Genomic DNA, 52,478 nt, shown 5'->3' with positions numbered 1-52,478 from the left:
CTGAACGCGGACAGCTGGACCAACAGCAGCGTGATTCAGGCGGGGCGGTTGACGGTGAATGTCGGCAATTTTGTGCAGACGGCGAGCGGGCAGTTGCTCGCTTCCAATCAATTGGTGGGACGCGGTGGCAACTGGACGAATGAAGGCTTGGTTGCCAGTGATGGCAGCCTTGATATCCAACTGACTGGCAATTACGGCGGCAATGGTCGAACGAGCAGTCTGGGTGATCTGCAACTGGACGCCTCCACCCTCAACCTGACCAGCGCTACGAGTATCGCGGCCGGGGGCAATACGATCGTAGGTGCGCGCGGTGGCTTGGCGAGCGTCAACAACTATGGCCGCCTCAGCGCCGCCAACAATCTGAGCCTGAATGCCGGCACCATTAACAACTACGGCACGTTGGCAGGCGCGTCGGGTATGAAGCTGACGGCGTCATCACTGCTCAACGATCAGGGCGGGTTCCTGTTCAGCGGTGGCGACATGAAGCTTCGCGTGGGCAGCTTCAGCAACAAGAAATCCGATGTTTACAGCCTCGGCGGAATCGACATCGCGCGGGACGATGCCGGTAATCGCGCAGCGATGGTGGAGAACCTTTCCGGGACGATGGAAAGTACCGGCGACTTCTCGATCAAGGCGGATTCGATAGTTAACCGCAGAGACCAGTTCAAGACGGTTTCCGAGATGTACTCGTCGGATATTGGGGTGCGTTGCTATTCATGTGATCAACTTCCGCTCAATTGGACAGATCTCCAGGGAGGCAAACTACCGTCTCACCTGGTCTGGGAGCAGAAGTTTAAGGTCAGTATTTCGGAAGGAGAGAGTTCCAAAGCCGCGTCGATTACTTCCGGAAAAAACTTTGATGTTGCTGGTGGATCGTTCCTGAACTCGAATTCGTCCATCGCCGCGTCTGGAAACATCAATATCAATGTGGCCAACTTCGAGAACTCGGGTACCGCCACTGGCGATTACGTCTCCCGCAAATACGTCAATGGAGGGCTTTCTGTTGCTCAATGGAACGAAGTCGTTGCGTACAACATGTACAACGATGCGGACTACAACAAAGATCTGCATTTCTGGAACGCCAACGAAGACGATTCACGGGTAGTTTCCAAGGTCGTCAGATATGGGGCCAAAGGCGAGGCGGACAACTGGTTCCAGACGTTTGGCTCGACCATCATTTCTTTGAATAAACAGAGTCAGGCCGTCAGGTTCGGAGATTCGCTCTATTCCTCGGGAGCCAGAACGGAAGCTCCAGACTTCATAAAGAATGCCGTTTTCAGTGAAAAGATCGTCACCTCCGACCCTTCAGGGTTCGCCTCGGCGATCATCCAGGCCGCCGGCAATGTCACCATCAACGCCAGCAACAAAATCAGCAATGGAGTTGAAAAAGCCTACAGCGCGGGCGCTGCCGGGACCTCTCGTAACGCCAACACTGGCGCGACCGGTACTGGCAAACCCACCGTCATCAGCCTCAACAGTCAGCTACCACCGGACCTGGCTCAGCAACAGGTCAACCCGCTGACATTGCCCGGCTTCAGTCTGCCAGTTGGCGACAACGGCATGTTCCGCCTGAGCGGCAAAGGGGGTAGCGAACAAACCTTGGTACCTGCGCGGTCCTGGACCATCGATACGCTGTCCGGCGAGTCGACACGTCATACGGTCGGCATGCCTGCTCGGCCGTCGACCCAGTTCCAGTTCGACAATAACGACCCGGTCTCGGTGAAAAAACGCGACCTCGCGCTGAGCGATGCAGCCTCGCTGAATCTCAACGACAGAACCGCTCAGTTCAACGTGGGTGCAACCGCTGCTGACGGACCCGTCGGCGTGCTGCTGCCCAACCGTGGTAACGCGCTGATCTACGCACCACCTGTCAAAGGCCTGCCCGACACCAGTGTGCGGTCCAACCCGCACAAATACCTGATCGAAACCAACCCGGTTCTCACCGACCTGAAGAAATTCGAAAGCTCGGATTACCTGTTGCAAAAACTCGGCTACGACCCGGACATCAGCGCCAAGCGTTTGGGTGACGGTTTCTTCGAACAGCGGATGATCCAGCAAGCGGTCGTCGAGCGCACCGGTCAGCGTTTCATCGACGGGCAGAACTCCGACGAAGCGATGTTCAAGTACCTGATGAACAACGCCATTGCCAGCAAGGATCAGCTCAACCTGTCGATGGGCGTCACCCTGACCGCGCAACAAGTGGCGGCACTGACCCACGACATCGTCTGGCTCGAAGAGCACGAAGTGAATGGTGAGAAAGTGTTGGTGCCAGTGCTGTATCTGGCTCAGGCGAATAACCGATTGGCGCCGAACGGGGCGTTGATTCAGGGTAACGACGTGACGTTGATTGCCGGTGGCGATCTGGACAACGCCGGTACGCTTCGGGCTTCGAACAACTTGTCTGCTACAGCTGCTCTCGATATGACCAACAGCGGTCTGATTGAGGCAGGCAACCGTCTCGAATTAATGGCCGGTAATAATATCGTCAACAAATCGGGCGGCATAATCGCCGGGCGCGACGTCAGTATGGTGGCGCTCACCGGGGACGTCATCAACGAGCGTTCAGTAACGGGTGCAGAGTTCAGTCAGAATGGTTATGCCCAGTATCGTGGTTATCTGGACAGTGCCGCCCGCATTGAAGCTGCCAATGATCTGACCATCAGTGCGGCGCGCGATGTAACCAACAGCGGCAGTGTCATGGCCAGTGGTCGGGACACCAGAATCGAGGCAGGTCGTGACGTCAATATCGTATCGGCACAACAGATAAGCATCGAAACCGGCGGGCGAGAGCGAAGTTCGATTACTCAAGTCGGCTCAAGCGTAAGTGGCGGACGCGATGTAGCAGTGAGCGCTGGCCGTGACTTCACTGCGATAGCCAGTGCGATTGATGCCAAGCGCAACGCTGTCATTCTGGCTGAAGGCGATGTGACAGTGGCCTCAGGTGCCGACGAAAGTCATTCTTACTCGAAGACCAAAAAGCTCACCACGCAAGAAGATCACGTTAAACAAGTTGCCAGCACCATAACTGCCGGCGGCAACGTAGCGATCCGTGCAGCTAACGACCTCGCATTGATTTCGAGCCGTATCACTGCTGGCGATGAGGCCTATTTAGTTGCTGGAAATAATCTCGACGTGCTCGCGGCACAAGACAGCGACTATTCGTTATACGACAAAAAGAATAAGGGGAGCTTCGGCAAGAAAGAGACCCGACGTGACGAAGTCACCAAAGTTACTCATGTCGGCAGTGAGATCAACACCGGCGGCGATCTGGTATTGGCAAGTGGTGGTGATCAGCGCTATCAGGTTGCAAAGCTGAACAGCGGTAAAGATCTGGTTCTTCAAAGCGGCGGTTCAATCACCTTTGAGGGGGTTAAGGACCTCGATCAGGAAAGCCATCAAAAAAGCAGCACCAGCATGGCCTGGAACTCCATGAACGGTAAGGGGCACACCGACGAAACCCTGCGCCAGAGCGAACTGGTCGCACAAGGGAATCTGGTGATCAAAGCTGTTGATGGTTTGCATATCGACGTCAAAGACATCAACAAAAAAACAGTCAGCGAAAGTATCGATGCGATGGTCAAGGCCGATCCTCAGCTGGCTTGGCTTAAAGAGGCCGAGAAGCGTGGCGACGTCGACTGGAACTTGATTAAGGAGACTCACGAGTCTTTCAAGTACAGCAGCTCGAGCCTGGGCCAAGGTGCGATGCTAGCAATCATCATTGTGGTAACGGTGCTCACGGCAGGCGCGGCGAGCGCTGCTGTTGGTAGCGTTGCGGGAGCTGGCGTCGGAAGTGGATCGGCAATGGCAGCGGCTGGTAGCACCGCTATGGTCCAGGCAGGCACCGCGGTGGGGACCGCAGCAGCTGGTTGGGGCAACGTGATGGTTTCCAGCGTTCTCACTTCGATGGCCGGTTCTGCCGCTGTGAGTACGATCAACAACCGTGGGAATGTTGGTGCCGTACTTAAAGACATCACATCCAAAGACAACTTGAAAAACTATGCCGTCGGGGCTGCTACTGCCGGGTTTACCAGCGGTTATCTGGATGATGCGTTTGGCGTGACCGGCGAAAACGTCAACAAGGCTACTCACGGTTTTGATCTGAGCAGCCTTGAAGGTATCGGTAAATTCAGTGCTTATTCCGGTGCACAAGGATTATTCCAGGCGGGTGTCAGTACGGCGGTAAATGGCGGGAGTTTCGGAGACAATCTTGGTTCGTCAATGACTGCTCAGGCGCAAGCCGTTTTGCAGGCCGTGGCCTTCAACGCAGTTGGCGATTATGCGAAGAAACAAAAATGGCCTGATGGCAGTCTCCAGAAAACAATTCTGCATGCCCTCGTCGGCGGACTTCTGAGTGAGGCGGCAGGCAAGGGGTTCGCCACGGGTGCGGCGGCGGCAGGCGCCAACGAGGCGTTGAGCAACAGTTTGGCCGCAATTGTCAAAAACAATCCGAAGTTTCAGCTCACAGCATCGCAGTTGGTGGGTTTGACGGCGGCGGGTTTGGTAGGTGGGGACCTGCAAACAGGTATCGACATCGCCAAGAACGCTACTTCCTTCAACCGCCAGTTGCACCCGGATGAGATCAAATTTGCTTCCGATGATGAACGCGTAAATCGGTATGCCTCTGAAAGAGGGATTAGTGAAGATCAAGCTCGGACTGAGTTGCTACGCACGGCCGCAGCAATGGTGGACAAGGGCTGGAGCGCAGCCTTCAGTGAAAGCGACGGTAAGACCAATGCAGCGGCGAATTTCCTGCGAACAGAAGTTTCGCAGTCGCAGAATACGGGGTTATTCCGGGTCACTCTAGCTGACTACAACGACGAAAGGCTGGGCTTGAAGGAGCTGCTTAAAGACAGAGATTCAGTCAAAGCTCTGCTCGACCACATTGCTTTGGTCGATCCATACAAGTATCGGCATGATCCAAGGTATCAAGCCGAAATCCTCAATGCCAAGGGAGTAGGTAGCGCTGAAGGCTTCGCGGCCGTCATGGAGGGACTTGTCAGTTCCAGTTCGAAATCAGCGTTGTGGGTGATGGGGGCCGTCAATTGCCCTAGTTGCGCTGCTACCGATCTGGAGGCAGCTTTTGACTCGGTCATGAATTGGCCGGAGGAAGTTCGGCTCAAGGGGTATCTGGATGTCTTGCACACCATGCAAGGCAACGGAATTGACGTTGTCAGGGCGAACGCAGCTGTGGCAACGGCTACGGGTGTCGGACTAGGGCTGGTGTTGGACGGTGGATTGAATGGTGGTGCAAAAGGCACAACGGGAACCCCTGTAACGAAGGGGCCTTGCTGCTTTGCTGCGGGTACGAAAGTTTCTACACCGCAAGGCGACCGCGTTATTGAGTCGCTCAAGGTGGGAGATGTTGTCTGGAGCAAGCCTGAGAAAGGGGGCAAGCCGTTCGCTGCTGCCATTCTGGCAACGCATCAGCGTTCGGATCAGCCGATCTACCGCCTCAAGCTCAAAAGTGTTCGTGGCGCTGGCGCAGCGGAAGGCGAAACCCTGCTGGTTACGCCGAGCCACCCCTTCTATGTACCCGCCAAACGTGATTTCATTCCTGTCAAAGATCTGGAACCGGGTGATCTGCTGCAGTCACTGGCTGATGGCGACACCGAAAACACCTCGTCCGAAGTCGAATCGCTTGAGCTATACCTGCCCGAGGGCAAAACATACAATCTGACGGTCGATGTGGGGCATACGTTCTACGTTGGCGAGCTCAAGACCTGGGTACACAACACTGGGCCTTGTGATTTGCCTCCGGATTATTTTGCGGGTGGTGAAAAAGCTACTGGTGGCGCTGCCGGAAAGGTAGACGAGGTTATTCCTCCAGGAATGGATCGCCCATTCCGTCCGGTTAACCCAGAGTTTCCGCCGAGCAAGTCTGTTGTTGATGCAATGGAGAGCCCGCAAATTAAAAACATGGTGAGTTGTTCCAGGACAGACTGTTCAGATATTGCAAGCAAGTTGTTTGATGCTTCTGGTGGTAAAGGGGCGGTTATTGAAGTTCGCCCTGCGAGAGCTGGCGATTTAAATGTTTATGAGAATGGAGTTAAAGAGCCGGGTCAGTTTTATCACCAGGTCTATACTGATGGTCGATATGTTTATGATCCACGGCTATCGTCCAACCCTATTCCTAAAGGGGATTGGGAGCAGCATATTAAAAATATTAACCCGGGCGGAGTGTCGATCTCTGATAAGTTGAAGGGGTTGAAGTAATGGGCGTGACTAGAGTTTTAGACTCGGAAGGTGAGCTGCTTAATATTCTTCATGACTTGAATGCACTTGAGTGGAGAAAATATGGGCAGCGTAATCCAGAGGTCTGGATACGTGATCATTTTGAAAGAGAGGATCGTTCGAGATTTCCTCCATATATAGCTTTTCGATTTGAAAAAGAAAATGAATATATTATCTCTATTTTGAATGAGCTGATTGGTTCATATAATGGCTTGATTTCTTGGGTGCTGATAGGTTGTGAGCGTTATGCGTCCTCTGGCATGAATTGGGTAATTGAGCCCGCATATATTAAGGAAGTAGAGACTAAAGCCCAATCTTTAGGGCACTCTTCTGAAAGCTATCTTGCCAAGTATGAGCCTGAGTTTGGCTCTACTGCCTTTGAAGACTTGGTTGGGTTAACTGAGTATATTCGTAAAAAATTCTCAGAATTGAACACGTAAATGGGGACAGGCCCTGAGGGATCCCCGATTTTTCTTACAGAAAATCAAGAAGTTGGAATATTGAAGAGACCTGCATGAGTCGGCAACTTGGTTTGCACCACACAAATACAAGAAACCGACCCCATGCAGGCCATCCGATTTTTACACAGAGCGCTCGCTCAAGCACTGCCCTCTATCCATTCTCGCCGCCTGACATCACTGATGAGTTGTGTCAGTTCGTTACTGCATGGACATCGCCTGACGCTGACCGCTCTTGGTCGTTTCATGACGGGCGCGCTTACCCCAAGCATTCGATCAAGCGCGTAGATCGGTTGCTGGGTAATCAACACTTGAGATCAGAGCGTCCATTGTTCTATTGGGTAATGCTTCGGGCATTGCTGGGTTCGTTGAAGCATCCTTTGATCCTGGTCGACTGGTCTCGAATTGACGCTTCAGGCACAGCCTTTTTGCTAAGAGCATCGATCCCTCTGGCGGGCCGCTCATTTCCTGTTTATGAAAGCGTTCACGAGTGCGAGAGCTGTCCCAAGTATCAAAACCGCCTACTCAAAACGCTGGCCGAATTTCTACCTGATGACTGCGTCCCGATTCTGGTCACCGACGCGGGTTTTCGGCGACCGTGGATGAAGGCTGTCGCCGCGCAGGGCTGGTTTTATGTCGCGCGGATAAGGAATCGCGAACTTTATCGTCGCGATCAAACTGACTGGCAACCGGTGAAGAATTTGTATGCTTTGGCTGCCGCCTCACCCAAGGCACTTGGTCGTGTGGAGATGACGCGAAGCGCCCCACACTTCATCGACTTGTACTGCGTACGGCACTGCGCCAAGGGCCGCAAACACCAACGCGTCACGGGTTCAATTGCAAAAAACAAACTGAGTCGACAGTCCGCCAGACGCGAACGTGAACCTTGGTTGCTTGCCAGCAACCTGGCTCAGCGCGAGTGGAATCCGGCAAAGATTGTGGCGGTTTACAAACGCCGTATGCAAATTGAAGAGGGCTTCAGGGATGTAAAAAGTGAGCACTTGGGATTGGGTCTGAATCTACACCGAAGCTACTGCTGTTGATTGCCGCTCTGGCCAATTACCTGCTCTTTTTAACAGGACTTCAGGCCCGAAAAAGTAACCTTGAGCGGCGCTATCAAAGCAACAGTCTCAGAGAAAGACGCGTGCTTTCATTGTGGCGACTGGGCCTGGAGTGTTGGCGTAGATGCATAGAGTTCGGAGGCAGCGAAGACTGGGAAACATTGGAGAAAGCTCTGCGTGATGAGGTGCATCATCAGGCACAGAGCTTGGAGTAGATTTGTGGGGATCCCTCAGGGACAGACCACGTTTAGAAGGTACTGCGAAAACGTAGTCTTTCCCCGTTTTACACTGATTTGATAATGCACGTGGTCTGTCCCGGTCTTATTGCGGGTAGAAGCCACTGGAGAACAAAAGTGCGGGTTGAAGGTTTGTTCAATCAGGCCAGAGGAATGGTCAAAGGGCTTTATTTTCACGCGATGGATGAGCTTGGGTTTCGTGCCGAGCAAGCGTTTGCCTATGCTCAGGATGAGCTGGAACTCTTGTTACGCAAAGATGCGCCCGGCCCGAATGCAATTCTTCAGACAGCCATTTATATGGAGGGACATCGTCGCGGTCTGAAGCTGTCGAAAGAAGATTCATACACGAGCGATATGTTGGATATTCTGGCGCAGACCTACAGCCAGTGCAGCGTTGAGAGTCTGCTTGAGGCAGATGTCGATGACGAGGAATTGAGGATTATCCAGTCGGACATGGAAACTGTACGAAAGCTTTTTCTTCTTTAGAAATAGCTAGGTGGTTTCTTCACAGGATGAGCCAAGCGACGATGTTTATTAAGTTTGATAAATTTATCGAGATGTTTGCTGATAAAGAGTACCCAAGCGATTACTGGTCTGATGTCGCCATCATCAACGCCTCCGAAATGCTGGATGGCTTTTCTGATGCGGATTGGCAGGAGCTATTGACAGTTGTAGACGGCAAAAGCGATTTCTGGATATTGCGGTTATGTGAGACGTTGGGAGACCCGGATGAAAGAGCACTGGTCGTATTGCTGAAAGTCACTTCACGTCAGGGCAGCCAAGCGATTTACCTCGCATTGGAATCGATCAGGTCGATGATCAGTCTGGGGCTGGACGTGTCGGCGTATGCGGATGAGATCAATGCGGCGACTGAACGTGCGAGGCAAACGACGGGGAAAGTGAGTTTGCTTTCGACTTTCCAATGAGGAGTCGACATGGATAAATTGTTGTTCAAGTTTCGTGATGTGGAAATTTGCCGGCGCCATGAGCGTTATTTCATCAAGTACGACGCGGGCAATCATGTGAATGTCATGCGTGAGGATGAGATTCGGAGCAGGAAGCGCTGACAGCCGCGATGGGTGAGGAAGCGGTTATGAAGTTTTTGTTTGAGTTGCAGGAGCGATTGATCCGTGAGGGTGTTGACCCTTATGTCTCCAATATTGATTGAAGATCGATTAAGTCTAACATTGCAAAATCAAAAGATCGCAGCCTGCGGCAGCTCCTACAGGGGATTAGCTGCCGCAGGCTGCGATCTTTTGCTTTTTACTTCGGATAAAGCGGTGGCAATCCGCTGTCGCCCACCGGATCCTGCACCCGTTCCGCCGCTGGAATCGTGCGGATCGCCCGCCACAAATCCTCACCCTGCCAATGCTGCCCCGTCTCGCTGTACAGCGCACCATTCAACCCATCCAGCGCATCCGACAACGGCACAAACCGCGCCGCCATGTCCGCCAGCGTTTCCGGCTGCTGACGCGCCCACGCATCCAGTGCCTGCCGCGTCGCTTGCGGGTCATTCGCCTGGCTCGCGCGTTTGATGTCGTCCATCAAGGTGCGCGGGCTCGGGCCGGTTTGTGCGGCGCGATGGATCGCCGGTTGCCAGCGTGCGCGCCACCACAGGCCGAAGCCGAGCAGGGTGGTGCAGGCCAGAATCAGTGTGCTGAGTTTCCACCACCACAACACATCGTTGTCGACGACGTTTGGTTGCAGGCTGCCGGCCGGGGTGTCGACTTGCAGGCTCGGGTTGTTCGCCACTTGCAGGGTGCGCGCTGGCAGGCTGGTGTGTTCCAGATGATCTTCGAAGGTGTTCCACCAGACCACGTCGACGGTCGGCAATTCGATCGAGCCGCTGCGGCTCGGCACCAGCGCTTCGCGTTCTTCACGGCTGCCGATCAGGCCACGTTCGCTGCTCTGATTGTTCAGCACCGGTTGATCGGGGTAGCGGCGCAGGCCGTTGACCTCGGTGGCCGGCAGCGCGGGCAGTTGTGAACTGGCCAGGCCTTCGACTTTCAGCGTCAGGCTGCGAGTCAGGGAATCGCCGACTTGAGTGTGCTCCGGCTCCGGGTTCCAGCTTTCGCTCAGGCTCAGGCTGCGCGCCGGTAGCCACGGCGAATCGGCGGGGTAAGTCAGTGGCTTGGGTTTGACGGTCAGCGGGATTTGCGCGGAACTCACGCGCATTAATTTGCCTGCCTTTGGCCCTTGTGCGCTGGTGTCCTGCGCCGGTTGCGTGTCGACGAGGGTTGCGCTGAAAGTCTGCGGGGCAATGCTGAGCAAACCGCTGTGCTGCGGATAGATCGCGTAGCGCATCTCGATCACGCCGTGGCGCACACCGTTGATGTCTTTTTCGTAAGTGCGCGTATCGCCCAACTGCTCAACCCGCGCATCGGCAATTTGCAGCGGGGTCAGGCTGCTGTCGTCATACAGCGACACCGAATGGTAGATGCGCAGGGTCAGGATTGCCTGCGCCTGCACATAGACGCTGTTCTGGTCGAGGCTGGCCTCGATGAACACCGGATCAAGGTTGTTCTTCTCGTCACGGGTGTCGCTTTCGACCACTTGCACGGTGATCGGCTGGCTCTGTACTTCACCCATTTGTAGCGGCGGAATGACCACGCTGCCGTTCTCTTTCGGCAACAGCGTAATGATCCAGCGCGTGGTCGCGCGATTGTCGCCATTAAGGGTGTTGAGCTGGTTGACCTGCCGTGTGCCACGCACTTCGAACAACGCCTCAAGTGGCGTCAGGTCGGGTTTGCCGAACTGGGTGACGTCGCTGGATTCGAGGGTGAGTTCGACCGTCTCGCCGGAATTCAGGCGACTGCGATCCACACTGGCCGTCAGCTCGGCCGCGTTGGCGGTGGCTGTGCAGATCAGCAGTGGCAGCAAGAGAGCGGTGAAGCGGGTCATCGAGTTTTTTCCTGATCCTGATGTTGTTGCTGTTCGTACCAGAATTTGCGTCGCAGCAACTCTCCCGGGTCGTCCGGGATTTTGCCCAGCCATTGTTCCAGTGCCTGGCGTTGTTCGCCTTCGAGGTTGTCCTCGCCGGTGTGCAGCGTCGGAGCGGTGTTCTGTTCTTCGTCCGGCTCGTTGCCTGGCACTTCGTTGGGGCCAGGCTGTGGCGGGGTGGTCGCTGGCGGTTCGCTGGCCGACTCGGCCGGTTGCGCCTCGCTCGGCGTTTCACTTTTCACTGCCGGCGGCGGTGCAGTCGCGGGCGGTGGTTCATCGCCGGGCAGGTTTTGCTCGCTCGGTTTGCTTTCCGGTTCGACAGGTGGCGGGGTGTTTTTCTGCTTCAGCAGATTTTCCACCTGCGCCTTGTTGGTCTGCGCCGGGCGCAAATCCGGTTGCAGCTCCAGCGCCTGTTCATAGGCGTCGATCGCCGCGTCCAGCTCACCGCTTTTTGCCAAGGCGTTGCCACGATTGTAGTGGGCGCGGGCATCGCTGCCTTCAGCGAAACGCTGGGCGGCGCCACTGTAGTCGCCGGCCTCGTACAACGCCACCCCTTGCCACTGGTGATCGTCAAAATGCTGCGCGGCTTCAGCCGGGCGCTTCTGTTTGAGCAGGTGCAGGCCTTGCTGGTCGGGACGCAGCCAGAGGTCTTCGAAGTCAAAAGCGTAGCTCGGTTGCGGCAGGCAAAACAGCAGTGGCAAACAGAACAACCAGCCGCGCCGTCCGGCACACGCAGCCAGCAACAAGAGCGGCAACAGCAGCCAGTAACCCTGATCGGCCCACGTATCCAGACGCACGGTCTGGCCGTCGTTGCGCAAGCTGCGCGGGCCATCGAGCAGGCCGAGGGCACGCAGGTCGGTTTCGTCCAGCCGGGCAGCGTGATACTCGCCACCGATGCTGTTAAGGAAACTCGCGAGGCCCGGGCTGTCAAGTTGCGGCACGCGAATCGCGCCTTGTTCGTCCTTGAGGAAACTGCCGTCCTCCTGAGCGATCGGTGCACCTTCGGCAGTGCCGATGCCGAGCATCAACAATTGCGCCGATTGCCCGCTGAGTGCACGGCGAATGCCTTGGCGTTCTTCTTCATCGAGCGACGAGCCGATCAGCAGAATTCGCCCCTGGCCGAGCGCGCCCTGTTTCAGCAGCGTCAGCGCTTTGCCGACGGCCAGATCGGCACGGTGGCCGCTTTCCGGCATCAGCGACGGCTTCAGCGCATCGAGCAAATTACGACTGGTTGCCAGATCATCCGACAGCGGCACCAGCGTGTGCGCGCTACCGGCGTAGACGACGATGGCGGTCTGCGCATCGCTGCGCGCCTGCAACAGGTCGAAGAGCTTGCGCCGCGCTTGTTCCAGTCGTGTCGGCGGCGAGTCGGTGGCGAGCATTTCGGGGGTCAGTTCCAGCACCACCACCAACGGGTCGGCAGGTTTCTGGCTGGTCTGTTCGACGCGCTCCCAGCTCGGCCCGAGCAGCGCCAGAATCGTCAGCAGCCACGCCACACCCAGGGCGACCCACGGCAGTTTGCTGTCGCGACCGCTACCGCCGCTGAGCAGCGTGGCATGAAACGCCGGCGGCAGAATCATCTGCCAGCGCCCGGCGCGTTTCTGCCGGTGCCAGAGTTGCCAGAGCAGCCAGCCGAGCAGGGGCAACAGCAGCAGCCACCAGGGACGGAACCAGTGCGGCCAGAGCGCGATCATCGGCGCCTCCGCAGACGCAGACGCTTGAGACGCTCGCGCCAGTCAGGCAGCGGACTTTGCAGATACAGCTCCTTGGTGAACAGGCGTTGCAGCGGGTTATCCGGCCACAATTCGCGCGCGACCAGCAGCAGGCTCAACCACAGGGCCAACGCCAGCGGCCAGTGATACAAGGCTTGCGCCGGCCGTGCCTGAGTCGGTTGCTGGGTGACTGGCTCGAGTTGGTCGAGGGTGTCCTTTATCGCTTGCAACTCTTTGCCGTCGTGGGCACGGAAATACTGGCCGCCGGTCACTTCGGCGATGGCTTTGAGCGCCGGCTCGTCGAGATCGAGGCTTGGGTTGACCCCGAGCAACGCGGTGGAACCACTGTCTTCCGGGTTGGCGCCGATTCCGATCGGGTAGATCTTCACGCCTTCGCTCGCCGCCAGTTTTGCCGCGGTCAGCGGATCGATTTCACCGCCATTGTTGGCGCCGTCGGTGACCAGAATCAGCACACGGCTCTGCGCCGGGCGCATGCGCAGGCGTTTCAGGGCCAGACCGATGGCGTCACCGATGGCGGTGTTTTTGCCAGCGATGCCGATCCGCGCTTCGTCGAGCCAGACGCGCACGGTGTGGCGATCGAAGGTCAGTGGTGCCTGCAGATAGGCCTGACTGCCGAACAGGATCAAGCCGACGCGGTCGCCGTCACGGCTTTCGAGGAAATCGCCGAGCAAGTGCTGCACCAGATTCAGGCGGCTGACGTCTTCGTCCTGCCATTGCATGTCGGGAAAATCCATCGAGCCGGACACGTCCACCGCGACTAGCAAATCACGGCCGCTGGCGGCAATCGGCAGCGGCTCACCGAGCCATTGCGGGCGCGCAGCAGCGATCAACAGCAACAGCCACAGCAGCATGAACGGTGCCTGTTGGCGCCACGCCGGCAGGTTGGCGCGGGCACGGCGACGGGCGAGGCCTTCAAGGTCGGAAAGGAAACTGACTTTCAGCGCGGGCTCGCCGCTGTCGGCCACCGGCAGCACCAGACGCATCAGCCACGGCAGTGGCAACAGGGCAAAAATCCACGGCCAGGCGAACTCAAACATGTTTGCGAATCCATGTTTCGACCGCTTGGGTCAGGCCGGCGATGGCTTTGTCGTCGAGTTTGCACTCCGGTTTGTAGGCGCCTTCGACCAGCACCATCCAGCGCGTCAAACCCGCCGCCGGGCAGCGGTTGTCGAGGAACGCCAGCCATTTGCGGCCATTGAGTGTGTGGCTCTGGCTGTAAGGGTAGTGATTTCGGCACAGGCGCTTGAGCAGACCATTGAGTTGTTGCAGCCACGCTCCGGCCGGGGCGCCGTCGTAGGGCTTGGGCATTTGCGCCAGTTCCGCGAGCGCGGCGATGCGCACTGGATCGAGCGGTTGTTCTGCACGGACAATCGGGCGTTTCTTCATTGGAATGAAGCGACGCAGACGCCACACGGCGAAACCCAGCAGCGGCAATAACAGAAGCAGCAGCCACCAGCCCGGCGCCGGTGGCCAGAAAGCAATCGGTGGCGGCGAGATCAGCGGTTGCAATTGTTCGAGGCCGTTCATCGACCTTTCCCCGGACGCTGCGGATTGAGGAATTCACGCATCTGCTCGACCATTTCACTCTGCGTGCTCAGCGGCATCAGCAGCACCCGCAGCTTCTGCGCAAGCAATTCCCACCGGGCAATGCGCGCCTCGGCCTGGGCGCGATAAGTCTGGCGCAAGTCGAAGTTCAGCGTGTCGAGTTCCAGTTGTGCGCCGCGTTCGGCGAAGCGGAGCAGGCCAGCGGCGGGCAGGGCGTGATCAAGCGGATCGGACAGCGGCAGCATCAACAGGTCGCAATGGCGCGATAACAGGCTCAGTTGCTGCTCGGCGCTGTCGGACAGTGCACGCTCATCGCAAATCACGATCACCAGACTACCCGGGCGCAGCACCTCGCGGGCGCGGCGCAGGGCCACACCGAAGGCATCGCGATCCGGCTCACGCTCACTGTGCAGCGACTGATTGACCTTGACCAAGCGGTTGAGCAATTGCAGCAGGCTCTGTTTGCTGCGCCGTGGCTTGATTTCGTAGTGCTCGTTGTCGCCGAACACCAGCCCGCCAACCCGATCGTTATGGCCGAGCGCGGCCCAGCCGATCAGCGCCGCCGCTTGCGCTGCCAGCACCGATTTGAACATCAGTCCGGAGCCGAAAAACAGCCGCGTGCTTTGCTCGACCATGATGAAGATCGGCCGCTCGCGTTCTTCATGGAACAACTTGGTGTGCGGTTCCTGCGTGCGCGCTGTCACGCGCCAGTCGATGGTGCGCACGTCGTCGCCGGCCTGATAGACCCGCACCTGATCGAAGTCGACACCACGGCCACGGAATTTCGAGTGATGCAGGCCGATCAGCGGGCTGCGCTGGCTCGGCGTCGAAAACAGTTGCACCTCGCGCACGCGGTGGCGCATCTCGATCAACTCGGCGAGGCTGACGCGGATACCGGGCTCGGAGGGCAGGGCGGCGTTCATGGGGGTCAAGCGACGGCTACGACGTCGAGAATCCGCTGCACCACCCGATCCTGATCGATGCCGGCGGCCTCGGCTTCAAACGACAGAATGATGCGGTGACGCAACACGTCGAACAGCACCGCTTGAATGTCTTCCGGGCTGACGAAGTCGCGACCGGCCAGCCAGGCATGGGCGCGGGCGCAGCGGTCGAGGGCGATCGAGCCACGCGGGCTGGCGCCATAGGCGATCCACTCGGCCATTTCCGGGTCGAACTTGGCTGGCGTGCGCGTGGCCATGACCAGTTGCACCAGGTATTCCTCCACGGCGTCGGCCATGTACAAACCGAGGATTTCCTTGCGCGCGGCGAAGATCGCCTGCTGGCTGACGCGGCGCTCGGGCTTGGTCTCGCCGTTAAGCGCTTCACCACGCGCCTGCTGGAGGATCCGGCGTTCGACGGCGGCATCCGGGAAGCCAATCTTGACGTGCATCAGGAAGCGGTCGAGCTGCGCTTCCGGCAGCGGGTAAGTGCCTTCCTGCTCGATCGGGTTCTGCGTGGCCATTACCAAAAACAGCGGCGACAGCTCGTAGGTGCTGCGGCCGACACTGACCTGACGCTCGGCCATGGCCTCGAGCAGCGCCGATTGCACCTTGGCCGGGGCACGGTTGATTTCGTCCGCCAGCACCAGGTTGTGGAAGATCGGTCCTTGCTGGAAGACGAAGCTGCCGGTTTCCGGACGATAGATCTCTGTGCCGGTGATGTCGGCAGGCAGCAGGTCGGGGGTGAACTGAATGCGATGGAACTGGGCTTCGATGCCCTCGGCGAGTTCTTTGATCGCTTTGGTCTTGGCCAGACCCGGAGCGCCCTCGACCAGCATGTGGCCGTCGGCGAGCAGGGCGATGAGCAACCGCTCGATGAGTTTTTCCTGGCCGAGAATCTGCGTTGAAAGAAAGGTTCGCAGCGCCAGCAGCGCTTCACGATGTTCCATCGATGACTGTTCCTGGAAAGGGGTGGCCACGGGCGTTCGGATAACGCCGGGGCTGGGGGCGTTACTTTAATCCATCGCGGGGGGTGGCGACTAACGGCATTTTGTAGAAAAGAGCAAAAGATCGCAGCTTGCGGGAGCGCCGGCATTGCAATGCAATCCTCTGCAGGTGCTGCCGCAGGGAGCAATTCTTTTGCTGTTTTTATTGCTCAACGGTTTGAAGGTCACTCAGCAACAGTTTGACCGTCGCCTTGTCGAGCAGATCATGCCAAGGGCCGTCTTCAATGATTTCGCCGTCCTGCATAACGATGACACGGTCGAAGCGATGTAGATGGCTGACATCGTGCGTGACGCAAATCAGACCCCGCCCGGCAAATGTTTCGAACAACAGATCCCACACCGGTGTGGCGAGTTGCGGCTCGATTGAAGCACTCGGTTCGTCAAACAGATTGAATTTACCCGGTCGGTTAATCAGCCGCAGTAATGACAGACGCTTGGCTTCACCACCGGAAATATTGCCCGCATTTTCGCTGATGTGGCGTTTGCCGGTGATCTCCTCAAGCTTCAAGCGCTGGATCGCTTGGCTTAAATCCGGCGAAGGGGCAGCGCCGAACAGCACCGACTTGTCGAAGCTGCCTTCCAGAAATTGCGGTGACTGGGGGCAATAGCGCAACTCTTGCAAATGGACCCTGGCACTCAAGCGAGCAACGGGTAGATCGTCAATGGTCAGTTGGTTCCTTACTGAGGTATTAAGTCCGGCTAGCGCTTCCAGCAAGGTGGACTTGCCAGCGCCGCTGGGGCCAGTGATTGCAACGGACTGTCGCTGTTTGAAGTCGATCCGGTCAACGATGGATAGCCGGACGGCGTCCTTGTCGGTGATGACGCAGGGGGCCAGTCTTAAGGTTGATTCGTCGTGCTGGGGCAATTCCCATTCACGATCTTCGCAATCAAAATCGGGTGTTTTAAGCAGCTGTTGGAGGCGGCGTTGATCCGCTAAAAACTGATCCAGCACCCGATAGCCTTCAGTCAAGGCTGAGATGTTCAGCAGGAAGGTACCCGCGATGGAAAAAATCGCGACTAATTGCCCGACACTGATGGTGGCTGACCCCGACAACTGATCGACAACTCCCCAACTTAACAATCCACCTGTGGAAAGGCTGATAAACAAGACCTTTGCCCCGCTTAACAAACCGCCGGATGCGGCCACGTTTACCGCCGCTTCGGCATATTGGTTAAATGCTCCGTTCAATGGCTGCAGCGCGGTATGTTCGGTTTGTTCCAGTTTTATCGCCTTACCCGCCTTCAAGGTGTTGAACAGGATCGCGCTCAGTTCGTCCTCCTGCTCGTTGACGGCATCAATGTGTTTTCTGCGCCAGCTGATGATTCGATGGGTGGCAAACAGGTAAACGACTCCAAGGCTCGCCATCGCAAAAAAAATCCACGTTCCGCCCATGTACCAAAACGCGACGGCAACGATCACGAACTCCAGGCTCAGTGGAAAACCAATCGTGACGAAAAAGGTCAGCAACTGTTCGTGAGCGGTGATGCCGCGCTCTACCGATTTGATGAAGTGCCCGATGCGCCAGTTGCTGAATTGACAGAACTCTTTTCCCATCAACTCTGCCATCCATGAAATGGATGCGTTCAAAACAATCCGCTGGACGAGTCTGGAAAGCAGGAGCGTCTGTAGTGGTGTAATAACCGCCTGAACACATCCGGCCAAGGTAAAGGCCGCCGTGAAGAAAAGTAGCGTGTTGAGCGTGGTGTGATTTGCGCTACTCAGGGAATCAACTATGGCACCCAATAACAATGGAGGCGCAAGTGCCAGAAGCTTTAGCGAAATAATGGCGGTGATCGTTGTGACCAATAGCAGTCGATGCTTTTTGCAAGCTGTTCTGATGAGTACCCGCATGGAAAGGCTGCCTGTTGGTCAGTTTAGTCAATCACCAATGCCCGGAGTATTGGCGCCGTTTAGCAGGATGTACTGAGGCGCTACCCGTTGGCCGTTCCTGATTATGTTGAACCTGTCGAGGCCGGGTATGTATGTCTGGATGACGATGTTTGTATTGGCGTATTCAGCGACAGTACGATAAAAAATTGTTCTGTCCCGGGTGTGCAGGTTTTCTTGCAGTAATGCCAGTTGCTGCGCAACCGTGCTGGCCAAGTGTGTAGGGATGGGTTCCAAAGTTTGTAGTTTCAAATTCTTTACTGGAGCAAAATCTATCAGGTTTTTCAGGGCGTAGGAGGTTGAAAGAAAATCAAATACCTTGCGGTCAGAAATTTCTTCAGTGATGTCGTATAGCGCGCTTGACTGAAGTTGCTCCGTGACGGCTCTCTGCACGGCGGTGCAGATACTCAGGGAGCATCCAGAGCCAATGGCGGAAATATGCATTTCGCCCGGTCCCGTCTTGGGTAGTGCAACTGAGAAATAAACACCGGATTCATCTTTAACGATGATGATTTGCAACTTTTTTGCTGCTTCCAAAGCATACGAATGATCCAATAAAGCCTCAGTGAGCAATGCTTTGGAAGGGGCGTAAAGATCCATTGCAGGCTGTATTGCGCAAACGGCCAGAAAAAATCTTGATAGCAAGTGTCTCTCCATGACTTCAAGAGTGCCATGCAGAAGCGCTTCGGCCTTGGTGCAGCCGAAAGCGATCCCGGAGTTGGAGGCATAGCGGCTTAAATATCTGCCTTCTTGAACACCCGTATCGCTCTCGTTGAAATTTGGCTGCAGCAGGGCGCAAGGCACAAACAATTCGCGCTTGTCATCAAGGGCGGTCAGTCGAAAACACTCTAGACGCTCGTCGCAGTTGGGCAGGCTTGCAAGTATGCCGTCGCAATGAACGTCGTGCTGGCCTGCAATCGTGCCGCAACTGAGATTTGTCCGCTGTAATTGCTGGCAGTGAAAGGTTCCGTAGTGCTCCAGGCTCTCAGCCATAGCGCCAACAACGGCGTCAGGTCCTTTGCCTGCTCCAGACTCAATCAGTTTTTTGTCTTTGTCATACAGCTCAGCGATTGCTACCCAATAGCTTTCACCTACATATCGCACTCGTGCCGTGAGTCCTAGCGCCTGAATGGCGTTGGTTATTTCAGTCATTGCTTTGCTGGTTGGTATCTCGCGCTCGGACATTGCATGCCTCATCGGTTTAAATGCCGAAAGAATATCCTTCGGCATTTTATGTTGGGCTAATGGGTTGGCCGGTCAGCTAGTTAATGAAGCGAAGAAGTTCAACTCTGTCGCCAGGAAGCCTTCCAAATAACCTGCAGCCTGCGGCAAGTCATCGAAGGTGTTTATTTCAGATCGTTTTTTACCCATGTTATTAACTCCAGTTGTTATTGGGTTATCGGTACTGGTCTATCAGCGCCGAACTTGCGAGGTTGATCGCAAGTGGAGTTATTAATAGCAATGGGTGGGTGGCCAAACAATCAGATGCAGGTGTAGGACTTCCGATGATTACGTAGGGCGGTTCTTGTCGGGAAGTAGGATGAAACTTTGTGAGGGTAAACGTGCGGGGGAGTGCGCTGGAGCACTTAGTGAGATTGATGCTCTTCGAGTGTTTAAGGTTTTTTCGCGAAAGCGGATGAGAGGTACTCGTCACACAGCGGACGATGGCGCGACGAGATATCTCTGGGCGCCATCGTCATTCATTTTTCGTGGGGATTAGCTGGCCTGCTCAGACGAGCTCACTGATATAGGTGCCGGTGCCGTCGAGGATGTTCTTCAAAGTCTCCTCAACCTCATCCAGATCAACCATGTCCGGGTTGAAGGTGATCTCCAGCACATCATCACCATTCAGCACATCGGCATCCGCCGCCGCGATTTCGATCTTCAGCAGGGTCTTGCTCAGGGTGACTTTCACGCCATCCAGGGTCGAAGGCTCGCCATCCAGCGTGATCTCCAGTTCATCCTCGTCCGGATAGCGGCTCATCAGAAACATGTCGCCCTTGTCGCTGTGGCAGCAGAGCATGGCCATGTTGTCTTCTTCGTCATCGCACGGGTTGACGATCAGTAGGGCGGTGGTCATTTGCATGGGGAATTCCTGCCTCGAAGGGCGTGTTGGTCGCAATTGGGCGCGATTCTGCCAGCCCTCGGGAATTTCTGCATGTGAGAGTGTCAGAGGATGTGTCGTGAACGCGACGTGGGTCAATGGTCATTTCTGGCACGGATGTACCGTAAAACCGGGCATTCAGACCAGCGTTTTCCGCCACGGCTGCTAGTGTTTACGGGTGCTGAAACCTTTGTTTACGTGCCAATGACCGAATATGTCGCAGCACCGCAAGCAGACACATTGTCGCACCCATTAAGCTGCGCAACGGATGAGCACCCGTAAAGGCATTGTCGGCAGCCCTGGCAGTCGGTTTTGCAGATGCTCATTCTATGGAAGGTGAATGTGACCTGAGTGTCCCGTCCAGCTTCACCCACCTGTCCCCCTGTTTCCTCTGCCCGAGAATCAGGAGCAGGGTGACTTGAACCCCGAAAGGGGTGTTGCACGCGACGCTTTCCATCAATAACAAGCTTAAGCGGAGTACCACAGATGGCGTTCTTCACCGCAGCCAGCAAAGCCGACTTCCAGCACCAACTGCAAGCGGCACTGGCGCAGCACATCAGTGAACAGGCACTGCCACAAGTGGCGCTGTTCGCTGAACAATTCTTCGGCATCATTTCCCTGGACGAGCTGACTCAACGTCGCCTCTCCGACCTCGCTGGCTGTACTCTTTCCGCGTGGCGCCTGCTTGAGCGCTTCGATCACGCGCAACCGCAAGTGCGCGTCTACAACCCTGATTACGAGCGTCATGGCTGGCAGTCGACCCACACCGCGGTCGAAGTCCTGCACCACGACCTGCCATTCCTGGTCGACTCGGTCCGCACCGAGCTGAACCGCCGCGGCTACAGCATCCACACCCTGCAAACCACCGTGCTCAGCGTGCGTCGTGGCAGCAAGGGCGAGTTGCTGGAAATCCTGCCGAAGGGCAGCACCGGTGAAGGCGTTCTGCATGAATCGCTGATGTACCTGGAAATCGACCGTTGCGCCAACGCGGCCGAACTGAATGTGCTGAGCAAAGAGCTGGAACAGGTTCTCGGTGAAGTCCGCGTCGCGGTCGCCGATTTCGAGCCGATGAAAGCCAAGGTGCAGGAAATTCTCACCAAGCTCGACAACAGCGCCTTCGCCGTCGATGCCGACGAAAAGAACGAAATCAAAAGCTTCCTGGAATGGCTGGTGGGCAACCACTTCACCTTCCTCGGCTACGAAGAATTCGTGGTCACCGATCAGGCCGATGGCGGCCATATCGAGTACGACCAGAACTCCTTCCTCGGCCTGACCAAGCTGCTGCGCACCGGCCTGACCTACGATGACCTGCGCATCGAAGACTACGCGGTGAACTACCTGCGCGAACCGACCCTGCTGTCGTTCGCCAAGGCCGCGCACCCGAGCCGTGTACACCGTCCGGCTTACCCGGACTACGTGTCGATCCGTGAAATCGATGCCGACGGCAACGTCATCAAGGAACACCGCTTCATGGGCCTGTACACCTCCTCGGTGTATGGCGAGAGCGTGCGGGTCATCCCGTTCATCCGCCGCAAGGTCGAAGAAATCGAAACCCGCTCCGGCTTCCAGTCCAAGGCTCACTTGGGCAAGGAACTGGCGCAGGTGCTGGAAGTACTGCCGCGTGATGACCTGTTCCAGACGCCGGTCGACGAACTGTTCACCACCGTGATGTCGATCGTGCAGATCCAGGAACGCAACAAGATCCGCGTGTTCCTGCGCAAAGACCCGTACGGTCGCTTCTGCTACTGCCTGGCCTACGTGCCACGCGACATCTACTCCACCGAAGTTCGCCAGAAGATCCAGCAAGTATTGATGGAGCGCCTGAAGGCTTCCGACTGCGAATTCTGGACGTTCTTCTCCGAGTCGGTACTGGCGCGCGTGCAGTTGATCCTGCGTGTCGACCCGAAAAACCGTCTCGACATCGACCCGGTACTGCTGGAAAAAGAAGTCGTACAAGCGTGCCGCAGCTGGCAGGACGACTACGCCGCACTGACCGTCGAAAGCTTCGGCGAAGCCCACGGCACCAACGTGCTGGCTGACTTCCCGAAAGGCTTCCCGGCTGGCTACCGCGAGCGTTTTGCCGCGCATTCGGCCGTGGTCGACATGCAGCACCTGCTGAGCCTCAACGAAAAAAATCCGCTGGTGATGAGCTTCTATCAGCCGCTGGGCCAGGTCTCCGGCCAGCGCGAGCTGCATTGCAAGCTGTACCACGCCGACACCCCGCTGGCACTGTCCGACGTTCTGCCGATTCTGGAAAACCTCGGCCTGCGCGTATTGGGGGAGTTCCCGTACCGTCTGCGTCACACCAATGGCCGCGAGTTCTGGATTCACGACTTCGCGTTCACTGCCGCTGAAGGCCTGGACCTCGACATCCAGCAACTCAACGACACCCTGCAGGACGCCTTTGTCCACATCGTTCGCGGCGACGCCGAAAACGATGCGTTCAACCGTCTGGTGCTGACCGCCGGCCTGCCTTGGCGTGACGTGGCGCTGCTGCGCGCTTACGCCCGTTATCTGAAGCAGATTCGTCTGGGCTTCGATCTGGGTTACATCGCCAGCACCCTGAACAACCACACCGACATCGCTCGTGAGCTGACCCGGTTGTTCAAGACTCGTTTCTACCTGGCGCGCAAGCTCAGCGAAGACGATCTGGAAGACAAGCAACTGCGTCTGGAACAAGCGATTCTGACCGCACTGGACGACGTCCAGGTGCTCAACGAAGACCGCATCCTGCGTCGTTACCTCGACCTGATCAAAGCCACTCTGCGCACCAACTTCTATCAGACTGACGCCAACGGCCAGAACAAGTCGTACTTCAGCTTCAAGTTCAACCCGCACGCGATTCCTGAACTGCCGAAGCCAGTACCGAAGTTCGAAATCTTCGTCTACTCGCCACGCGTTGAAGGCGTGCACCTGCGCTTCGGTAACGTCGCTCGCGGCGGTCTGCGCTGGTCCGATCGTGAAGAAGACTTCCGCACCGAAGTCCTCGGTCTGGTAAAAGCCCAGCAAGTGAAGAACTCGGTCATCGTGCCGGTGGGTGCGAAGGGCGGCTTCCTGCCGCGTCGCCTGCCACTGGGCGGCAGCCGTGACGAGATCGCGGCCGAGGGCATCGCCTGCTACCGCATCTTCATTTCGGGTCTGCTGGACATCACCGACAACCTGAAAGACGGCGCACTGGTGCCGCCGGCCAACGTCGTGCGTCATGACGACGATGACCCGTACCTGGTCGTGGCAGCGGACAAGGGCACTGCAACCTTCTCCGACATCGCCAACGGCATCGCCATCGACTACGGCTTCTGGCTGGGTGACGCGTTTGCGTCCGGTGGTTCGGCTGGTTACGACCACAAGAAAATGGGCATTACCGCCAAAGGCGCGTGGGTCGGCGTACAACGTCACTTCCGCGAGCGCGGCATCAATGTTCAGGAAGACAGCATCACTGTCGTGGGCGTCGGCGACATGGCCGGTGACGTGTTCGGTAACGGCCTGTTGATGTCCGACAAGCTGCAACTGGTCGCGGCCTTCAACCACCTGCACATCTTCATCGATCCGAACCCGAACCCGGCCACCAGCTTCGTCGAGCGTCAGCGCATGTTCGACCTGCCGCGTTCGGCCTGGACCGACTACGACACCAGCATCATGTCCGAAGGTGGCGGTATCTTCTCGCGTAGCGCGAAGAGCATCGCGATCTCCCCGCAGATGCAGGAACGCTTCGACATCAAGGCTGACAAGCTGACCCCGACCGAACTGCTGAATGCCTTGCTCAAGGCGCCGGTGGATCTGCTGTGGAACGGCGGTATCGGCACTTACGTCAAGGCCAGCACTGAAAGCCATGCAGACGTCGGCGACAAGGCCAACGATGCACTGCGCGTGAACGGCAACGAACTGCGCTGCAAAGTCGTGGGCGAGGGCGGTAACCTCGGCATGACCCAACTGGGTCGTGTTGAATTCGGTCTGAATGGCGGCGGTTCCAACACCGACTTCATCGACAACGCCGGTGGCGTGGACTGCTCCGACCACGAAGTGAACATCAAGATCCTGCTGAACGCAGTGGTTCAGGCCGGTGACATGACCGACAAGCAACGCAACCAGTTGCTGGCGAGCATGACCGACGAAGTCGGCAATCTGGTGCTGGGCAACAACTACAAGCAGACTCAGGCCCTGTCCCTGGCGGCGCGTCGTGCTTATGCGCGCATCGCTGAGTACAAGCGTTTGATGGGCGATCTGGAAGGCCGTGGCAAGCTGGACCGTGCCATCGAGTTCCTGCCGACCGAAGAGCAGATCAACGAGCGCGTTGCGGCAGGCCACGGCCTGACCCGTCCTGAGCTGTCGGTGCTGATCTCCTACAGCAAGATCGACCTCAAGGAGCAGCTGTTGGGCTCCCTGGTGCCGGACGACGATTACCTGACCCGTGACATGGAAACGGCGTTCCCGCCGACTCTGGTCAGCAAGTTCTCCGAAGCCATGCGTCGTCACCGTCTGAAGCGCGAGATCGTCAGCACCCAGATCGCCAACGACCTGGTCAACCACATGGGCATCACCTTCGTTCAACGACTCAAAGAGTCGACCGGCATGAGCCCGGCGAATGTGGCGGGCGCTTATGTGATCGTGCGCGACATCTTCCACCTCCCGCACTGGTTCCGTCAGATCGAAGCGCTGGACTACCAGGTCAGCGCTGACGTGCAACTGGAGCTGATGGACGAGCTGATGCGTCTGGGCCGTCGCGCCACGCGCTGGTTCCTGCGTGCCCGTCGTAACGAGCAGAACGCTGCCCGTGACACGGCGCACTTCGGTCCACACCTGAAAGAGCTGGGTCTGAAGCTCGACGAACTGCTGAGCGGCGAAATCCGTGAAAACTGGCAGGCGCGTTATCAGGCGTACGTCGAAGCCGGTGTACCGGAACTGCTGGCGCGTATGGTTGCGGGCACCTCGCACCTGTACACCCTGCTGCCGATCATCGAAGCGTCGGATGTAACCGGGCAGAACCCTGCCGAAGTGGCCAAGGCTTACTTCGCCGTGGGCAGTGCACTGGACATCACCTGGTACCTGCAACAGATCAGCGCTCTGCCGGTTGAAAACAATTGGCAAGCCCTGGCTCGTGAAGCGTTCCGCGACGACGTCGACTGGCAGCAACGTGCGATCACCATCTCCGTCCTGCAACAGGGCGACGGCACTCAGGACGTCGAAGAACGCCTGGCGCTGTGGATGGCGCAGCACGAAAGCATGATCTCGCGCTGGCGCGCCATGCTGGTGGAAATCCGTGCGGCGAGCGGCACGGACTACGCCATGTATGCGGTGGCCAACCGTGAACTGCTGGACCTGGCGTTGAGCGGGCAAGCGGTGGTGGCACCTGTCACTGCCAATGCCGGGCTTGAGCTGGCTTAAGTAAGCGCTGAATGAAAAAGCCCCGGAATCGTGAGATGCCGGGGCTTTTTTCTGTCTGAGGGTTTTGTGTTGCCCGTTCTGGCCCCATCGCTGGCAAGCCAGCTCCCACAGGTGTTGTGTTGCACTCGGTCCTTGTGGGAGCTGGCTTGCCAGCGATGAGGCCCTTACATTCAATACAACTTAGGGGCTTGTTTATTATCAAGCATCGACACTTTATCTGTCGGTCTGGTCAATAAATTGCTGAGCGACTGGTCAAACTTCTGCAACGCCCGAACTTGCACATCCTGCTGTTGATTTATATCAGCCACAATCTCTTTCGAACGTTTGAAGTCCGCCCACACCGGCGTCAGTTCTTTCGCGTCCGAGCCTTTCGCCGTACCGATATAGTTCAACCGCGCATCATAAAAATCGGCACTCACATCAGCCTTGATATCGGAACTGCGCGAGGTGATCAACTGGCTGTGGGTGTCGACGATCGCCACCACATCCGGTCTGGCTGCACGCAGGCTTTGCATGTCTGGGTAGACCTTCACTGAACCGAACTGACGTTGCAGGGAAGCGTTGACCCAGTCCACCGCCATGTCTGGTTTTGACGTGGCAATGTAGGCGTCATGGATCGGCTGCACCAACAGGCTCTGGCCGAAGCCGGTGCCGGCGTTGGCCTGATAGTCGCGCAGGTATTCACGGTTGGTCTGGGTGCTCGGGCTGTAGACCACGCCTAGAGACACGCCGGGACCGCTTTTCACCTGGGCGGAACTGCTACGGCCGACCGGTTGAGTGAACAGCGTGTCGAGGGACGAAACTGCTTTCGGCGCAGTAGGCACCGAGCAGGCGGAAAGTGCTAGAACCGATATCGCCAAAGTGCTGGCAAACGCAAGTTTCATGGTGTTTCTCCCGTGAAACAACATCAGTCGGAAAGTTTCAGTTGTCGTCGGCGACGACCGTTAATTCAGACTAAACCCGCCACGCTGTAAGCAACCTGACAATTTGCTGTCTGGTTTGCTGTTGAATAGTTTTATTTGCTGTAACCCGAAGCGGTTAATTGCGTGGGGAAATAAAAAGGCCCAAATCAACGATTTGCGCCTTTTTATTTATGGCTGATTAAACATCCATCAGTTTTTCAGCGGGATCAGTACCTGTTCATCCGGGGACAGCACCATGAACACCAGCAACTTGGCGGGTTTGGTTTTGCTGGCATTCTTCGACACCAGATGTTCGGACCCGGCGGGCTCGTACCAGAACTGGCCTTTCTTGTAGGTGATTGCCTGTTCACCTTTGACCTGGGAAATCACCTCGCCTTCGAGCACATAGGCCATGGCGGTGCCATCGTGCTTGTGGGCGATGGAGGACTGGCCGGGTTTGTAGTCGACTTCGATCATCATGGCTTTTTTGCCGGGGGCGTTTTTCAGCATCTGGTCTTGCAGTACGGTGACTTTTTCGGACGGGTCGTGGGCGAAAGCGGCCGAGGCGCAAAGGCTCAAGGCGAGGGCAGAGGCGAGCAAGGGCAGGCGTTTCATGGCGGGTTACCTGTGAGGGTTGGGGGTGCAGTCACAGTAGTCCGCAGGACGGGGCATTCAAACGGCCAATATTCGGGAAGATCAGGTGACCAATCCATGGGTTTTCAGCGCTTCCAAATAAGCCATCGCTGGCAAGCCAGCTCCCACAGGTTTTGTGTCGTTCATTTAATTATCGAACGACGCTGAACCCTGTGGGAGCTGGCTTGCCAGCGATGGCGTCAGATCAGACGATGGGGAAACTGTTGAAGTCGACGCTGTTGGCCAGGCGGCTATCAATCAGGTCAATAAAGCCCTGCGCCTCGGGCCGGTTGAAATGCGCCTGCATCGCCGCTTCCGACTGCCAGCGCGCGCTGACTGTCCAGCGGTGGCTGTCGTCAGGGCAGCGGTCGACGAGGTAGGAGTCGCAGCCCGGGGTTTCGCGCAAGGTTTCGACGATCTTCTGCAACTGCTTGCCCAGCTCTTCCGAGCGGCCGGCAGCCGCTTGCACCTGTACGGTGTTGATCACTTCGTTGGACATTGCTCACACTCCTGAATCAGGCCGGACGAATCCTGCTCATTGAGGGATAACGCCTGTGCAGAATAGGCCTGCACCCCCGGATCACCAATAACCAATCGGCGGTTAATCGCCCAGACCAATCATTCAGGCAACTTGTTGCAGAATGTCGCGCAGGCGATCCAGCGCGATATCGATGTCGAGGGTCTCGATGGCGCCGAAACCGAAGTACAAGCCGTTTTTCGGCGGTTGCTGGTGATAGAAACCGTTGATCGAGTACAGGCCGACTTCAACCTTCTTCGCCAGTTCGATCACCAACGGCAAGTCGATCGGCACCTTGCAGAACACCGCCATGTGGAACCCGGCGCTGGCGGGCACAGCGTCCAGCCACGGTGAAAGGTCACTGGCCATGCGCGCCAGAATGCGCTCGCGGCGTTGGGCATAAATGGTGTGGCAGCGGCGAATGTGTTTGAGCAGACAGCCCTCGGCGATGAACTTGGCCAAGGCCCATTGCGGCAGCGTCGAGGCGTGCAGATCGGTGAGCTGCCTGGCGCGGATCACCGCTTCGAGAATCGCCGGCGGCAGAATCGCATAGCCCAGGCGCAACTCCGGCAGCAGCGTCTTCGAGAAGGTGCCGACGTAAGCAACGATGCCGCGCTGATCAAGGTTGAACAGCGAATCGGTGGGCCGGCCTTCATAGCGAAACTCACTATCGTAGTCGTCCTCAATGATGATCGCGCCCAGTTCATGGGCGCGGGCCAGCAAGGCTTCACGGCGCGCCTGACTCATCGGCATGCCCAGCGGAAACTGGTGCGAAGGCGTGACGTAAATCATCCGCGTGCCATCGGGAATGTGTTCGACCTGAATGCCCTCGGCATCTACCGGGATCCCCACCACCTCGGCGCCATGCGTGCCGAACAGCAAGCGCGCCGGCGGGTAGCCCGGGTCTTCCATGGCCACCAGACTGCCGGGGCGGATCAACACACGGGTGATCAAGTCCAGCGCCTGTTGCGCGCCGTTGCACACGACGATGTCCTCGTCCTGACAGTTCACCCCACGAGAAAACGCGATGTGCCGGGCAATCGCATTGCGCAGCGCCGGCAAACCTTCGGGCACGCTGTAAAAGCCTTTGGAGGCCGCCATCTGGCGCATTGCATGGGAGACGCAGCGTCGCCAGTCATCATGAGGGAACTGACCCTTGCTGGTGGCGCCGCCGATAAAGTCGTAACGCAATGAGCCTTCCAGCGACGGATGGCGCAGAAACACCGGCAGGTTGCGCCAACTCTCGATCACCTCGGCGCTGGCCAGTTCGGTGTGGCTTTGCTTGCGCTGGACCTGCGCCGGGCGCGCATTGACGTAGGTGCCTTTACCGATCACCCCGGTGAGGAAATTTTCGTAGGTCAGTTGTGCGTAGGTATCGGAAATGGTCTTGCGCGAGATCCCCAGTTGCTCGGCGAGCAAGCGGCTCGGCGGCAATTGCGTGCCAGCGGCCAGGCGCCCGGATTCAATGGCGCCGCGCAGTTGCTGGTACAACTGACCGGCGAGGTCCTTGCGGCCGTTGATCACGACATGAAGTTCCATACCGATAAGGCTCCCGAGGCTATTTGGCGTGCCCGCCAGATTACCGCTGTTGCGGGATTGGCAATAGTTGCCAACCCGAAAAACTCCAAATTGGTCACTAACCCCTGTGGGAGCGAGCCTGCTCGCGAATGCGGTGTGTCATTCAAAAATGGGTTGACTGACCTGACGCCTTCGCGAGCAGGCTCGCTCCCACAGGGGATCTGTGTAGGGCATTGATTAATGGTGTGGCGGTTTTCCGTGGAATTGGGGCTGTGATGCGCCGCTGTCGGCGTTTACGGTGAAGTCATTATTCCGTCTACCGAGACTAGCCCATGTCCCCGCGTCTGGATTACTACAACGCTTCGCCCAAAGCGATGAAAGCGATGATCGCCATGGAGGCGCTGACCAGCAACCTCAGTATCGAGCAGCCGCTGCTGCAATTGATCCGCGTCCGCGCCTCGCAGCTCAATGGCTGCGCGTTTTGCACCGACATGCATTCGGTGGACGCGCGGCGGGCCGGGGAGAGTGATCGACGCCTATATGCGATTGCGGTGTGGCGTGACAGCAACTTCTTCAACCCTCGCGAGCGTGCGGCGTTGGCTTGGGCGGAGGCGGTGACGTTGTTAGCGGAAAGCCGCGTGCCCGATGAGGTGTATCAGCAGGCGCGCGAGCAATTCAGCGAAGGGGAGCTGGTCGACCTGACCATGGCCGTGACCACCATCAACAGCTGGAACCGCCTGGCCGTCAGCTTCCGCCAAACCCCAAGCGACTGAACAACGCATACCCTGTTTTGGGGTATTGAGCTATTCCTTGTGGCGAGGGGATTTATCCCCGATCGGCTGCGCAGCAGTCGTAAACCCGGTGCCCATGGTGTGCCTGATGTACCGAGTCGTAAGGTTTTGGGGTTGCTTCGCAACCCATCGGGGATAAATCCCCTCGCCACAGGGTGTGAGTTTCGTTTCTGCAGGTGAGTGAGTTTCCTCCATACAGAGGTGAGTCATTTATTGATGAGTGGCGAGGTTCCCGTGTTGGCTGGTGGGCGTTGCGGTTTCACTGAGGTGCCAAACGTATTGCCCATCCGCGTACTGGTCGCGGCCGGTGTCGCCAGTCCCACCTGATTCGGCGGCCGCTTATTCACCGGCACATTCAACGCCTCCTGATTCTTCTCCGCCGCCGCTGCGCCTTCCGGGTTGTTGCCCATCTGCTGGCTCAAACAATCGTAATTCGGCGCCTTGTAACCGCCGACTGTCACTTCCACGCAGCCCAATGGTTCTTCTGCATAAGCGCTCGACAGCGCCATCAGCAACAGCCCGCCAAAGGTGAATCGCCACAATGTTTTCATGCTCGCCTCCTGGCCGGCCCGGAGGGGCCGTTCTATGGCTTGAGTCTAGTGCAAGCCTTGCGCAATTCCCGTGATGGTTTTTTTGCACCGCCCGTCACACCAGATTCATAAACAGCCCTCAGGATGACGATTTCCAAGGATTCGTCAGCCGTGCAGCGAGGCAGTTCCAAGGACGGTTTTCAGCGTTCAACGAGGCTTGTGCGCCGGATGTGTCTGGGGTGGCTGCTTGGCTGTGCGGCGAGCCACGCCATGGCCGACGCAGTGCCGGCGGATCTGCGCATGACGCTGCATATTCCGGCGCAGGACTTGGCACACGCGCTGGATCAGTACAGCCACGCCACTGGCGTTGCGGTGCTGGTCGACAGCCAGTTGAGTCGCGGTCGTCGCTCGTTGGCGGTGGACGGTGAATACACCGCCGCCGATGCCTTGCGTCGATTGTTGGGTGGCAGTGGTTTGATGGCGCGTTATGCCCGTGACGACGCGTTCACGTTGCAAGTGGCGCAGGTCGAAGACGTACCAGCGCCGCCGCAAAAACAGACGCCCGAAAGCGTCGCCGTCAACCGCAGCTACGCCACGGCAGTGCAAGCGGCGATCGAACGCAACCTGTGTCGCTCGCCGCTGACCCGGCCCGGTAGTTATCGCGCGGTACTGCAAGTGTGGGTCGGTCGTGACGGCTTGGTGCAACACAACCGGTTGGTCACATCGACCGGTGATGTACGGCGCGACAACGCGCTGGTGGAAAGCTTTCGCACGCTCAGAATCGACCGGCCGACGCCCAGTGCCTTGCGTCAGCCGGTCACGTTGCTGTTGTTACCGGAGTCGTCAGGAAAACGCATGGAATGCACCAAATGGGAAGGAGTTTCCGGGGGATGAAAGACACCGGACAAGGTTCGATGGTCCAACTGTTCCTGACGTCCTACGAGGACTTTCGGGTGCGCCTGCGCAGGCGTCTCGGTTCGGAAGATCTGGCCAACGACGTGCTGCACGAAACCTACCTGCGGGTCGACCGCATGGAAACGCCGCCGAACGTCCTGCGGCCCAACGCCTACCTCTATCGCATGGCCCTGAACATCGCCGCTGACCGGCGTCAGGCCGATGCGCGCCTGCTCACTGGCGAGGAAGTCGAGGAACTGCTGCAAATCGGTGACGAAGCGCTGGACCCGGCGCGGGTGGTCGGCGGGCAAAGGGAAGTTCAATCGTTGCTCAGCGCCTTGTACGAGCTACCGGCACGCCGTCGCAAGATCTTCATTGCGGCGCGTCTGGAGGAGGCGCCGCACCTGGAGATTTCCCAGCGTTTCGGCATTTCCACGCGCATGGTCGAGAAGGAAATCAAAGCCGCATTGGGCTTCTGCGCCGCGAAACTGGAAAGAAAAGTGTTTCAGCGGTTCGGTCGCGGGGCCGGAAAACCGTCTTCTGAATAGTGCCCGATCAATTCGTTGAGAATCTGCGCGTTTGAACATCTTTCGACTGACACCTGCCGAGCCATCGGCGGCCGACAATCTGCACAGCGAAGCCCGCGACTGGCTGGTCCTGCTGACCTCCGGCCGCGCCACTGTGGCCGATGCCCGCGCCTTGCGTGAGTGGTGCGCACAGAGCGCCGAACATGCGCAGGCTTTCGAGCAGGCCAAGGTTTTGTGGCACAACTTGCGGCCCGCTGCTGAAGGATTGCAGGCGCGTCGCGGGTTTGGCCGACGTGCCTTTCTCGGTGGGGCGATTGCTGCGTCGGCGGCGTTTTTGCTGGTGCGCGGGACTATTCCCGGTGGGTTCGAAGGGTTGGGCGCGGATTACATTACTGAAGTCGGCCAGCAGCGGCGCTTCGAACCGGTGCAGGGTGTGAGCCTGGAGCTGAACACTCAGACGCGGATCAATCAGCGTGCAGTGTCTGACGGTGTGCAGGGCTTTGAATTGGTCAGTGGTGAAGTCGAAGTGCAGACGGCACGGCTGCCTTTGGCGATGCAGGCTGGGGGAGGGTGGTTGCGGGCCAGTCAGGCGCGTTTCAACTTGCGTAATACTGATCAGCAAGTCTGTGTGACTTGCCTTGATGGCGCGGTGGAAGTCGACGTAGAAGGCCGAAGCTTGCGCCTTGAACCGGGGCAGCAGGTGACCTATGACATGCGGCAGGTTGGTAGTGTGCAGAGCGTCGACACGGCGGCGGTGATGAACTGGCGGCAGCAGGTGTTGGTATTCAATGGCGCTACGCTGAGCCAGATGATTGATGAGATCAACCGATATCGGCCGGGGATGTTGCTGCTGCTTAATCGTGCGCTTGGGCAGCGGCGGGTGCAGGCGCGTTTCAGCCTTGACCAACTTGCTGGCGTTGCATTGCTGATTCGGGATGCCTATGGCGTCAAATGCACCGAGTTGCCGGGTGGCGTCGTTGTTTTGAGTTAGTGGGTTTGACTGGGTACATATCCGTTGCTGCGGTAACGGCTGCTTAGGGTTCCGCCCTGACGGCGGGTCACCTTTTCCAGACGCCGAAAAGGTAACCCAAAAGGCTTTGCTCCAACGTGCGGCCCGCTCGCTGGGGCTCGGGGTTCCTTCGCTCCGGGATCCATCCGGGCGCATCGCCTACGGTTTGCTTCGCTGCACCTCCTCTCGATGCATTTGGCTGCGCCAAACGGTCGCTGCGCTCCCACCCCCGGATGAATCCCTCCACTCAGCCTTCCGACGTCGCCCGTGGATCAAGATCAAGAGCTGCAGCCGAGCTAACGCTCATCCTTTGAGTGGGGCGGCATTCGCCGCGTGGTTCATATAGATCAAAACTGTGGGGGCTGGCCTGCCAGCGATGGCGGCCTGTGAGCCGACCAGTCTCTTCCTGGTGTACCCGATCCAACTGTAGGAGCGAGCCTGCTCGCGAAGGCGGCCTCACAGCCAACCAATTCCCAACTGCCTGCCCCCAATCCCTGTGGGAGCCTGGCTTGCCAGCGATGACCACCTTCCAGCCAACCAAACTCTCACTGGTGTACCCAACCCACCTGTAGGAGCGAGCCTGCCGCGATAGCGCCCTCACAGCCAACCAATCCCCAACTGCCTGCCCCCAATCCCTGTGGGAGCTGGCCTGCCAGCGATGGCGGAATCTCTCACTGGTGTACCCAGCCCAACTGTAGGAGCGAGCCTGCTCGCGAAGGCGGCCTCACAGCCAACCAATCCCCAACTGACTTCACCCAATCCCCCTGTGGTCGCCAGCCCTGCTGGCGATAGTCGTCCACCAGGCACTCATAGAGCTGACTGACGCCGCGCCATCGCTAGCTGGCTCAGTAACCCGATTTTTTACATTCGCAATAACTATGTACCGCACCTGACTACCGCTTGATCGACACGCTGTGCCCTACAGACAAGGAGTGACTGTATGGCACAAAACACATTCAACGATGGATCGTCAGGTAGCGTCGTCATCCGATCCGGGCCACCTGCTTCGGGTGGAGGGTCGGGTAGCGGCTTTGGTGGTGGCGGCGGTGTTTCCGGCGGTTTTGGTGGCACCAGCAAGAAAAAGCAGAAAGCTCGAAAACGCGCTTTGGCGGCTCATCGTCAGGCCCAGGCAAATCAGCAGGCCGAGGCGCTTGCCAGAGCGCAAGTCGAAGCCGCTCAAGCACAGGCAGCTGTAGCGCAGGCTCAGGAGCAAGCTCAGGCACAAGCGCAGCATCAGGCGCTTGTGCAATTTCTGGCAGGCTTGGCGCAACGCCATGACGCGATCAGAGCTGAAGCCGATCAACGATTCGCGCAAAAGGCCAAACAACTCGGCTCAGCGCTGGAACAGGAAATTCTTGCCGCGAGAAGACCGCCTCAGGCCACTCAGACCGAGCGCTGGCAGCTCTACACCATCACCAGTGAAAAAAGCGAAACAGACGGACTGCTCGCTCGCAAATCCGCCGAACTCAACGCAAAAAATGCACTGGCCCAGTCCTTCGATGGCCACGATCCGCTGACCCGTACCTCCAATGATTATCTGACGCGACTGGGCCAGTTCGGCCAAGCGCTCAATGACGGTCACCTGATTTGGGAGAACGCCTACAACGCGGCTCATGAAGCGCGTTTATTAGAGACGCAAATCAATGCCCTGCGCGATAGATCAGCGGCGCTTGCCCGCCATCACGCAGAGCAAACGGTGGTCTGGCGCAAAAGGGAAGCCATTTGGGAAGCGCAGCGCAAGTTCGTTGAACAGCGTGAAGCCCGAGTCCGGTTCAAGCAGCAGGTGGATGAAGACGCCCGCGTAACCCGGCTCAAGCAGGTCAACACACTCACTGCCCCGCTGGCGGCGGGTGCGACGTTTTTGACGCAAGCCGGTTCGTTGGTGGCCGAGGGAGTGGCCAAGGTTATTGAAACCGCTGTGCAAAAAGCGGTCAGTCAGCTTTCCCTCACTTTGCTTGTACCTCAACCAACGACGGTCTTGATCTTCGCGGCAGTGTACTCGCCGACACTGGGCAATGGTGAACTGACGCCAGAGCAGAGGCGGCGATTGTTCCAGTCTGTCGCCGTTCCCGTTCAGACACTCGGCCTTTCTGATGAGCAAGCACTTCGATCGATCGCCGATTCAAGCGGTTCGGTCGAGATGCCCTACCGCCTCAAAACCGAGCCGGTAGCCGACGGGACCGCAGTGATTGTGGTCGCCACTGGCAATGAGATCGGCAGCCAGGTGCCGGTCATCAACGCGGTACTTGATCCTCAGACCGGCAACTACACCGCACAAGTGCCCGGTTCTCCGAGCAGGCATTTGCAGTTCACGGCGGACACGCCCGTTACGCAAACCGCTTCAAGCCAAGCCCGTGTTGCATTACTGCCACCGCTGACGCAGAACCTGCCAGCGGGCGCTGATCTACGCATTCAGGATTGCATTATCTGTCTGCCCGGTTCGGCACCGATGTACCTGTCCTTCAGCCCGCCACCCATGGGTTCGGGCATTGTCACCGGTACCGGCCAGACCGCCACTGCCAATTGGTGGAAGCAATCGACAGGCACGACAGGCGCCGCCATACCCACCCAGTTGGGTGATCAACTTCGCGGCCGGGAAATCACCTCATTCCGAGCCTTTGACGAAGCATTGTGGCGAACCCTTGGCGAGCAACCGGCACTCAGCCAGCAGTTCGATGAGGTCAACAAAAAACGCGTCGAAAAAGGCTTCGCGCCCTACGCACCGAAAAACACCTGGGTCGGAGAACGGCGTGAATTCGAACTGCGTTTTCAGGAGAACGCAGAGGCGGGCGCCAACCCGTTCAACCTCGACAGGATCAGCATTGCCACGCCACAAAGTGCTCATGGTCGTCGAGGTGTATTGCCAAGCATTCAGCCTTGGCCGGTTCCTCCCGTGGGAATCGGCACCTGGACGCCACTTGTCCCGCCGGGAACGGAGCAGCTTGGATCAACCACCAAACCGATTGCTCCGTCGCCGCCCGTGGTTTATCCCGGCCAGCCTGTCATCCCGATCCTACCGGCAAACGAGACGTTTCCGGCTGTCGATGAAGGGCAGGTTGGTGCGAGTATTCCCGGGTTCCCGGGGGATATGGAGTTGCCTTCGCCGGATGTGTTGTTTCTGGATCGGCGGGATGATCCGGGGGTGGCGACGGGAGTCGGGCAGGACGTGATGGGGGTCTGGTTGGGGGAGGCGGCGCGTACGGATGGAGCACCGATTCCGAAGCAGATTGCTGACACGTTACGAGGACAAGAGTTTGCCAATTTTCATCGGTTTAGAGAGGCGTTTTGGAGGTTGGTGGCGGATGATGAAAATTTGAGCAAGCAGTTCACTGTCACTAACTTGAGACTCATGCACAAAGGAACAGCCCCGTTTCCGTCAAAAGATCAGCACCATGGAGGTAGACAAAAATTTGAGTTGCACCATCAGGTGGAGATAGCAAAAGGAGGAGCAGTGTTTGACATGGAAAATATTCTTGTAATGACGCCGCGACGCCATATCCGTGTACATCAAAGAGGCAATCAACAGTGAAAGACACATCTCGTCTTGAGGATTACACAGAGGCTGAATTTCTCGCTTTTCTTCGAGAGCTTTTTGAAGGAGGAGATAATTTGGCACCCGATGATTTTGAAAAATACATGCTAAGGCTTGTTGAACACTTTGAACTGGTAACCGAACACCCGAATGGTTCAGACGTCATTTTTTACCCAGAGGCAGGTCGGGAAGACAGTCCTGAGGGGATTCTGGAAGAGGTCAAAGAGTGGCGGGCACGTCACAACAAACCCGGCTTCAAAACTGAGTAAGCACATTTCGAATCGAGGACCTCTGCGACGGTATTTGCTCGACCACCGAGCAAGTGCCGTCGCTGAACGCTGCACTAATAAACAAGGAAGTTTAGATCACGCAATTGAAACCAACCTATCCGATTCCATTTCATCAAGTCGGGGGTAGGAAAAAATTCGAGATCCATCATCAACATGAAGTCGCGAATGGAGGCGCTGTTTACGATATGGAGAATTTACTGATTATGACTGCGAAGCGGCATATCGAAAAACATAAGGAGTAAATCAATGATTCTCTTCAAGAATAGGCTTCAAGACTATACGGAATCCGAGTTTTTACTATTTGTTCGTGAGTTTTTCGATTACTCAAACCCTCTGGAAGGCGACGCATTGGGCCAATACACCGACAAACTGGTGGAGCACTTCGAGAAAATTACCGAACACCCCGATCGCTCTGGCGTAATTTTCTATCCCAAGGATGGACAAGAGGACAGCCCAGAGGGAGTTCTGAAAGAAGTTAAAGAATGGCGTGCACGCAATAATAAGCCAGGTTTCAAGACGGAGTGATGGTCACTCGATAACGAACTAAGTGGCGCCCGCTCAGCGGTCGATCGGGCGGGTGCCGTTAATGGATTGCACCATTGCGCAAAAACAAGGAAGTTTAAAACATGCAATTGAAACCAACCCTCAAGGACTACACCGAACCCGAGTTCCAAGCTTTAGTCGATAGAATCTGGGCTGTCGATTTGCCAAACGCCGATCATGATCGGTTGATCAATCATTTTGACCAGATAGCGGGTCATCCAAAAGGCGCCGATCTGCTGTTCTATCACCCTGATGAAGACCCTAATCCAAACTCCGCTGGCTCTGTCGTCTACTACGTCAAGGATTGGCACCGTAAACAGGGGAGCGTTGCATTCAAGGGACAGGCCTCGCTTGCTGCGCCTGCACCACCGGCCAGTCCAGCCCCAATGAATTGGGCGCAAATAACCCAGCAACGCATTGCCCAGCAATTGATTGATAGTCAAAAAACCAGTGCTGATCTGGCTACCTCACAGCGGGCTACGGAAGCGGCGCTCACTCTTCTCGAACAACAAATTGGCAATTTGCGCAAGCGTTCGAATGTTCAAATATCTGCTTCGGAGTTTGAAAAGGATTTACGCAGTGTAGAAATCGCCGAGTTCGATACCCGTTTAGCTGTTCACGGTTACAAGTTGTGGAAGATGAGCGTCCAGTTCAAGCGAGACAATGCGCAACGTGAGGTGAATTACGCGCAGGCCGAGCGGGGTCAGTGGCAAAACATTGCTCAGCAATTTGGCGCGACCTACGACCGGTATGTGGCGAGCCTGAATGCCATTAACCAGCGACTCAAGCGGCTTCAAGAAGAGGCCGAGATGCTGTTGACTACGGCCCAGACAAAACTTGTAGAGCTGCGCAATCGACAGGACGCAGGACTGCCCCGGGCGCCTGTGCAGCTGTTTGCTCCGCTTGCTTCCGTCAATGCACGCCCGGCGGTATTGATCGATGGTGAACTGTCGCGCACTTTGGAATCCCATCGCGTGGAGCTGCAAAAATCCATTCGTTCGGCCGTCGCGGAGTTCACGTGGCAAATCACCTCCAGTGTGCAGAGGGATCCAGTTCAATATGCCGCCGTATTGCGTTTCGAATTTCGCAGTCGCGCGGAGTTGGGTCGTTACGGAGTTTGCGTACCTTTATCCGAGTTTCTGGTGGTTGAGGGGCTGGATTGGCAATATCTTGCCGCGACGAAAGGGAACATCGATGTCCCTTTCAGAATGAGCAGCGGCCACTATGCCGTGCCGAGTGGAACTCTGTTTCAAGGCATCAGAGAAATCAAAAGCCTGCACCAGGTGGCAATATCGCCTGTCAGCGCCACAGAGCTGAATCCAGGTGTAAGAGTGCGACCCGCAACGTGGAACGAGTCCTCGCAAACTTACAGTTTCACGGCTGATGGCAACGCTCCATTCACGATCATCTGGCGCCTGCCTGAAATACTGCAGAATTCCTCGCCACTGACGTCCATTGCCGATTATCGAATGAGCAGTCTCCAGTCACCGCACACACCTTTGATAGAGTCATTTCCTGGCGAGGCCAACGTCACTTTTGATGACTATGTTGTGGTATTTCCAGATTCAGACCTGGAGCCTGTGTATGTGATGTTCGAGGGTTAAGCTAAGGGGGATCTGGAATATTCACGCTGCTGAAGCTGATATCGGGAGCCAACCTGCTAGCCAACCAATCCCCAACTGACCGCACCCAATCCCAATGTAGGAGCTGCCGAAGGCTGCGATCTGTTGATCTTGTCTTTAAAAACAACATCAACAGATCGCAGCCTGCGGCAGCTCCAGGAATATCCTATGTGCAGGTATACGCATCACTCCAATGGCCCAATCACCTGCCGATACTTCTCCACCCCCTGCGCCGTCTCCCGACTCAACCGAATCTCCAACCCCAACGGATCCTCCCGCCGATTACCACTCAACTGCCGCCACCCCCTATCCACCTCCCAAACCCGCACCTGCGCATCACTCACATCCTTCAAAACCGCCACCCCACCCGTCGGCGCCGGCAACGGATACCGACTCCGCGCCTCAGCCACCGCCCGATACAACGTGTCACCCTTGACCCACCACCGCACCCGCTGCAAAGCCCCCGGTTGATCCGCCGCCGTACGAATGATGTCCAGCCGAAACCCCTGACTGTCGCTACTACGCACAGTAATCGCGGGCGGGGCAGTGGGCGGCTCATCATCCACACCAACCTTCTTCGGCTCGGTCAACTCAATCCCCGCCCGCATCTCCACATCCCGCTGCAACTGATTCAACGCCCGCAACAAACTGTCACTCTGCTCACTGCTAGCCTGCAAATGACTGTCCGCCCGCGTGACACTGTCCAGCCCGCGCCAGGCAATCAAACTCACCACCGCCATCAACAGAATCGCGACCATCACCTCAATCAGCGTAAACCCTTGCTGGCGCTTCATTGCAGACTGATCCGGCCCGCGCCATCGCGCAGCACACTCAACCGATTCAAGCCATCCGACAACGTCAATTGCAGCGGCGGATTAATCCACTCAGCTTTCAGCACGACCTTCTGTTTCGGCTCCACCCGCACCTCCATCTTCGGACTCTGCCAGGCACGCGGTCGCAACTGCGGATCCTCAGTGAAATGATCAAACCCCTTGCCACTGTCACTGCGCCGACTAAACCGAAACCCCTTGGCATCACTCACCCACACAATCGGCCGGCCATCGGCGCGGGCCTCCGCCTGCGCCACCTGCAGCAACTGCGCCACACGCTCCGCATCCTTGCGCAACAACTGCAACGGATCGGGCTTGATACTCAAGCTGATCGCCGCACTGGCGATGCCGATGATCACCAGCACCACCATCAACTCGATCAGCGTAAAACCCTGTTGCCTGTTCATCGCGCGCGCTCCTTTGCGTCCTGCGCCATCGTGCACGGCCAACATGTAAGGCGTGTGAAATAAAACGGAGAGAATTGCCGCGTAGGCTGACAGCAGGGATAAAAAGGAGATTCAACCCATGACCTTCACCGCACGCATTTCCCCAGCACCCAGATCTCGCCGGGACTACGTGTTTGTGCGGCGGATTGCTCAAGCAGCATGGCTTGAGGCCCACCGGTTAAGGGATGATGCCAGTGGTGACTATGTTGAACGCTTCCTTACGATGATTGTGGGAAGAGTCTAAAGGCCAGCTTGAAAGTAAGAGTCGGGTTAATTGCAGTTCATATTTGCAGCGAATGCAGTATTGATTGTGAAAAAGGCGGGTTATGCAAGACATTCGCGGCAAGCAAACGCGCTTGGCAAGGTGCTAAGCGCGCAGTGCAGGGCGGAGCACTCTCGGCTCCGCACCGGTGCTTCACCGGTTATCAACGTTGAGTTTGCGCGGCTCTTCGTATCAAAAATTAATGTTTGGTGGCTTTATGTTCACTCTAACCTTGCGAATCTCATTCGCGATGAATCGTGCATCTTGCAATAGCGGCTGTGCCGGAATGTACCAAGGCGGCATCTCCGACTTGCTGTCAGAAAAATTGTAGTACCGGATGCTCTCGTCCGTATCCCAGATGGACATTTCCTCATAGTGAATTTCTTTCTGCCCGAATGAAAAAAAATGCTCATGATCAAGATTATTCACTAGACGATCGATCATGCCCGCGAGTCGGTTCAAGTATTTGTAAGCTTCAATACGCGCCTGAAAAGTTACGATGTGGTTAAGTGCTTTGAGTCCTTCGCGCTTGCTGACACCATCCAGGCTCTCGCACTGTGCTAACGCTGGTTTGACCCTTCGAGCCATGTCGCGCGTTTCATCCATCAGTTCGAGAAATACCCTCATTCCATGAATAGTTGAGGAAGCAACTTTCTCTTTTTCGCCCAGCGAGGCAATGGCGACGGCATCCAACGATTGGGTCAGGACATTGATCGCATCTAGGACTCTGGGAGATTTGCCGCCCCCACCCGGTGGCAACGAACACCCCATGGTGTTGGCGGCGCCGATCACGGTCTTGAGATCAACGCCGTTTAAGTTATGGTATTGCGGATGGGCCAAGTAAAAACCCCACTTCCATGCCAAGAATAAGTCGGTACAAAGAATCGCTTTAATCTCCGGCCAGTTCAGCACATACAGCTTTGGGAGTCGTACCGCGGGCAGCATGGGAGGCACCTGTCCGGGGTGCGCCTCATCCTCTAAGGCAGTGTTGTGCTGCGTCACGAATGTGCTCACCGTTTGGTTTGTTTCCTCGAGTGACGTGACTATGAAATGCGCGCTGAGAGGCGCGTGGTAGCCTTTCAGGGCGTTAATCTCTTTTTCAAGATCTCCCTTATTGAATTTTTCGACACGCTTGCATTGCATTGTCGCGGCTGAAGAATGGTCGAAAATGTCCACTCCGTTCTGAGTGTCACCGTTTTTTCCGTATCCGGACGACACCCAGTAATTGGCAGTCGGGCGACGACCTATGCTGTATTTGTGTTGTACCAACGGAAAAGCGTCCACGCAGAAGCTCTGGAATTCTTGCCACGTTCTAGGTGGTGTAATACCACGGGTTTGGTCTGATGCTGCTGTGATCAGTGTATTCATGGCTTTGATTCCATCCATGGTGTGAGAGCGTTGGCGCCAATGATGGCTCAATAGTGGCGCTGTAGGTTATCAGCACTTTGTCTAATTGAGAGCCTTGGTTGTACGAAACCCCTTCGAAAGCCTAAATGGGCCCACAGCGTGGGAGTCCCGCTTTAGTCGCCTCAAGCTACGACTACAATTCCCCGGGTCACGCGACATCGCCGCGATCCAGCGCCGGACTCACCACCAGCTCGAATTGATCAAACCCCTCGCCACTGTCACTGCGCCGACTAAACCGAAACCCCTTGGCATCACTCACCCACACAATCGGCCGGCCATCCGCCCGCCCGCGCCTCCGCCTGCGCCATCTGCAGCAACTGCGCCAAGCGCTCGGCATCCTTGCGCAACAACTGCAACGGATCGGGCTTGATACTCAAGCTGATCGCCGCACTGGCGATGCCGATGATCACCAGCACCACCATCAACTCGATCAGCGTAAAACCCTGTTGCCTGTTCATCGCGCGCGCGCTCCTTTGCGTCCTGCGCCATCCTGCACGGCCAACATGTAAGGCGTGTGAAATAAAACGGAGAGAATTGCCGCGTAGGCTGACAGCAGGGATAAAAAGGAGATTCAACCCATGAGATTCACCGCACGCGTTTCCCCACCCCAAATGGTCCAGGCCCTCGCGCTGCTCGCAGCGTTGGTCGGCGTCGCGACGTGGTCGTCGCTGCTGCTGACCTCCGCCGAATCACACACCCCGGCAGCGGCCCCGCAATGGCTGGCGACGCGCAGTGACAGCCCGGCGTTGCAGTGGTTTTCCAATCAAACGGCGCCGATGGACATCAAGGTGAGCGGGGTGATGGCGGGGAGTCGCGGGGCGGTGGCGATACTGAGCCTGAACGATGGGCCGCCGAGGAGTTTTTTGCAGGGGGAGAGGGTTGGGCCTGGGGTGAGGTTGGTGGCGGTGGAGGGGGATGGGGTGGTGATTGAGCAGGGTGGGGAGAGGGTGCGGTTGGGGGTGGAGAGGTTGGGGGAGGGGGTGGTGTTGCCTAGGTTGGTGAGGCCGTGATTCTCAGAGTGAGTCGCTTTGCGGTTAGTTGAGGAAGCGCTTCTAAAGTACAGATTCCAGTGATTCGGCAAAAAGACATAGGCGGATAAGCAAAGAATGATTTTAGCTGCTTATCGACAAAGCAGACTGAGTGAAAGTCCGCTAACTGCCTGAAGCGGACCACTGCTGCCCGATAAGACGTTCAGAGCGGCCCACGCAACTAGATGCGATTCGGTCATTTCCCTTATTAAACTTGCACCTTTCACGTATTTCATAACATATGTAGGAGCGCCGTTCCTGATTGAGGTGATAGGCAGGGGGCGAGTCATCCTTGTGATTGGATACGGACTTCAAAAAAACCTGGACCAGCACGAATGAGGAACGGTAAAACCTGCTTGATCAAGTTAGGTCTAAGCCCCTTTAGGTAATACTTTCCGATCCGATGCCATGTCCTCGTTAAAGCCATCTGGCACAGGCTTGAAACCTGAGGACGGCGAGCGGTGGCTGGACTGGAACTGGCGTAGGCTCAGGACGTCGATTTCACCTGTAATGCAGTAGTCGTGGTTACCTCCCTTGACTCGCAATATGTCCCGCTTCCACCGATCTTTGTAGGGGGCGCGGATGCGGCTATCGCCGAAACGCCGGTTGTTGCACTGGATGATGTAGGCATGAATATCCAATGCGGCAGACTCCACCAGTGCGTTGAAAGTATCAGTGTCGCTGTTCCACTCTGGAATAAAGAGCGCATCGACTTGGCCGCGTAGGTCTGCGCGGTAACGAATATTGGTCAGCTCGCTGCAGATCATGACGGCAAAGCGGAAATCACCATGCTGGATGACCGGAGGCTTTTGCCACTGTTGATCTTGAGTGGGCTGCATTTGCAGGCCTGCGAGGCGAGAGAGTTCTTGCTCCTCATGAAATGCTGGCCGTTGTTTATCTTGGCGATAGAGCATCAGCGAAGGAAACCCAAGACCGTCGTGGGTTAACGAAGCCCAAACCTGGTGGCGAACATATTTTCTCGGTGCGTGGAGGTACTCCACTCCGGTGATCAAAGATATACCGCGGCCTTTGAGTTTGTCGGCAATACGCATAAACCATTGGGGTGGTAGAGACACTTCCGGGAGGATCAAGTAACCAGCGCCGTCAGGCCGAGAGATCAGTTCATTTATCAGGCGATTGATGCGTTGGTAACGGTGCAGTCCGTCCGGATCGGGCAACCCCATGATGGCGGCGGTAAAGCTTTCATCTTTGGTTTCCAGACTAGCCACGGCGATGGTTTGTTTGGCATTGGGTTTTCCGTCCGGGATATGCAAAACCTGCTTTTTGTCGAGGTGTGGCATCTTGTGTTCGGTAAGCTCAAAACCTCGCAGTGCTTGCACCACCAAACCCAGTGTCTGGCGGCTAGACGCGGCAAAAGGGGTGGGGGCTATGAGGTAGAGCTCATTGAGGCTGAATGGTCGAGTGGCGAAGGTTAGACCAGACGGGATGCCACGTTTAAGCCTGAGCCAATTCGCCAGTATGGCGATGCCGTCGTTCATCTCGTCAGGCAATAATTCTTCTATGTCAAAAGTTGCGAGATTTCTACGGAGTGGAATCCCGCGCTGGCAGACCATTTCCTGAGGCAGGCCAGAAAAGCGCAAAGGGATATGGGCGAGATCGAAGCTGAATAGCCGAGCTTGGAGCTTCTGTATGTGCTGGCTAGTGACATTCATTGGCTTGTCTAGGAAGTTACTCCAGATGACGAAGGCAAGGCTCTCCATATGCCCGGTCATTTGGTTCTTCCAGGCTGTAGCCCCCGATTTGCTCAGACGGGAAGGAAACGCAGAGACGATGCTCTGAGTTGTTACTTCCCAGATGGATCGTTTCCATAAATGTCGGGCTTCGGCTGGCACGTTGGCAGCGGCCAGACTTTTTATCGCTAGAGTGCAGTCGCTCTCAACTTTGATAATCAGGCGATCCAGTGCATTGATGATCTTGTCTAGGTATTCAAAATCTTCACAAGCTGTAGCCATGCGGATGATGCGTGGGAGGTATTGAGCCAATTCAAAGAACTTAACTGGTGCGAGCAGATGCTCGATGACTGCTGCGAAAAAGGCATGACGGTGTGCTTGCCAATCCTCCGGGGGGATATCGCGTTCGAAGGCTTCATAGTTGCGAAGGCTGAGGGCAAAACCCGCGCGGTGCAGCGTCAGTGCATCGGTCTTCCGCAGATTATCTGCTTGCTCTCCGGCAAGGTTGGTAGCTTTGAGCAGGTCCGTAGCCACGGTATTGGGCGCGTTCGGCAAATCGGGTAAAGAGCGCCATTCGCTTGCACGTTGGTTGATCTGTTCGGAAATGGCGTTGACCAGAGCGGTACCTGCCGACCCTGCAAGGATGAACAGCTTGTTTTTGCTGTTTTCAAATGCAATGCGGTCTTCTTTGAGATAGCCAGGTTTGAATAGAATGCTGCCGTTATCTTTTTTGAGCAGGTCCTTGCCGCCGTCGCGACTGAAGATCCACTCCCAAAACTGCTCAGTATTTTTGATGTCGCTTGCGTTTTCCATTACCAGCAGAATGTCGTCCACATAACGGCCGTAATACAGTGGCACTACTTGTTGCTCGATGAACTGGTCGAGCCTGATTAGCGCCGCGTTTGCGACAACGGCAGACGCAGGCAAACCTACGGGTAAACCTTTCCCTAGTGGCGTTTTTTGTGCCCAAGTCAACAAGGCGGAAATGAACAGGCGGTTCAGTTTTGACTGTGATTTGCTCAGTTCAATTTTGGCTAATTTGAGGAAGTTGTCGTCGAGCATAAAGCCAGGGCTTAGCTCGTGATAGAAACTGCTTACATCAGCTGTTAGTGCCAATACTTTTTTCTTCTCGCTCAGGGCCGTACGCATTGCCTTGATGCCACCGTCGCGCCACTCACGGAAGGGTCTGAGATAGGGCTGGAATGATCCAAGGGCCCACGTATTGATCTTCTCGTGCCGGTTACGGCGCAGGCGGCTGCCGAAGACGTTGCTGCTGAGCTGCTTGTCGAAGAGGTCTCCGACTTCCATCATCCATAGCGCTGACAGCACATGAAAATCGATACTGCAGCGGGCCATGAGGCGGAATACGGCAGTGGGGTGGTTGCCAGCCTCAGTCGCGCTTAGCCACTCGGCTTCCGGTGAGGCGAAGATCAGACTTGGATCCTGTTTTCCTTTAACAATCTGGATTTCTTTGGGGGCAAGCGTCCAAGTGCCCAGAAATGCGGGGTCTTTCACCCAATCCTCGTTCACGGCTTCGATCTGCTCTTTCAGACGGGTCAGATTTTTGCTCAGGTCGTCTTCATAGTTGGCAATGTCGAACAGCGAGGGGTTGGTTGAATAGTAAAGGTCAACCTTGGCCTTGCGATAGGCGAGGCCAAGGTCATGCAGCGATACCGACATTTGGATGACGTCCATTTCTTAACCTTCGGTAATTCTGAGATATCCCGGATATTACCGTAAGTGAGCATGAGCGGCCTAGAGCATTGCAGGGCGTGCTATATCAACTCACTGAGTATCATGAATGGACTATTGAACCGACCTTAGTTTAATAGGCGCTTTAACGAGCAGCTTTTGGCCGATTCCTGCCTCTGGATATGGTCGAGTAGGTGAGGGGGCAATGATCGTTATGTCTCGTGCAATGAAAGACGCTTTGGTGGGCGCCCGCCATGGAAACCATTGGACTGGAGTAGGGCAAAGGCTTAAGAGGATGGATCTTTTTATGGAAAACGTGAAGTAATGAACTTCGATAAACATCAATGTTTAAAAAGACATCTCCAAACACTCTCCCAGGCTACACACCCTTGCGCCTTTGCCTACAGCTACGCCAGAATCCGCCGGCTTGTACGCTTTGTACCTGGTCTATATCGTCTATGGGTCGCTGGCAACCCAGCGACCGGGTTTAGCGACCCGACCAGGTATAAGTACAACGACGCTCCAGTTTGTCGCAGCCGTTTGCGATGACGATATGGTGGCTGTGCGTGGGAGACCTTCGGGTCTGCCGGGTCTTATACCTCTCGGTTCGCTAACCCGCGCACAGCTGCCACCCTTACTTGTTTAGCGACAGGTGTTGGTGGTTCCACCAGGTATAAAATGGAGCTTCACCATGATCAAACCAACACCCAATCCGCCCGAAACCGACTCGGTTTCCCCCTACGAATCCCTCGATTCGAAAAAACTCCACGAAGCCGCAGACCGCGCGCTCGACCATTACCTCTGTCCGCCCGGTTCCACGCCGCCACCACGTAAAAACCGCGGGATGTACGCCGTGACTGCGGACAACAAAAACGAAGAACTGCTGATTGATGCCAGTGAGACACTTGCTTCGGCCCAAACCATCGCGCAGAACGTCGCCAGCCTGTTGCCGGCGTCGCAGCGTCGGGCGTTGTTGGGGATTGCGCAGTTGATAATGCTCGGGGAGTTGGCGGTGAATCGGGCGTTGGATAATTTGCAATTGCCGGGGTGATGCGGGTGTCGGGATCACCCGGTGATTGATCGGGTGTCCATTCTGGCGCTTTCGCGAGCAGGCTCGCTCCCACAGGGTTTGATGCTGATTGCAGATGTTGTGTATGACGCTGAAACCTGTGGGAGCAGTAGATTATTACCGCGTTGGCTTCGTTTGGTTATTGAGGTGCTTCAGGACATTCGCGGGTCCATCGTGTAACCGTCATGTCATTGAATTGCTCGCCGATGGTATCGACGCGTAGGCAAGTTCCTTTCTTCGCGTAGTACAGGATGCAGCGCGAGCTATCGAAAGAGCAGGTATCCAGTTCGAAGAGCTTGTGTGCAGCCAGCTCCTTCTCTACGCCGCTGTATTCATAGCCGTCGTTGGTATGCATCCGCGTCGGCTTCCAGCCTTGTTTGACTAGCTTGGACTTGGCCGCAGCCAAACACTCACCGACGACGATACCTGCTGGCCCGCGCTTGTCGTTTGGCGCCTGTGAGGCATCGGCAAACGTTGCGCTGATACCCATGCAATAAAGCGCGGCAAGTGCGAGGGTCGAAGCCTTCATTTGACAGTTTCTCCAGCCGGTTTGTAGCGCCCAAAATATCCCAAACATTGGGGACGAATCTATTTTCTACCCCACCCAGTACCGCCATAAAACATTGATGATTTGAGCGCGGCGTCTGCAAGTCAGAAAACCGGATTTTCCCTACACCGAACACCGATCCATCCTGCATTCAAACCTGAGTCCGTTCGCCAAAGTCCTCCGTTTTCAGAACGGGACACGGATGTGACCAGACTCATCCCACAAAGCGAGGTCAATGGCCAGCGAGAGCAGATCCTTGATACCCACCAAGCCATGGAACATTTCAAACAGGCATTGAATCGCCCGGACGACTTGCCCGGGTTCGACGACTTGTTAAACGCCCTGGGCCTGCATCGTAACAACTACATGCAGGGCGCGAATGAGCGAAAACTCATCGATGCTGTGCGTAGCGGTGAGTGGGCACTGGTGAAGCCGCGCATGGCTACAGACAACGGCGGCGCCTCCTGGAATGCCTTCAACCCAAAACCCGAGCCACCTCCTGCACAACACTTGGTGGAGGAACACGCCTACACCTTGCCGCAACCGGCTGAATCAGGTTTCCACATCGTTCAGAAACCCATGACCCTCGAAGCGCTTGAGCGGGAGTTGTACGAAATCAGGCCCGGCGACGCATTGCGTCGCGAATTCCGCTCTCTCAATCGACATCTCGGTGAGCAGGTCAAACCTGGCCAAATGGTCCTGTTCAGCGACTCTCGCAACTACATGTGCCGGCGCGAAGAAGCACAGATGATGGCCGCCGCAGAGAAGGTGAACGAGGCGTTGAAAGACCTTTCGGATGAAGAAGCTTCGTTCATGGTTGAGCATCATGAGGTCATTGAGCCGTTTCTGGAGGTGTCGGCAGGCACATTGGGCGTTGCGTCATTCATGATCGGGCAGCATCTGGAAGGATTGAAAAATACCCTCAAAGAGTTGGATCAACTGCATCAGCAGCAATACACCCAACATCGTCATCTACATTCCCCAGAGTTCTTTGCCAAACGCAAACGTCTGATGGCGAAACTGGATGCCAGCCTTGGGCCGCTGGTACGCAAAGGCACCGGTTTGCCAGATCATCCAAAACTCAAACGTGCACTGGGATTGTCCAGCCGCCGAATTGTTCACCGATGGGGCAAAGCAGGCGCACCGGCACAACTGCCCGGATATGCAACCAACATCGCGGGCGTTGCCAGAGCAGCGAAGTTCATGAAGGGAGGTGGTTACCTCGGCATAGGACTGCAACTGGGCGCATCCAGCTCAAAAATCTACGAGGTCTGCGCGTCCGACCGCGAGGCGGAATGCAGGCAAGTGAGGTTTGTAGAGGGAGGGAAAATGGTCGGCGGTACCGCTGGAGCTCTTGCTGGTGGATATATCGGAGGGAAAGTAGGTTTGGCGGTATGCGCGAAATTGAAAGGAATGGGAAAACTCGTGTGTGTGCTTGTGGTCGGTGCGGCAGGGTCCGTGGAGACAGGAACTCAGATGACTGAAGGTGGTGAGTATTTAGGACAAAAAATCTACGAGTATTCCGAATGATAGAAGTCGACGGCACTGTATATGCTTGGGCTTGGGGAGCGCTGATCCTATTAGGCGTGATCAACTGCGCAATGATTTTCTACGCCGTTTATACAAAACTCGATGCCCTGGAAAAACACTTTGATGAGTGGCTGTACCTATCCATGGACTGTGGTTCATCAGGGGGAAGTTTTTACTCGAGAACTCAGCGGATGACCGCTGTCAGCCGGTTGATTACGTCCAAGAGTATCCAACGGCAGGAACCCTTGCTGATCGAAGCCGTTGACCGCCTTCCCAGAGGACTCAGGTTCTGGGCGACGAGTCCATTTCATGTCGGCTATTTCGTGTGCGGCGGGACGTCACTGCTTTGGCTGTATGGGAAATACAGAGGTTTTTTGTAATGGGGCAAAAAGAAAATCAGTCCTTCGGTGAGGTCGTTTACGAAGACTCTCCTCATGACTGAAATCAAAATTCTGTTCGCCGCCACTGGCATTGCGTTACTGGTGCTGATCATCTCCAACGTTCTGTTGATGATCTATGTCGGGTATTTCAAGCTTTCCGAAATTGAGTCGCACCTTGAAAATTGCTATCTGCTCCACAACTGCGCGCAGAAGGGACTTTCCGGTTTTTGGGCGCGCAGGTACAGGCTCACTCTGATCACTGCTTTGCTTCGTAAACGTCCTTCGCGCCTGTTGCTGGATAATCCGAGCGCCCTCGAGGATGTCCGGAGCATTCCGCTGAATTTGCGGCGGTGGGTCGAAATTCCATATCGATTGAATGCATTTTCTCTGCTGGGAATTCTGGTTTTGTATGGATGGGCGGAATATTTAGGACTGTTCGAGTAAGCACCATGAGAAACCGATCGTCTATCAAGTGCTATCGCGAGTCGCCAGGGTGCCGTGAAAAAAAGGGGACTGATTTATTTCTATAAAATAAATCAGTCCCCTTTGTTATCACTTTGTTGTCGATGTCTGGTTTCAATCCTTTTCAGGGCATTTGAAGTTCCAGGAATAAACTTTCATGTCTTTCACTTCTTCGCCAACAGTTCCTACACCTAAACAATCTCCGTTCTTGATGTAGTTGAAGCTGCAGAAACGTACGCCCTCCGTGCAAGACTCGATTTCAATGAAGCCTTTTCTTTGGATGACGTTTTCGACCCCGAACTCACCTGAGTAGGACGGATTCGGCTTCCAGCCATTTTTGATCAAAGCTTTTCGGGCTTTCGAAAATGGCATTCCCTCTTTGATGGGAACGTCTGCTGCGCTAGAAAATAAACTGACGCTACATAAAAGGCTGATGACTAATATTTTTAGTTTCATTTAACAGTACCGCCCAAGCCTTTATATATTTTTTCTAATTCGTCGTACTCAGTATAAGGTTGGCCGGAAGGCTTTTCATTGATTGGTCGATTTGCCAAGCCCGGTCCCATGGGCAACGCTTCCCATTTTTTTGATGCTTTTCCAACTGCAGTTTTTAAGTCGCCACCGATCAGTGGTTCGATGGCACTCACGTTGCGCAGGAGTTCAACGGCAATCAAGTCTTGCGTTCCTGGGCTGAAGTCAGATAGCCCCATTGCTTTGACGGAGAATTCCGACCATGTGGCTTTCGTGATTTGGTACCTTCCAGAAGCTGTAGTTGAACCACCATGACCTGGTCCTGGGTGAGTAGACTCATCACTGAATGTCCACTTCCCGGATTTCCAGCCAGCTGCCCAACCATATCCGAATTTCGCGTGATAATCGCCACCCTCGACTTGTGCCAACGTATCCAGAAAGGCCTTCACATTTTTATTCTTTAAGAACTCCGCATTTTCGGCACGCCTCTTTTGTTGCTTTGCGTCTACGGATACAGCTTTAGGGCTGGAGTCTTTGATAGGCGTCACCGTTCTGGTGGCTACAGATGACATTTTTCGGCCGTTTTTGCTAATGACTTCAGCCATGAGGAAAACTTCCGTTATTTTCTTTGACGCTCTGCTGGTGGCTGTTTTGGAGAGTGGAAATAATGAAGTTTATGCTTTTGGCCATGGAGCCTTGTACACGGTAGTTTTCTTGAGTTGTACCTACATCCATTTTCAATCCTCCAAGAACAGTTGGATCGTTTCGGCAAGGTGCGAGCTAATTAAGTGCGTATACCCCATTGAATCGCTGACACCGTGCTCAATGCTGCCGTCAGCTCGCTGAATGGCGTAATCAAGATTAGCTAACGGCTCCCCTGACTCGTCGTCAATAAGCCTGAACTTGTCGCTGAAGTGCACGGGCATCGACGTCAGACCGCTGAAAGGTGCTGATACGACGGTGTCGCCGATAATGACCGTGCCGGATCCGCCGATAACCACGTTGCCGTGGCCACCGGTACTGTCTTTGGTCGCAGCGTTCAGCCCATTGATAAAAACCGTAGCGCTGACGGCGCCGGTGATTGGGCTACCGCAGGCGGACTTATCGGTCATTCGAGCGGCGGCAAGGCCGTCGAAATTCACATTGGGCGAGCCGCTGACAATAGGGTTTGTGCCATGCCCAGGAAGCGGGCAATTGGTTGGATCTGTAACTCGCGCAGCGGGTTTGCCACTCATGAATTGTTCCTTTTCAAAGTTTCAGTTTTCCTTGACCTGAATGGAGTCGATATGGGGGGCGGGGGATATCGGCTGCCAAAATAATGCGGAGGTGGCCAGCGTGTACGCAAGAAGAATGGGCATGTCCTGGGAGGGGTGCATAAAGTTTTACTGTCCATGTAAATGTGCTGCGCGCAGCATGCCCGAGGCAGGCTTAGCGCTCAATAATTACTTACAAATTATTGATTGACTGTTGGGTGTGGTCGCAATCCGGGGGCAAGCTCGGGTGATCTCTGGCAACACGTGCCTGGATCGATTTTAGATCGGGATGCGATGAGGCTCGATAAACACCAACGTTTAAAAAGACATCTCCAAACACTATCTCGGGCTACACATCCTTGCGCCTTTGCCTACAGCTACGCCAGAATCCGCCGGCTTGTGCGCTTTGGGGGCGGGTTCTATTGTGGTGCGGTCACTGACGAATCAGTGATCGGATTTGACCGTCCGCCCAATATCAAGGCGCGCCAGCGTTCTGCACGTGTTCAGGCATTGTCTGAAATCATGTCGCGGTGGCTGTGCGTGGGACACATTCGGGTGTGCCGGATTCCTTGATGTCCG

Annotated in this window: 41 protein-coding genes and 3 pseudogenes; 21 read left to right on the top strand and 23 right to left on the bottom strand. The window is 56.2% G+C overall.

Going from position 1 to position 52,478, the window contains the following annotated elements:
- Positions 1 to 48: 48 nt before the first annotated feature.
- From ACIOWE_RS07790 to ACIOWE_RS07765, 6 genes and pseudogenes are all read left to right on the top strand, one after another.
- Positions 49 to 6,213 (top strand): annotated as a pseudogene (locus tag ACIOWE_RS07790) (DUF637 domain-containing protein); the annotation flags it as partial.
- Positions 6,213 to 6,671 (top strand): hypothetical protein, encoded by a 459-nt coding sequence (locus tag ACIOWE_RS07785; protein WP_401389428.1) that lies wholly within the window; start codon positions 6,213 to 6,215, stop codon positions 6,669 to 6,671. The pseudogene ACIOWE_RS07790 and the gene ACIOWE_RS07785, both read left to right, overlap by 1 nt.
- A 123-nt stretch (positions 6,672 to 6,794) precedes the next feature.
- Positions 6,795 to 7,965: pseudogene (locus ACIOWE_RS07780) on the top strand (IS4 family transposase).
- 138 nt (positions 7,966 to 8,103) lie between these two features.
- The gene (locus tag ACIOWE_RS07775) at positions 8,104 to 8,472 is read left to right on the top strand and encodes a hypothetical protein (RefSeq protein WP_401389425.1); all 369 of its coding nucleotides are present in this window, start codon (positions 8,104 to 8,106) and stop codon (positions 8,470 to 8,472) included.
- Positions 8,473 to 8,498: 26 nt separating this feature from the next.
- Complete coding sequence (locus ACIOWE_RS07770; protein ID WP_401389422.1) at positions 8,499 to 8,912, top strand: hypothetical protein; 414 nt, start codon at positions 8,499 to 8,501, stop codon at positions 8,910 to 8,912.
- 9 nt (positions 8,913 to 8,921) lie between these two features.
- The gene (locus ACIOWE_RS07765) at positions 8,922 to 9,053 is read left to right on the top strand and encodes a hypothetical protein (protein WP_401389419.1); all 132 of its coding nucleotides are present in this window, start codon (positions 8,922 to 8,924) and stop codon (positions 9,051 to 9,053) included.
- A gap of 196 nt (positions 9,054 to 9,249) precedes the next feature.
- On the opposite strand, the gene ACIOWE_RS07760 is transcribed toward ACIOWE_RS07765, so the two are convergent.
- The 9 genes from ACIOWE_RS07760 to ACIOWE_RS07720 all read right to left on the bottom strand — a co-directional run bounded on the left by ACIOWE_RS07760 (position 9,250) and on the right by ACIOWE_RS07720 (position 20,123).
- Positions 9,250 to 10,887 (bottom strand): BatD family protein, encoded by a 1,638-nt coding sequence (locus tag ACIOWE_RS07760; RefSeq protein WP_401389416.1) that lies wholly within the window; start codon positions 10,885 to 10,887, stop codon positions 9,250 to 9,252.
- Complete coding sequence (locus tag ACIOWE_RS07755; protein WP_401389413.1) at positions 10,884 to 12,620, bottom strand: tetratricopeptide repeat protein; 1,737 nt, start codon at positions 12,618 to 12,620, stop codon at positions 10,884 to 10,886. The genes ACIOWE_RS07760 and ACIOWE_RS07755 overlap by 4 nt, the downstream gene beginning before the upstream one ends.
- Entirely contained in the window at positions 12,617 to 13,696 is a 1,080-nt protein-coding gene (locus ACIOWE_RS07750; protein ID WP_401389410.1) for a vWA domain-containing protein, read from the bottom strand. The genes ACIOWE_RS07755 and ACIOWE_RS07750 overlap by 4 nt, the downstream gene beginning before the upstream one ends.
- The gene (locus ACIOWE_RS07745) at positions 13,689 to 14,186 is read right to left on the bottom strand and encodes a DUF4381 domain-containing protein (RefSeq protein WP_401389407.1); all 498 of its coding nucleotides are present in this window, start codon (positions 14,184 to 14,186) and stop codon (positions 13,689 to 13,691) included. Before ACIOWE_RS07745 ends, ACIOWE_RS07750 begins: the two co-directional genes overlap by 8 nt.
- Positions 14,183 to 15,127: a DUF58 domain-containing protein gene (locus ACIOWE_RS07740; protein ID WP_401389404.1), complete on the bottom strand. Its 945-nt coding sequence runs from the start codon at positions 15,125 to 15,127 to the stop codon at positions 14,183 to 14,185. Before ACIOWE_RS07740 ends, ACIOWE_RS07745 begins: the two co-directional genes overlap by 4 nt.
- A gap of 5 nt (positions 15,128 to 15,132) precedes the next feature.
- Complete coding sequence (locus ACIOWE_RS07735) at positions 15,133 to 16,092, bottom strand: MoxR family ATPase (RefSeq protein ID WP_003218556.1); 960 nt, start codon at positions 16,090 to 16,092, stop codon at positions 15,133 to 15,135.
- 199 nt (positions 16,093 to 16,291) lie between these two features.
- Positions 16,292 to 18,001 (bottom strand): ATP-binding cassette domain-containing protein, encoded by a 1,710-nt coding sequence (locus tag ACIOWE_RS07730; protein WP_401389402.1) that lies wholly within the window; start codon positions 17,999 to 18,001, stop codon positions 16,292 to 16,294.
- A gap of 27 nt (positions 18,002 to 18,028) precedes the next feature.
- The gene (locus ACIOWE_RS07725; RefSeq protein ID WP_401389399.1) at positions 18,029 to 19,222 is read right to left on the bottom strand and encodes a YcaO-like family protein; all 1,194 of its coding nucleotides are present in this window, start codon (positions 19,220 to 19,222) and stop codon (positions 18,029 to 18,031) included.
- A gap of 544 nt (positions 19,223 to 19,766) precedes the next feature.
- Entirely contained in the window at positions 19,767 to 20,123 is a 357-nt protein-coding gene (locus tag ACIOWE_RS07720) for a hypothetical protein (RefSeq protein WP_401389396.1), read from the bottom strand.
- 504 nt (positions 20,124 to 20,627) lie between these two features.
- Between ACIOWE_RS07720 and ACIOWE_RS07715 the strand changes: the two genes are divergently transcribed.
- Complete coding sequence (locus ACIOWE_RS07715; RefSeq protein ID WP_401389393.1) at positions 20,628 to 25,523, top strand: NAD-glutamate dehydrogenase; 4,896 nt, start codon at positions 20,628 to 20,630, stop codon at positions 25,521 to 25,523.
- Between the two features lie 170 nt (positions 25,524 to 25,693).
- Here ACIOWE_RS07715 and ACIOWE_RS07710 read toward each other — a convergent pair whose 3' ends face one another.
- The 4 genes from ACIOWE_RS07710 to ACIOWE_RS07695 form a co-directional block, all read right to left on the bottom strand.
- Positions 25,694 to 26,407, bottom strand: coding sequence for an ATPase (locus ACIOWE_RS07710; RefSeq protein ID WP_401389390.1), 714 nt, complete (start codon positions 26,405 to 26,407; stop codon positions 25,694 to 25,696).
- A 228-nt stretch (positions 26,408 to 26,635) separates the two neighbouring features.
- A complete protein-coding gene (locus ACIOWE_RS07705; protein ID WP_201238521.1) occupies positions 26,636 to 27,040 on the bottom strand; it encodes a cupin domain-containing protein in 405 nt (134 codons plus the stop codon).
- A 223-nt stretch (positions 27,041 to 27,263) separates the two neighbouring features.
- Positions 27,264 to 27,557 carry a putative quinol monooxygenase gene (locus ACIOWE_RS07700; protein ID WP_401389387.1) on the bottom strand — a complete coding sequence of 98 codons (294 nt, stop codon included), beginning with the start codon at positions 27,555 to 27,557 and terminating at the stop codon, positions 27,264 to 27,266.
- A gap of 123 nt (positions 27,558 to 27,680) precedes the next feature.
- Positions 27,681 to 29,114, bottom strand: a complete 1,434-nt coding sequence (locus tag ACIOWE_RS07695) for a PLP-dependent aminotransferase family protein (protein ID WP_401389384.1) — start codon at positions 29,112 to 29,114, stop codon at positions 27,681 to 27,683.
- Positions 29,115 to 29,425: 311 nt separating this feature from the next.
- Between ACIOWE_RS07695 and ACIOWE_RS07690 the strand changes: the two genes are divergently transcribed.
- Positions 29,426 to 29,866 carry a carboxymuconolactone decarboxylase family protein gene (locus tag ACIOWE_RS07690; protein ID WP_401389382.1) on the top strand — a complete coding sequence of 147 codons (441 nt, stop codon included), beginning with the start codon at positions 29,426 to 29,428 and terminating at the stop codon, positions 29,864 to 29,866.
- A gap of 224 nt (positions 29,867 to 30,090) precedes the next feature.
- Here the strand turns inward: ACIOWE_RS07690 and ACIOWE_RS07685 are convergent, their stop codons facing one another.
- Positions 30,091 to 30,435 (bottom strand): hypothetical protein, encoded by a 345-nt coding sequence (locus ACIOWE_RS07685; protein WP_401389379.1) that lies wholly within the window; start codon positions 30,433 to 30,435, stop codon positions 30,091 to 30,093.
- A 207-nt stretch (positions 30,436 to 30,642) separates the two neighbouring features.
- Between ACIOWE_RS07685 and ACIOWE_RS07680 the strand changes: the two genes are divergently transcribed.
- The 8 genes from ACIOWE_RS07680 to ACIOWE_RS07645 all read left to right on the top strand — a co-directional run bounded on the left by ACIOWE_RS07680 (position 30,643) and on the right by ACIOWE_RS07645 (position 38,813).
- A complete protein-coding gene (locus tag ACIOWE_RS07680; RefSeq protein WP_401389440.1) occupies positions 30,643 to 31,308 on the top strand; it encodes a secretin and TonB N-terminal domain-containing protein in 666 nt (221 codons plus the stop codon).
- Complete coding sequence (locus ACIOWE_RS07675) at positions 31,305 to 31,856, top strand: RNA polymerase sigma factor (RefSeq protein WP_201203071.1); 552 nt, start codon at positions 31,305 to 31,307, stop codon at positions 31,854 to 31,856. The genes ACIOWE_RS07680 and ACIOWE_RS07675 overlap by 4 nt, the downstream gene beginning before the upstream one ends.
- 31 nt (positions 31,857 to 31,887) lie before the next feature.
- The gene (locus ACIOWE_RS07670; RefSeq protein ID WP_401389376.1) at positions 31,888 to 32,826 is read left to right on the top strand and encodes a FecR family protein; all 939 of its coding nucleotides are present in this window, start codon (positions 31,888 to 31,890) and stop codon (positions 32,824 to 32,826) included.
- 958 nt (positions 32,827 to 33,784) lie between these two features.
- Positions 33,785 to 36,373, top strand: coding sequence for an S-type pyocin domain-containing protein (locus ACIOWE_RS07665; RefSeq protein ID WP_401389373.1), 2,589 nt, complete (start codon positions 33,785 to 33,787; stop codon positions 36,371 to 36,373).
- Positions 36,370 to 36,645: a bacteriocin immunity protein gene (locus ACIOWE_RS07660; protein WP_401389370.1), complete on the top strand. Its 276-nt coding sequence runs from the start codon at positions 36,370 to 36,372 to the stop codon at positions 36,643 to 36,645. Before ACIOWE_RS07665 ends, ACIOWE_RS07660 begins: the two co-directional genes overlap by 4 nt.
- Before the next feature lie 104 nt (positions 36,646 to 36,749).
- On the top strand, positions 36,750 to 36,908 hold the full coding sequence (locus tag ACIOWE_RS07655) for an HNH endonuclease signature motif containing protein (RefSeq protein WP_401389367.1): 159 nt from the start codon (positions 36,750 to 36,752) through the stop codon (positions 36,906 to 36,908).
- Between the two features lie 4 nt (positions 36,909 to 36,912).
- Positions 36,913 to 37,191, top strand: coding sequence for a bacteriocin immunity protein (locus ACIOWE_RS07650; RefSeq protein WP_401389364.1), 279 nt, complete (start codon positions 36,913 to 36,915; stop codon positions 37,189 to 37,191).
- 101 nt (positions 37,192 to 37,292) lie between these two features.
- A complete protein-coding gene (locus ACIOWE_RS07645; RefSeq protein WP_401389361.1) occupies positions 37,293 to 38,813 on the top strand; it encodes an S-type pyocin domain-containing protein in 1,521 nt (506 codons plus the stop codon).
- A gap of 203 nt (positions 38,814 to 39,016) precedes the next feature.
- Here the strand turns inward: ACIOWE_RS07645 and ACIOWE_RS07640 are convergent, their stop codons facing one another.
- The 4 genes and pseudogenes from ACIOWE_RS07640 to ACIOWE_RS07625 all read right to left on the bottom strand — a co-directional run.
- Complete coding sequence (locus ACIOWE_RS07640) at positions 39,017 to 39,625, bottom strand: prepilin-type N-terminal cleavage/methylation domain-containing protein (protein WP_401389359.1); 609 nt, start codon at positions 39,623 to 39,625, stop codon at positions 39,017 to 39,019.
- Positions 39,622 to 40,068 carry a type II secretion system minor pseudopilin GspH gene (gene gspH / locus ACIOWE_RS07635; RefSeq protein ID WP_401389356.1) on the bottom strand — a complete coding sequence of 149 codons (447 nt, stop codon included), beginning with the start codon at positions 40,066 to 40,068 and terminating at the stop codon, positions 39,622 to 39,624. Before gspH ends, ACIOWE_RS07640 begins: the two co-directional genes overlap by 4 nt.
- A 493-nt stretch (positions 40,069 to 40,561) precedes the next feature.
- Entirely contained in the window at positions 40,562 to 41,737 is a 1,176-nt protein-coding gene (locus tag ACIOWE_RS07630) for a hypothetical protein (protein ID WP_401389353.1), read from the bottom strand.
- Positions 41,738 to 41,969: 232 nt separating this feature from the next.
- Positions 41,970 to 42,234: pseudogene (locus ACIOWE_RS07625) on the bottom strand (prepilin-type N-terminal cleavage/methylation domain-containing protein); the annotation flags it as partial.
- Between the two features lie 120 nt (positions 42,235 to 42,354).
- On the opposite strand from ACIOWE_RS07625, the gene ACIOWE_RS07620 reads away from it, so the two are divergent.
- On the top strand, positions 42,355 to 42,786 hold the full coding sequence (locus ACIOWE_RS07620; protein ID WP_401389350.1) for a type II secretion system protein N: 432 nt from the start codon (positions 42,355 to 42,357) through the stop codon (positions 42,784 to 42,786).
- A gap of 389 nt (positions 42,787 to 43,175) precedes the next feature.
- Here ACIOWE_RS07620 and ACIOWE_RS07615 read toward each other — a convergent pair whose 3' ends face one another.
- The gene (locus ACIOWE_RS07615; protein ID WP_401389347.1) at positions 43,176 to 46,190 is read right to left on the bottom strand and encodes an RNA-directed DNA polymerase; all 3,015 of its coding nucleotides are present in this window, start codon (positions 46,188 to 46,190) and stop codon (positions 43,176 to 43,178) included.
- A gap of 688 nt (positions 46,191 to 46,878) precedes the next feature.
- On the opposite strand from ACIOWE_RS07615, the gene ACIOWE_RS07610 reads away from it, so the two are divergent.
- Entirely contained in the window at positions 46,879 to 47,238 is a 360-nt protein-coding gene (locus tag ACIOWE_RS07610; protein ID WP_401389344.1) for a DUF6124 family protein, read from the top strand.
- Positions 47,239 to 47,395: 157 nt separating this feature from the next.
- Here ACIOWE_RS07610 and ACIOWE_RS07605 read toward each other — a convergent pair whose 3' ends face one another.
- Positions 47,396 to 47,785 (bottom strand): hypothetical protein, encoded by a 390-nt coding sequence (locus tag ACIOWE_RS07605; RefSeq protein WP_401389341.1) that lies wholly within the window; start codon positions 47,783 to 47,785, stop codon positions 47,396 to 47,398.
- A gap of 222 nt (positions 47,786 to 48,007) precedes the next feature.
- Between ACIOWE_RS07605 and ACIOWE_RS07600 the strand changes: the two genes are divergently transcribed.
- The 3 genes from ACIOWE_RS07600 to ACIOWE_RS07590 are packed head-to-tail and all read left to right on the top strand — an operon-like array spanning position 48,008 to position 50,157.
- Positions 48,008 to 49,333 carry a hypothetical protein gene (locus ACIOWE_RS07600; RefSeq protein WP_401389338.1) on the top strand — a complete coding sequence of 442 codons (1,326 nt, stop codon included), beginning with the start codon at positions 48,008 to 48,010 and terminating at the stop codon, positions 49,331 to 49,333.
- Positions 49,330 to 49,713 carry a hypothetical protein gene (locus ACIOWE_RS07595; protein WP_401389335.1) on the top strand — a complete coding sequence of 128 codons (384 nt, stop codon included), beginning with the start codon at positions 49,330 to 49,332 and terminating at the stop codon, positions 49,711 to 49,713. Before ACIOWE_RS07600 ends, ACIOWE_RS07595 begins: the two co-directional genes overlap by 4 nt.
- Before the next feature lie 54 nt (positions 49,714 to 49,767).
- Positions 49,768 to 50,157 carry a hypothetical protein gene (locus ACIOWE_RS07590; RefSeq protein ID WP_401389332.1) on the top strand — a complete coding sequence of 130 codons (390 nt, stop codon included), beginning with the start codon at positions 49,768 to 49,770 and terminating at the stop codon, positions 50,155 to 50,157.
- Positions 50,158 to 50,289: 132 nt separating this feature from the next.
- Here the strand turns inward: ACIOWE_RS07590 and ACIOWE_RS07585 are convergent, their stop codons facing one another.
- The 3 genes from ACIOWE_RS07585 to ACIOWE_RS07575 form a co-directional block, all read right to left on the bottom strand.
- Positions 50,290 to 50,631, bottom strand: coding sequence for a hypothetical protein (locus ACIOWE_RS07585; RefSeq protein ID WP_242487269.1), 342 nt, complete (start codon positions 50,629 to 50,631; stop codon positions 50,290 to 50,292).
- Positions 50,628 to 51,251 carry a hypothetical protein gene (locus tag ACIOWE_RS07580; RefSeq protein ID WP_401389329.1) on the bottom strand — a complete coding sequence of 208 codons (624 nt, stop codon included), beginning with the start codon at positions 51,249 to 51,251 and terminating at the stop codon, positions 50,628 to 50,630. The genes ACIOWE_RS07585 and ACIOWE_RS07580 overlap by 4 nt, the downstream gene beginning before the upstream one ends.
- A 132-nt stretch (positions 51,252 to 51,383) precedes the next feature.
- Positions 51,384 to 51,881: a PAAR domain-containing protein gene (locus ACIOWE_RS07575; RefSeq protein ID WP_201203104.1), complete on the bottom strand. Its 498-nt coding sequence runs from the start codon at positions 51,879 to 51,881 to the stop codon at positions 51,384 to 51,386.
- Between the last annotated feature and the right edge of the window lie 597 nt (positions 51,882 to 52,478).

The sequence above is a fragment of the Pseudomonas sp. NPDC087598 genome (genome assembly GCF_044743525.1).
Taxonomy (GTDB): Bacteria; Pseudomonadota; Gammaproteobacteria; order Pseudomonadales; family Pseudomonadaceae; genus Aquipseudomonas.
The sequence above is the reverse complement of the archived record's forward strand: the minus strand, read 5'-3'. Positions and strand labels throughout refer to the sequence as shown.

Excerpts from the sequence above, each read along its gene's own strand:
- ACIOWE_RS07785 (WP_401389428.1), top strand. The coding sequence starts at position 6,213 with ATGGGCGTGACTAGAGTTTTAGACTCGGAAGGTGAGCTGCTTAATATT.
- ACIOWE_RS07770 (WP_401389422.1), top strand. The coding sequence starts at position 8,499 with ATGAGCCAAGCGACGATGTTTATTAAGTTTGATAAATTTATCGAGATG.
- ACIOWE_RS07765 (WP_401389419.1), top strand. The coding sequence starts at position 8,922 with ATGGATAAATTGTTGTTCAAGTTTCGTGATGTGGAAATTTGCCGGCGC.
- ACIOWE_RS07760 (WP_401389416.1), bottom strand. The coding sequence starts at position 10,887 with ATGACCCGCTTCACCGCTCTCTTGCTGCCACTGCTGATCTGCACAGCC.
- ACIOWE_RS07755 (WP_401389413.1), bottom strand. The coding sequence starts at position 12,620 with ATGATCGCGCTCTGGCCGCACTGGTTCCGTCCCTGGTGGCTGCTGCTG.
- ACIOWE_RS07750 (WP_401389410.1), bottom strand. The coding sequence starts at position 13,696 with ATGTTTGAGTTCGCCTGGCCGTGGATTTTTGCCCTGTTGCCACTGCCG.
- ACIOWE_RS07745 (WP_401389407.1), bottom strand. The coding sequence starts at position 14,186 with ATGAACGGCCTCGAACAATTGCAACCGCTGATCTCGCCGCCACCGATT.
- ACIOWE_RS07740 (WP_401389404.1), bottom strand. The coding sequence starts at position 15,127 with ATGAACGCCGCCCTGCCCTCCGAGCCCGGTATCCGCGTCAGCCTCGCC.
- ACIOWE_RS07735 (WP_003218556.1), bottom strand. The coding sequence starts at position 16,092 with ATGGAACATCGTGAAGCGCTGCTGGCGCTGCGAACCTTTCTTTCAACG.
- ACIOWE_RS07730 (WP_401389402.1), bottom strand. The coding sequence starts at position 18,001 with ATGCGGGTACTCATCAGAACAGCTTGCAAAAAGCATCGACTGCTATTG.
- ACIOWE_RS07725 (WP_401389399.1), bottom strand. The coding sequence starts at position 19,222 with ATGTCCGAGCGCGAGATACCAACCAGCAAAGCAATGACTGAAATAACC.
- ACIOWE_RS07720 (WP_401389396.1), bottom strand. The coding sequence starts at position 20,123 with ATGCAAATGACCACCGCCCTACTGATCGTCAACCCGTGCGATGACGAA.
- ACIOWE_RS07715 (WP_401389393.1), top strand. The coding sequence starts at position 20,628 with ATGGCGTTCTTCACCGCAGCCAGCAAAGCCGACTTCCAGCACCAACTG.
- ACIOWE_RS07710 (WP_401389390.1), bottom strand. The coding sequence starts at position 26,407 with ATGAAACTTGCGTTTGCCAGCACTTTGGCGATATCGGTTCTAGCACTT.
- ACIOWE_RS07705 (WP_201238521.1), bottom strand. The coding sequence starts at position 27,040 with ATGAAACGCCTGCCCTTGCTCGCCTCTGCCCTCGCCTTGAGCCTTTGC.
- ACIOWE_RS07700 (WP_401389387.1), bottom strand. The coding sequence starts at position 27,557 with ATGTCCAACGAAGTGATCAACACCGTACAGGTGCAAGCGGCTGCCGGC.
- ACIOWE_RS07695 (WP_401389384.1), bottom strand. The coding sequence starts at position 29,114 with ATGGAACTTCATGTCGTGATCAACGGCCGCAAGGACCTCGCCGGTCAG.
- ACIOWE_RS07690 (WP_401389382.1), top strand. The coding sequence starts at position 29,426 with ATGTCCCCGCGTCTGGATTACTACAACGCTTCGCCCAAAGCGATGAAA.
- ACIOWE_RS07685 (WP_401389379.1), bottom strand. The coding sequence starts at position 30,435 with ATGAAAACATTGTGGCGATTCACCTTTGGCGGGCTGTTGCTGATGGCG.
- ACIOWE_RS07680 (WP_401389440.1), top strand. The coding sequence starts at position 30,643 with ATGTGTCTGGGGTGGCTGCTTGGCTGTGCGGCGAGCCACGCCATGGCC.
- ACIOWE_RS07675 (WP_201203071.1), top strand. The coding sequence starts at position 31,305 with ATGAAAGACACCGGACAAGGTTCGATGGTCCAACTGTTCCTGACGTCC.
- ACIOWE_RS07665 (WP_401389373.1), top strand. The coding sequence starts at position 33,785 with ATGGCACAAAACACATTCAACGATGGATCGTCAGGTAGCGTCGTCATC.
- ACIOWE_RS07650 (WP_401389364.1), top strand. The coding sequence starts at position 36,913 with ATGATTCTCTTCAAGAATAGGCTTCAAGACTATACGGAATCCGAGTTT.
- ACIOWE_RS07645 (WP_401389361.1), top strand. The coding sequence starts at position 37,293 with ATGCAATTGAAACCAACCCTCAAGGACTACACCGAACCCGAGTTCCAA.
- ACIOWE_RS07640 (WP_401389359.1), bottom strand. The coding sequence starts at position 39,625 with ATGAAGCGCCAGCAAGGGTTTACGCTGATTGAGGTGATGGTCGCGATT.
- gspH (WP_401389356.1), bottom strand. The coding sequence starts at position 40,068 with ATGAACAGGCAACAGGGTTTTACGCTGATCGAGTTGATGGTGGTGCTG.
- ACIOWE_RS07630 (WP_401389353.1), bottom strand. The coding sequence starts at position 41,737 with ATGAATACACTGATCACAGCAGCATCAGACCAAACCCGTGGTATTACA.
- ACIOWE_RS07620 (WP_401389350.1), top strand. The coding sequence starts at position 42,355 with ATGAGATTCACCGCACGCGTTTCCCCACCCCAAATGGTCCAGGCCCTC.
- ACIOWE_RS07615 (WP_401389347.1), bottom strand. The coding sequence starts at position 46,190 with ATGGACGTCATCCAAATGTCGGTATCGCTGCATGACCTTGGCCTCGCC.
- ACIOWE_RS07610 (WP_401389344.1), top strand. The coding sequence starts at position 46,879 with ATGATCAAACCAACACCCAATCCGCCCGAAACCGACTCGGTTTCCCCC.
- ACIOWE_RS07605 (WP_401389341.1), bottom strand. The coding sequence starts at position 47,785 with ATGAAGGCTTCGACCCTCGCACTTGCCGCGCTTTATTGCATGGGTATC.
- ACIOWE_RS07595 (WP_401389335.1), top strand. The coding sequence starts at position 49,330 with ATGATAGAAGTCGACGGCACTGTATATGCTTGGGCTTGGGGAGCGCTG.
- ACIOWE_RS07590 (WP_401389332.1), top strand. The coding sequence starts at position 49,768 with ATGACTGAAATCAAAATTCTGTTCGCCGCCACTGGCATTGCGTTACTG.
- ACIOWE_RS07585 (WP_242487269.1), bottom strand. The coding sequence starts at position 50,631 with ATGAAACTAAAAATATTAGTCATCAGCCTTTTATGTAGCGTCAGTTTA.
- ACIOWE_RS07580 (WP_401389329.1), bottom strand. The coding sequence starts at position 51,251 with ATGGCTGAAGTCATTAGCAAAAACGGCCGAAAAATGTCATCTGTAGCC.
- ACIOWE_RS07575 (WP_201203104.1), bottom strand. The coding sequence starts at position 51,881 with ATGAGTGGCAAACCCGCTGCGCGAGTTACAGATCCAACCAATTGCCCG.